At 43.5% G+C, this 57,671-nt stretch carries 32 protein-coding genes, 6 tRNA genes and 1 pseudogene; 25 read left to right on the top strand and 14 right to left on the bottom strand.

Translation table 11 applies throughout. The annotated features are described in order from the left end of the window. Together Xsto_RS07790 and rtxH (Xsto_RS07795) are read right to left on the bottom strand one after the other, a co-directional pair. Nucleotides 1-2,193: pseudogene (locus tag Xsto_RS07790) on the bottom strand (MARTX multifunctional-autoprocessing repeats-in-toxin holotoxin RtxA); the annotation flags it as partial. Between the two features lie 135 nt (nt 2,194-2,328). Continuing rightward, nucleotides 2,329-2,649 carry a protein RtxH gene (gene rtxH / locus Xsto_RS07795; RefSeq protein WP_099124693.1) on the bottom strand — a complete coding sequence of 107 codons (321 nt, stop codon included), beginning with the start codon at nt 2,647-2,649 and terminating at the stop codon, nt 2,329-2,331. Between the two features lie 1,121 nt (nt 2,650-3,770). Here rtxH (Xsto_RS07795) and Xsto_RS07800 point away from each other — a divergent pair. Together Xsto_RS07800 and Xsto_RS07805 are read left to right on the top strand one after the other, a co-directional pair. Then, a complete protein-coding gene (locus Xsto_RS07800; protein ID WP_099124694.1) occupies nt 3,771-5,195 on the top strand; it encodes a porin family protein in 1,425 nt (474 codons plus the stop codon). 275 nt (nt 5,196-5,470) lie between these two features. Next, nucleotides 5,471-6,331, top strand: a complete 861-nt coding sequence (locus Xsto_RS07805; protein WP_099124695.1) for a hypothetical protein — start codon at nt 5,471-5,473, stop codon at nt 6,329-6,331. A gap of 337 nt (nt 6,332-6,668) precedes the next feature. Here Xsto_RS07805 and rtxA read toward each other — a convergent pair whose 3' ends face one another. The 3 genes from rtxA to rtxH (Xsto_RS07820) are packed head-to-tail and all read right to left on the bottom strand — an operon-like array spanning nt 6,669 to nt 20,392. After that, entirely contained in the window at nt 6,669-19,514 is a 12,846-nt protein-coding gene (rtxA, locus tag Xsto_RS07810; RefSeq protein ID WP_099124696.1) for an MARTX multifunctional-autoprocessing repeats-in-toxin holotoxin RtxA, read from the bottom strand. A gap of 26 nt (nt 19,515-19,540) precedes the next feature. Continuing rightward, a complete protein-coding gene (gene rtxC / locus Xsto_RS07815) occupies nt 19,541-20,002 on the bottom strand; it encodes an RTX toxin-activating lysine-acyltransferase RtxC (RefSeq protein ID WP_099109068.1) in 462 nt (153 codons plus the stop codon). Nucleotides 20,003-20,026: 24 nt separating this feature from the next. Next, a complete protein-coding gene (gene rtxH / locus Xsto_RS07820) occupies nt 20,027-20,392 on the bottom strand; it encodes a protein RtxH (protein ID WP_099124697.1) in 366 nt (121 codons plus the stop codon). Nucleotides 20,393-20,901: 509 nt separating this feature from the next. Between rtxH (Xsto_RS07820) and Xsto_RS07825 the strand changes: the two genes are divergently transcribed. The 11 genes from Xsto_RS07825 to fur all read left to right on the top strand — a co-directional run bounded on the left by Xsto_RS07825 (nt 20,902) and on the right by fur (nt 35,810). Beyond that, complete coding sequence (locus Xsto_RS07825; RefSeq protein ID WP_099124698.1) at nt 20,902-23,058, top strand: peptidase domain-containing ABC transporter; 2,157 nt, start codon at nt 20,902-20,904, stop codon at nt 23,056-23,058. Next, nucleotides 23,051-24,406, top strand: a complete 1,356-nt coding sequence (locus Xsto_RS07830; RefSeq protein WP_099109065.1) for an HlyD family type I secretion periplasmic adaptor subunit — start codon at nt 23,051-23,053, stop codon at nt 24,404-24,406. The genes Xsto_RS07825 and Xsto_RS07830 overlap by 8 nt, the downstream gene beginning before the upstream one ends. 2 nt (nt 24,407-24,408) lie before the next feature. Then, a complete protein-coding gene (locus tag Xsto_RS07835) occupies nt 24,409-26,553 on the top strand; it encodes a type I secretion system permease/ATPase (protein ID WP_099124699.1) in 2,145 nt (714 codons plus the stop codon). 110 nt (nt 26,554-26,663) lie between these two features. Next, nucleotides 26,664-27,656, top strand: a complete 993-nt coding sequence (locus tag Xsto_RS07840) for a GlxA family transcriptional regulator (protein WP_099124700.1) — start codon at nt 26,664-26,666, stop codon at nt 27,654-27,656. A 145-nt stretch (nt 27,657-27,801) separates the two neighbouring features. Further along, nucleotides 27,802-28,755 (top strand): Rpn family recombination-promoting nuclease/putative transposase, encoded by a 954-nt coding sequence (locus Xsto_RS07845; protein WP_099124701.1) that lies wholly within the window; start codon nt 27,802-27,804, stop codon nt 28,753-28,755. A 209-nt stretch (nt 28,756-28,964) separates the two neighbouring features. Continuing rightward, entirely contained in the window at nt 28,965-30,071 is a 1,107-nt protein-coding gene (locus tag Xsto_RS07850) for an efflux RND transporter periplasmic adaptor subunit (protein ID WP_099124702.1), read from the top strand. Between the two features lies 1 nt (nt 30,072). Then, on the top strand, nt 30,073-33,186 hold the full coding sequence (locus Xsto_RS07855) for an efflux RND transporter permease subunit (protein ID WP_099111131.1): 3,114 nt from the start codon (nt 30,073-30,075) through the stop codon (nt 33,184-33,186). 45 nt (nt 33,187-33,231) lie between these two features. After that, nucleotides 33,232-33,822 carry a TetR/AcrR family transcriptional regulator gene (locus Xsto_RS07860; RefSeq protein ID WP_099111132.1) on the top strand — a complete coding sequence of 197 codons (591 nt, stop codon included), beginning with the start codon at nt 33,232-33,234 and terminating at the stop codon, nt 33,820-33,822. Between the two features lie 207 nt (nt 33,823-34,029). Further along, entirely contained in the window at nt 34,030-34,320 is a 291-nt protein-coding gene (gene ybfE, locus Xsto_RS07865) for a LexA regulated protein (RefSeq protein ID WP_099111133.1), read from the top strand. Between the two features lie 174 nt (nt 34,321-34,494). Further along, the gene (gene fldA / locus Xsto_RS07870) at nt 34,495-35,028 is read left to right on the top strand and encodes a flavodoxin FldA (RefSeq protein ID WP_086956021.1); all 534 of its coding nucleotides are present in this window, start codon (nt 34,495-34,497) and stop codon (nt 35,026-35,028) included. 329 nt (nt 35,029-35,357) lie between these two features. Further along, nucleotides 35,358-35,810, top strand: a complete 453-nt coding sequence (gene fur, locus Xsto_RS07875) for a ferric iron uptake transcriptional regulator (RefSeq protein ID WP_099111135.1) — start codon at nt 35,358-35,360, stop codon at nt 35,808-35,810. 117 nt (nt 35,811-35,927) lie between these two features. Here the strand turns inward: fur and Xsto_RS07880 are convergent, their stop codons facing one another. The 8 genes from Xsto_RS07880 to nagE form a co-directional block, all read right to left on the bottom strand. Next, nucleotides 35,928-38,621: a beta-N-acetylhexosaminidase gene (locus Xsto_RS07880; protein WP_099124703.1), complete on the bottom strand. Its 2,694-nt coding sequence runs from the start codon at nt 38,619-38,621 to the stop codon at nt 35,928-35,930. 296 nt (nt 38,622-38,917) lie between these two features. Then, entirely contained in the window at nt 38,918-40,585 is a 1,668-nt protein-coding gene (gene glnS / locus Xsto_RS07885; RefSeq protein ID WP_099124704.1) for a glutamine--tRNA ligase, read from the bottom strand. 183 nt (nt 40,586-40,768) lie between these two features. Continuing rightward, nucleotides 40,769-41,998: a DegT/DnrJ/EryC1/StrS family aminotransferase gene (locus Xsto_RS07890; protein ID WP_099121707.1), complete on the bottom strand. Its 1,230-nt coding sequence runs from the start codon at nt 41,996-41,998 to the stop codon at nt 40,769-40,771. 54 nt (nt 41,999-42,052) lie between these two features. Continuing rightward, a complete protein-coding gene (locus Xsto_RS07895; RefSeq protein ID WP_099124705.1) occupies nt 42,053-43,177 on the bottom strand; it encodes an MFS transporter in 1,125 nt (374 codons plus the stop codon). Nucleotides 43,178-43,417: 240 nt separating this feature from the next. After that, a complete protein-coding gene (locus tag Xsto_RS07900) occupies nt 43,418-44,065 on the bottom strand; it encodes an HAD-IA family hydrolase (protein WP_099111143.1) in 648 nt (215 codons plus the stop codon). A gap of 134 nt (nt 44,066-44,199) precedes the next feature. Further along, nucleotides 44,200-44,961: a glycosyltransferase gene (locus tag Xsto_RS07905; protein ID WP_099111144.1), complete on the bottom strand. Its 762-nt coding sequence runs from the start codon at nt 44,959-44,961 to the stop codon at nt 44,200-44,202. A 24-nt stretch (nt 44,962-44,985) separates the two neighbouring features. Next, complete coding sequence (locus Xsto_RS07910) at nt 44,986-45,837, bottom strand: phytanoyl-CoA dioxygenase family protein (protein WP_099111145.1); 852 nt, start codon at nt 45,835-45,837, stop codon at nt 44,986-44,988. Between the two features lie 588 nt (nt 45,838-46,425). Further along, nucleotides 46,426-48,444 (bottom strand): N-acetylglucosamine-specific PTS transporter subunit IIBC, encoded by a 2,019-nt coding sequence (nagE, locus tag Xsto_RS07915; RefSeq protein ID WP_099124706.1) that lies wholly within the window; start codon nt 48,442-48,444, stop codon nt 46,426-46,428. A 337-nt stretch (nt 48,445-48,781) separates the two neighbouring features. Here nagE and nagB point away from each other — a divergent pair, with 337 nt between their 5' ends. From nagB to Xsto_RS07960, 9 genes are all read left to right on the top strand, one after another. Then, nucleotides 48,782-49,588, top strand: a complete 807-nt coding sequence (gene nagB, locus Xsto_RS07920; RefSeq protein WP_099111147.1) for a glucosamine-6-phosphate deaminase — start codon at nt 48,782-48,784, stop codon at nt 49,586-49,588. Nucleotides 49,589-49,631: 43 nt separating this feature from the next. Continuing rightward, nucleotides 49,632-50,846, top strand: a complete 1,215-nt coding sequence (gene nagA, locus Xsto_RS07925) for an N-acetylglucosamine-6-phosphate deacetylase (protein WP_099124707.1) — start codon at nt 49,632-49,634, stop codon at nt 50,844-50,846. Continuing rightward, entirely contained in the window at nt 50,833-52,056 is a 1,224-nt protein-coding gene (gene nagC, locus Xsto_RS07930; RefSeq protein WP_099124708.1) for a DNA-binding transcriptional regulator NagC, read from the top strand. The genes nagA and nagC overlap by 14 nt, the downstream gene beginning before the upstream one ends. 153 nt (nt 52,057-52,209) lie before the next feature. Beyond that, nucleotides 52,210-52,286 (top strand) — tRNA-Met (locus tag Xsto_RS07935). A gap of 5 nt (nt 52,287-52,291) precedes the next feature. Then, nucleotides 52,292-52,376, top strand: a tRNA-Leu gene (locus Xsto_RS07940). Between the two features lie 70 nt (nt 52,377-52,446). Then, a tRNA-Gln gene (locus Xsto_RS07945) sits at nt 52,447-52,521 on the top strand. Between the two features lie 74 nt (nt 52,522-52,595). Next, nucleotides 52,596-52,670, top strand: a tRNA-Gln gene (locus Xsto_RS07950). A gap of 41 nt (nt 52,671-52,711) precedes the next feature. Beyond that, nucleotides 52,712-52,788, top strand: a tRNA-Met gene (locus Xsto_RS07955). A gap of 13 nt (nt 52,789-52,801) precedes the next feature. Further along, nucleotides 52,802-52,876 (top strand) — tRNA-Gln (locus Xsto_RS07960). A 232-nt stretch (nt 52,877-53,108) separates the two neighbouring features. Here Xsto_RS07960 and ubiF read toward each other — a convergent pair. Then, complete coding sequence (ubiF, locus tag Xsto_RS07965) at nt 53,109-54,296, bottom strand: 3-demethoxyubiquinol 3-hydroxylase (RefSeq protein ID WP_099124737.1); 1,188 nt, start codon at nt 54,294-54,296, stop codon at nt 53,109-53,111. A gap of 216 nt (nt 54,297-54,512) precedes the next feature. Between ubiF and miaB the strand changes: the two genes are divergently transcribed. The 3 genes from miaB to ybeY all read left to right on the top strand — a co-directional run bounded on the left by miaB (nt 54,513) and on the right by ybeY (nt 57,529). Then, nucleotides 54,513-55,943 (top strand): tRNA (N6-isopentenyl adenosine(37)-C2)-methylthiotransferase MiaB, encoded by a 1,431-nt coding sequence (miaB, locus tag Xsto_RS07970; protein WP_099124709.1) that lies wholly within the window; start codon nt 54,513-54,515, stop codon nt 55,941-55,943. A 144-nt stretch (nt 55,944-56,087) separates the two neighbouring features. Further along, complete coding sequence (locus Xsto_RS07975) at nt 56,088-57,065, top strand: PhoH family protein (RefSeq protein WP_369800400.1); 978 nt, start codon at nt 56,088-56,090, stop codon at nt 57,063-57,065. Continuing rightward, complete coding sequence (ybeY, locus tag Xsto_RS07980) at nt 57,062-57,529, top strand: rRNA maturation RNase YbeY (protein ID WP_099111152.1); 468 nt, start codon at nt 57,062-57,064, stop codon at nt 57,527-57,529. The genes Xsto_RS07975 and ybeY overlap by 4 nt, the downstream gene beginning before the upstream one ends. Nucleotides 57,530-57,671: the final 142 nt, after the last annotated feature.

A 57,671-nucleotide genomic window follows, 5' to 3' on the forward strand; every position in this document is an offset into this window, starting at 1 on the left:
AAGGCTTTCACCATTCCCTACTTTGGTGGCAAGGTTGCCTTTCGCCACCATCAGGGCAACACTCAGGCCATCTCCTACATGAGTGAACACATTACCCAGCGCCACCATCAGCGCCAGCGCATTGCCGTTACCCACTTTGGTAAAGACATTGCCACCACCAGCCATCATTGCGCAGACTTCACCGTCCCCGATATGGGTAAAAATATTACCGGCAGCGAGCATGGCGGCAATGGTTTCGCCGTCTCCCACTTTGGTAAAGACGTTACCGACAGCGCCCATCGTACCCAGCGTTCTGCCGTTACCCACATGGGTCAGAACATTGCCCAGCCCCAGCATGATACCGGTGGTTTCTCCGTTACCCACTTTGGTCAGAACATTGGCACCGCCCATCATGACACCGGTTGTTTCGCCATTCCCGAGATGAGTCAGTACATTTGCACCACCTCCCATCACAGAAAAGACCCGGCCATAACCTTTGCGGGTCAGGACATTAGCGCCACCCAAAGCGATAACCCGACTATGACTGTCATCGGTTTGCGGTAAATCAGACGGAGACGAATCGGATGTAAGATGAGATGTGCTGATATGGGTAATAACATTAGCGATACCGCCACCGTTGAAATTCAGATGGCCTTTTTTACCTTTCTTGAAAATAACATTTGCCGCACCAGCCCCCCTGAATTCGGTATCACCAATTTCCGAGTTGTGCAGAATAACATTCGCAAGACCCGCCCCTTTAAAGTAAACATTGCCACGGGCCACATTGGATTTAATAACATTTCCCCCTCCCGCGCCTTCGAACCGGACATCACCGCTGCTGTCACTTTTTTTTATATCAGACGTGAATAATGCCTGTTCACGGGCACTGCTCACATCAGCAAGGGTTCCGGATGTTACCCTGACGGTATTGACGCTGTAATGCACATCTCTCAGCGTATAACTGCCTTTACCCAAAGAGGAATAACCGTAATTAGGGCCGATAAATTGATCAGCCATCACTGCCGTTTGATCACCAGCTTTGTACCACGGTGTGGCGATGTATTTCAGCTTCCCGGTTTCAGGATCGTTTTTCAGTTGAACGACCACAACCTTGGTATATTCCCCCAACACACGGGCATACAAATAAGTATTTTCCATCCGATTGGATTTTACCGGTTTTACATCAACCGTTGAGCCATCGGTGGAAATGGCATATCCCCCCATTCGGGCATCTGACAGCGTAATATTTTCTGCCGCGATCTGAACACCGTCAGCATAAGTTACCCACTCATTTTCCGGCAGTTCTTTCTCTATCGCATGTATCGTAAATGCCTGATGATATTCAGCCTTCAGGCCAGACAGGGTATAGGCGTTATCAAGGTTGATAATCTGGAAACCGTTACGTTCGGAGATATCATGTGATGCCAGATTATTAAGGTGATTGCCTTCCTTGAACCACGATGTCGTGAAATATTTCAGTCTGCCGGTTTGCGGATCATTGCTCAGATGGATCTTATTGACTTTGGTTATGTTTCCATCAACAAGTGCAAAGAGGTGGGTATTGGTTTCCCGTGCTGATTTAACGGCGGTGACTTTCTGATGGTTCTGGATCCAGTTGCCTGCCAGCGTTGCCGACATCAGAACCATCTCTTCTGCTTTTGCATAGGCCATACCTTCTCCGCCGAAATTATCATCCGTTCCTTTCCGCGTGATCTGGTTATAGCCGCCCGCTCCCATAAAATGGATATTGCCGTGGGTAACATCTGAGTAGAAATGGTTATAACCGCCAGCGCCGGAAAATGTGATATTGCCATTTTCACCATGACGATTAAGGCTATTGTAAGCGCCCGCGCCTGAATAGTTCAGATGACCGGATCGGCCATTATGCTGGATAACCGCACCACCGGCTGCCCCGGAAAAAACAATATTACCTTCACCTTCTTTTTCGATTTCCGCATACCCGGATGCCCCTGTTACATTCAGGTTACCGCTGGTATCGTTGATTTTCAGGTAGGCTGAACCACCGACTACAGTATCATTGCCTGAACCGGTATAAACCGAGGCCGCAATTGAACCTAACGCGATATGATCATTACCACCATACGCATGAATTTGGCCGCCAAATCCGATAGCAACAATATTATTATCACCATCATCAGCGGTGTAGTTTCCTGTAAAAAAGTATTCAACACTTCGCCAGAACGGTTTTCCCATAGTTCAATCTCTAAATTAAATGCCAGAATTAAAGACAAAAACGCCCAATCACAAAAAGCAACTGGGCGTTGATGTTTATCTCAGTGTTAATAAAACAGGTTAAATTAAAATGATGAAAAAATACTCGACAGCCATTTATTTGCTTTCGGTATTGGAAGGCGTCGTCGTATCAGAAGGCCCTGCAACCTCAGCAGGAACAGCGAGAAAGCCCGCAGTCATTAATTTATTGATTTCAGCTTCCATGCGAGGATCTTCCAGCATATTCTTCACCATAGAAACCAAATACATAAAACCAGAAACAGGCATATGAATAACCTGCTTTAACTCCAGTTCCTGATCGTTTTCAGCTAATACACCATTTGCCATTTTATTAGGCTCTTGCCCGACAAAGTAGAGGGAGAATACGCCTTTGTTATAATTGACGCTGGAAATGGTTTGAACAAATTTTTCAGACATACAACTAAATACCGTTAAATAGGTTTTAAAATGTTTCAATATCAGTTAATAATTAACCACATTTAGTTGTATCAATATTACGCAGAGCCTAACCGGATAAGCTCTATACACAATGGATTTCAAGATGCGTCGCGGCGGCAAGGGAGTAAATCCCCAAGAACATAGATAACTATATGACTGAGGTGAACGAGCGCAGCCAACAAAGAGGCAACTTGAAAGACGAAGTGTATAATTCAATAATTGATAACAACCAGAATAAAGAATGGTGAACTTATCACTTCAAATGAAAATATCTTAAATTTAGATTTAAAATCAACATACGGTAGAGATAAAGTCCGTTTAACCACTATAGTGAGTCCGAATAGCCTCATCCAATAAGAATAACAAACACTCTATTATTTTTGACGATGCTTTCAAACAGCCAACACTGGATGAGTTAGTATCCATAATGGATTTCAGGATGCATCGGCGGTAAGGGAGTTCATTCCCGAAATAACCCGCAAATTTTGTATAAATGCCATGCTAGGCGCGATACCAATGATAGCCCCATAAACTGAACAAACAGTTTCCGTCTGGCGCATCCGTTGTAGTAACAAGTGCAACAACGTAGTTTGACCTGTGAAGACCCGCTTATTTAAAAGAGTAACTATCCCAATCAATTAATCCAACTGCACGGATTACATCCATCACCGAACTCTGATGGCAACTAAAATGTACGCTGTTCTTCCTTCCGGGAATACATCCGAACTATTATGTTCCTGCTCTTATTGAAAAAATCCATATACTTTTGTTCAGATTTACTCTTTGTTTGAAAAAAATTAATTTTAAATTAAGCTTAAAACTATCCCGTTAATTTTAATTAAGCAGGCTAGGATCATTATATGAAATCTAAAGTCATCGTATCCATTTCTTTGATTCTCTCTGTAGTAGCTTATTTTAAAAGAAGGGAGGATAAGGCCGCAATTCGGCAGTTATTTCTCTGATGGTCAATCCTTTTTTCTGGATTTGATTAACCGGAAAATGACAGTATTAGCGGCATTGTAGATGCTGTACATAACTACAATTAAGGCAAAGGTCATTTGGTTACCCTTTAACATGCTATCATTGCCAATGAAAACCCTATGAAAAAAATAAAAGCTATCCTTATAACTGCTGTTACCACCCTGTTTATGCCTATAAGCCATGTCGTAATAGCCGAAGAAACAAAACCTCAAGAAGTAATAAAAAACCCGAATGTATATACGGAAGATGAAATATTAAGGCAACCCAGATTACTTGAAAATGCAATTGTCTCTTTTATTTATGAACAAAATGATAACCTTGAAAAATTACTTAATCTTTACAAAAGATCGCACAGTCAAGACCCCTACCTGATCCTTTGGGCTGAGGCGAAAATTCTCATGAAAAAAAGAGAATATCAGGAGGCTATCAATAAGCTAGAACAATTTGTCAAAAAGTATGATAACCCAACTGCCAAATTTGATTTGGCCATACTTTACTTACTCAATAAACGATACAATGAATCCGAAAAAGTTTTCAACGACTTATTACTATTAACCCGTAATGAACAGGAAAAGAAAATTTTAAATGATTATATAAAATATATCGAAAAGAGAAAAGAAGTTAAATTTGATATGGGTTTCTCCTTCAAAAGAGATTCAAATATCACAAGAATCACTGACAAAGGAACATATGGGCTTCACTACGACAATAAAAGGAAAAAAGATGTGGGTTTTTCCTACAGCCCAAGTATGAGCAAAAAATATTTCTTTGATTCTGGCTTATTCTCTGAATTTGACATTGATGTTTATGGAATTAACTATCTGAAAGAAAAAAGATTTAATCAACTCCACACCAGAATAGGCAATAAATTCGGATTTGAAGATTATTCAAATTATTTATACTTCAAACCTTTTTATATGAAAGCATTTTATGGTGGTGGAGGTGCATCTAAAGATGCAAGTTTAAAACCTTATTATGACTCAATTGGATTTAACCTGTTTAAGTTATCGAGTTTAAATGATAACTTCAAATATACTATCTTTTATGAAAACAGAAATGATTATTATAACAAGAGAAAAGAACTTAACGGAGACGTTAATTTCGTTAGCAGCTCATTAATCTTTATACCTTTTAATGATTTATATATGTCATTATCCGGGAGCTATGGCATAACAGACAGAAAATCTAAAAGAGATAGTCATCATGACAAGGGGGCTGGTCTTCTAATCAGAAAACTGTTTTTAGATGATTATTTAGTAGAGTTAAGCTATCGAAGGATGAAAACAAACTACCAAGGTTATAATAGCTTTAATATAATAAATCCTAATCCTCCATACACTATAAACAACCCTAAGTTTTTTATACATAAATTCAAAAGAAAAGATGTTACTGATTCCATTTCTATTTCACTCTCAAATGAAAATATCAATTTATTTGGTATTTACCCAACCCTTACTTTTTCTTATATAAAAAACAAAAGCAATCATTCTCTTTATTCCTATAATGAAAAAGATATTTTTGTTGATTTCAGGAGTAATTTTTAATGGTTTAACTGAACAGAGGGGGTTAGATAGAGACACGTTGACTTAAAATGAACAACCATTGTCATCAATATATACTCCAGTCATGCGTTATCATTGTGTGAACGGGGTGAAACCCCCTACAGTCAATATGGAACAAAGTTTCCCATCTCTAATATCTACTTGTTTTAATTTGAAAAATTAATTACTTCTAAAATTTGAAAAAAAAAATATTTAACTTAAACTTAATCTCAACAGTATCTCCTTAGTTTTTCTAAAAAACAGATTGGAGTCATTATATGAACGCAAAGTCTAAAATATTTTTAGCTCTCGCTCTGGTTCTTTCTGTTACAGCCTGCTCTAAAGGAGGGGGATCCCATGCTATTACCCTTCCTGAACACAATAAACCACCTAAACCAATTATAGACGTGATACCGCCAAAAACGGATAGCAACACCTACTTAGCTTATAAACCGGAAAAAGATCCTCAAGGTGGAATAAATCAGACCGTTGGGAATAATGTGTGGACTGCCTTTTCTGGTCAATATGGTATGAATGAAGGCGATGGCACGATATGGACACACAACCTGAAGCCGTCCGCGGATTACGATTATATTCAATTTGGTGATGTGAGTACTGATTATACCAGTATAAGAATAGACCCCAAGAAGCCCAATGATAAGTTATTTATAAATGCAAGTAATAACGCAATGATAGGTATTCATGATGATAAGATATTCATAGCGACCCCCTGGAATCACCTCAGGAGCCCCCATTCGGTTCAACCTAATATTCCGTATCGTTATGAAGGCCCTATAGTATTCCATTCGGGTGGCAAAGTTCGCCAAGATTTAACCATGAATTTAAACATAACATACGGAAAATATGACGATGCCCTACCAGGTGAGTTACAAGCCATCATTCATGATAGTAATGGGAATGACGTAGCTCGCTTAGACGAACATTACGATAATATGGGAAACAATTATATATTTCCCTCAAAAAATTCTTTTTTGGCCCATGGTAACTACAGTTTTTTAAACGGTCAGAAAATGGTATGGGCGTATACTGATAAAGACGCTAGCGGTATAACTGGAATACTTGGTCAGGTAGATAACCCTGATCAGTTCGGTGTTTTCATTGCTGATAAGAAGCAGTAGCCTCAGTAAGGTCAATAAAAATGGCTCACTAATGTGAGCCATTTAATTAAATAACCATATATCTACCTAAATACTGGTTTATACACTTCGTCTTTCAAGTTGCCTCTTTGTTGGCTGCGTTCATTCATTCCACCAGTCACCGTTTTTATAAACATACGGTTATCTATGCTCCTGGGGATTTACTTCCTTGTCGCCGTGACGCATCTTGAAATTCATTGTGTATATATTTTCCCTATTTCGCATAGGGCTTTATTTTTCTGACCAGCAAAGCGTGATTAATTGCCGATGCTATCTGGCGGGTAAGCAAAACACCAGAACAATAAAATACTGCCAATCATCAGGTTAACTTAGATTTCCCGCTTGTTGTGTCTGCCCAGGCCGCGATAATGGTTGATTTTGTCTGGCTATCCAGCAAATCAATAAAACCACTGTCACCCATTTCAGGTGCAAACCCGCTCATAGCCTGTACTAATGTATCCACCGCTCTGGCTGAGAGGGCGGTATATTCGCACTCACCCTGAGTATCTTTATTCCCCATCCGGGTAATAATATCCGCACGGTTACCATTAAAGTAATCAGTGAAAGTCACAGACCCCAACGCTTCAAACTGCCCTTGTCCCGATGTATCGTGAATATTGCGATTAGTCAGCAATACCAGATCATAGCCGCTGCGCTGGAGCCACAGATTCTGCCAGTTGATATTGTTGAAAATAATCCTGTCACCCAGTTTGATATCTTCAACGATGTTATCAATCACATCACCACTGACGACAAAACTATTGACTCCAGAACCACCTTTGAAGTGATTCTGATAGCCTCCCAACACCAGCAGATTATTACCTTCACCGCCATTAAACCGGCTGAATTTAGAAACCACGCCTGCAATCAGGTGATCATTACCAGCCCCACCGTTAATCACTGCGTGATAACCCATCAGCTTAATAGCATTATTGCCTGCGTTGCCATCTATCCGGTTATAGTTGCCAAATACGGTTGCAAAATCATCACCTTCGCCCAGTTCGACCTGATTGTGATTACCGATGGTGACGACATAATCCTGATCTTCACCTGCATCAATATGGTTGAAATTACCGGAAGCTACGATGTAGTCACGTCCTTTACCACCTTCAATCACGCCACCTTCACCAAAGGCAAAGACCTGATCATCGCCATCTCCCATATAGGCGTAATTAATGTGCCCGGCCAGCACAGCAACATCATTGCCTGCCCCCCCAAACATCATATTTTCACGCCCCATCAGAACCCCGAGGTCATTACCTTCTCCGCCAGCGAAGATGTTGGAGGTTCCTACCGAGTAAAAGACATCATCACCACGGCCACCCCAGAAGTTATTGTTATCTCCCAGATACGCCCCCAGATCCTTGCCATCACCACCCCAGTTAAAATTGTAGTTACCGAGGGAAACGTGAATATCACCATCACCTTGCAGATGCCCACTGTTACGTAGAAAATCAAACGTTTTATCCTGCATGTTCAGCAGGTCTGCCGTCAGGTTTTCTTTCAGATTACTCACCAGTGATTGCATTTCTGTCTGTTTATCCTGACTGAACAGCGTCGCAAACAGGTTTGGCAGGTTCAGGGCATTAAATCCGAATGCGCGTTCCGGCTGCTCACTTTCAGTTTGCTCTGTAGGTTTATCTTCTTCATTCAGGGATATTTTATCTTCTGAAGTTTCATCAGGGGCTTTCGCTTTCAGCCCGTGACTTTCGGCAAAGGAGTTAATGCCATCAGTACCGGTGTTCAACCCCGCTTTCAGGCCATCAAGTAACTTTTGCGGATCAGTAAATGATTTCAGTTGCTCACCGCTGAATTCGCCAATGATTTCCAGCATTTCCTGCATGATGGCAACACCATCCACTGGCTGGCCGCTGCGGGAAACAATACGTCCGTCCGGTGTGTAATCAACGCCAAAAATATCCGCCAGCGTGGTATCTGCACTGACACCGGCCAGATTTCCCAACAGTTTATTTTTAATCTGACGCGGCAAATCAGTCGGGCTGAATGTAAACGTGGTTTTTGCCATGCCTGTGGCGGTGTATTCCTGCGTCATCAGGCCAAACACTGAACCCAGATTGGTATCCAATATCGACTGAATGTTGTCACCGAACATGAAATTCCAGTTACCGGTTGTCACCTGAATATCCGCACCCTGCCCGCCAACGGCAAAGTTAAAGGCCAGTTTCTCATTCGCCTGACGGAATTTATCCGCCCGACTAAGTTGGCTCAGTTCAGGTTTATTACCTTCTCCTCCCAGCCACTGGTTGTATTTCTTATTCAGCGTGTTTTCGAGATCATTTTTCAGCCCACGGCTGCTGCGCTCATTCTCTGTGTTAAGTTCCGTCAGAGTTTCATATTTGACACTACTGGTCAGATCAAGACCGGATAAATCACTGACGTATTTCTTCGCGCCCTCCAGTGTCCATTGTTGATCCTGCGCCGTCAGCCAGTCTGATGAACCAAACAGGCCACCCGGACTTTGTGCTGCACCGTTTTGTGATGAAATACTCTGCAATACCCCGGAAATACGGGCTGCGCCATCAAATGGATTGATTAATGGCGGAGTCGGAATGGATTTTTCCAGCATTACAATCAGATCATTGCTGCGCCCCAGATTGAAACTGATGTTACGGTTCCCCACAAACAGTTGTGCGCCTTCAATTGCCTGATAACCGGCGATATCAACACTGTGCTTACTGTCTCCGTCCCCGATGTGAACCATCACATTGTTATCACCGAAAGCCAGCGATTTGAAACCACCGTTACCCACCTTGATCCCAACATTCGTGGTTCCCCAGTTAATGGCGGTAAATTCACCTTCACCAACCTGTACCTGAATATTGCCGGAATAACTCAGATGACGGTCAGAAGCCGTCTCATTCGGAGCATTGCTATTCGGAGCACTATCATTCTCTTTTTCACGCTGTTCAGGCGCATGGAATGTCTCGGTATTTTCAGCGATTGCCCCTTTCGCTTCGGCTTCAGCACCGGAGTGACCCACAAGAGACAGAGCAATATCATTTTCAGAGATACCACGGCGGATATGTTCAGAATATGACTCCAGTTCACCTTTGTCATTCCAGCCCAACACAATCTTGTTGTCCACCAGCTTGTGAACCCACTGTTCCTGAGCATCCCGTGTATGTTTGCGACCGGTACTGTCCACCGCAACTTCGCTGCTACGGGCTGATACCGTAGTACGCAATCCCTGATCGTCAAGTGCTGAAATAAAGCGACGGGCAAAACCATCACGTTTGTCATCACCAATCAATGAGCAACCAACAAGGCTGATATGTTCAGGGATTCCTGCCTGTCTGAAGTCTGCGCTGAACTGTTTCAGTTTCAACGCCAGCTCATCCGCACTGTATCCTCCCATACGGGTCAGGTTATGGGCTGATTCATCACGCCCGTGCCCGACTATCTGCCAGCGTAATTTACCGGAAAGCTGAGCCGGATCGCCGTAAACCACACGATACTGACCGTTGGCATCAAGCTGTACAATAACACTGGTATCAGGGTGTTTCCCTGCCAGACTCGCAGCGGCTTGCAAAGCAACAGGATCGTTTTCTGTCTGAATAATAACCTGACTGTTAAAGCGGCTTTCTCCGCCTTCAGCATGAGGTTTAACCGCAACTTTCTCCCATGTTTCAACATCCTGATTATTAACCACACGTTCAACAGCTTCTGGCGTATTATCTTTAAGCGGTTTTTTCACCTCATTGATAGTTATATCGATATGATCTTTTGCCGGAAGCAGACCTGATACAATCTGTTCAGCATACTGGTTCATTAACCGGTTGCTGGCTGTATGATCATAGATAGTCTGTTCACCCGATACCTGATAACCCCCTGCGACCAGTTTAGTACGGAGTTTTTCACCCGCGTCACCCAGCCCTTCGTTATCAGTCAGCAACATGATTGGTGTCTGTTTCGAAATACCCTGTAGATTTTTCTCAACTGAGAATTGACCATTCACCGCTTTTGCCAGCACACCCGTGATGCCTGCCGGGTTTGGTACTTCATGGGCGGTTATCGCTTTGGTCATGCTTGGCATTGGGCGATCCAGCAGTAAACCGGATACCGGCTGACCATGATGTTCTGCATAACGGGCAAGATCGGCTGCAACCGCGCCCCCCATTGAATAACCATGTATGATGATATTTTCTGGTTTGATACCACGATCATTAACCAGATAATGGAACATCGTACGGGCATCCTGATATAACCCCTTTTCATTCGGGCTACCATCGCTGGAGCCGTAGCCACGCATGTTCACTGCCAGTAAATCAATACCTTGCTTCTGGTAATGATTCTGAATAGCACCAGACTGCTCTTCCGTTGATGAACCGGAACCATGAATGAAAAGAACCACTTTTCTGGATGGATTCTGGTTAGTGGCTGTATCATTTCCTTGCTCAGCCTGCCCTTGATCAGATACGTGATAATAACCTGTCAGACGTCCGGCATCTCCGCGTAGCGTGACTTTTTCCGCTGTGCCGCTTTCCACTGCATAATCCAGCAGGATTTGCGTATCTTCATTGATATTGCGACGGGCATCTTTGGCACCGAAAAGTTCATGATTCAGGAAACGTTTTACCGGGTTAAAAGGTTCCTGATCCTGTGGTGGTGTGCCATCATTCTCAATAGCCACCTTTTCCACTCTTTTCGCTTCCACGATTTCCGGTATCCGGCTCTTGTCGTTACCTTCGGCCTGATCTGCCAGCTCCTCGCCAATGCGACGGTTTTGCTTCCTGCCTGTACTTTCTGCCAGTGCTGCCTGTGATTCCTGTAGAGCCTGCGCATAATTGAACAGCTCGGTTGGCGTCCAGACGCCAAAATGAGGTTGCCATTTATGCCCGATAACCTGATCCGCACCGCCTGCTTTAAGCACTTTGGCAACAATACTTGAGCAGTTACCGGTCAACAGTTGGTAACGGGCGTCAGGGTTCTGGCTGATTTTATGCCATTCAGCCTGCATTGCGGCCACATCCAGCCCCGCCAGATTAATGCGGAAAACACGCCCCTGCTCCGGTTCGCTGGCCTTGAAATCCTGAATATTGCTCAGTTCACGTTCGGCAAACTGGTGGATCACATTAGCCACGCGTTCTTCAATCAGTTCTGGAGTCTGCTGTTTTGCGGCTGTCCGCAATGCCTCAGCAAAGTTTTTACCCACTTCCAGCATATCTATGCTGCCGTCTTCCCATTGCAGCATGAACGGGCGGGAGATATCTTCCGGTATACCGGCAGATTTCAGCAGGTTAGGATTAGCAAGGGCTGCCATCGCAAAACCTTCGCTGATCTCTTCAAATCTTGCATCAACGCCTTTTGCGGCCTGTAATTTTTCAATAAACCGCTCCAGCTTACGAGAGCCATCGTGCAGGCCGAAATTGTCTTTCTCCTCTGAAGCAACATCCAGCTCCAGCGCATCATTTTGTCCTGCCGGCTGGCTGAGATCGCGCCAGCGCAGTTTTACATCCGGATGCTCTGCGGTGGAAACATCAAAAATACGGCGGACACTGGTCGATTTACCGCCTTTCGGCCACCAGCTGACATAGTGTTTTTCGTTGAACTCGGCGGCATTTTCAGCCGTGATTTCCATACGCCCGTGCCCGATTTGCAGGGCTGCATGCCCCAATCGGCTGTGATCGCTGGGTTTCCAGATAAACAGTGTGGCACTGACCGGAGACAATTGCTGTTCAATGGCCTTGTGAATTTTTTTCAGGCCGGAAATATCAAGCCCTTTACCGTCTTTCGCCAAATCACGGGGATGCAGATTGGTGAAAACCGTTTCCGCGACTGACTGACCATACTCTTTAGCAACCGAGGTTTTAACCTGCTCAAGCGCTTTTTCCGCCCATTCCGTTTTCACCACCGTCTGAATATTGGATTTTCCACGGGTAACGAAATTCCCCTGTTCATCAATATAAAGATGTTTGGATTCTTTCAGGCTGGCATTGCTCAGTTTATTGTACAGATCACTGAAACTGCCTTTCGCGGTGCTTTCTACAGCGGATTCAGCAATCGTCAGTGTTTCGTTCAGGCGCACCTGAATTTGTGATAACAGATTTTTCAGTGCCGGAGCCCGTTCTGAATCAGGATGCCCCAGCAGGTAGCCTTCCACCTGTTGACGCAGACCAGAAAGCTTTTCAATCGCTTCCAGATCATAATCCCTGCTGTTTTTCAGCTCTTTTTCATAACCTGCGAGTGCATCCAGTACGCGCTGATAGCTGTCTCCCCGGATCTTACCTTTAACGTATGCCGCTGCCTGCAACTCATCAGCAGACATCAGCTCAGTTTTCGGCTTATAGTGCCAGCTACCGTCCGTTTTTTCAGCCAGAATACGGGTGCGACCGTTATCATGGGAAACAACACGGTCTTCTACCAGATACAGCGTATCAGGCAGTTGTTGGTAGTTGTCATAATTGGCGAGGATAAAACGTTCAATCGCTTTGACCTGCTCGGTATTATCCGTGTCTTCCACAATAATGCTTTTGAAACCGGTCACTTCAGAGCCATCGCTGTTCCTGCCCGGCCACGGGCGGATTTCAAAACCATCGTAATCATCCGATTCACGCACCAGCAGATTACGCTCAGTACGCAACCCGTAGAATGGCAGTGCCTGATTCAGCAGCGTGTCGATGGCACTGGTTTTGATGTCCAGATCAATCAGGGTATCCGGCTTATAACCCGTAGGATTCTGAGCCAGCAGCCTTTCCTGTTCTTCAAAGCTGAGTGAATCAAAACGTGCTTTGACAGAAACACCGGAATCCGTCAGCCTGCGCCCGATATTTTCCGGTAATACGCCCTGATATTCTTTGGCTGCTTTGTCCAGCAGACGAATTTCCCCGACCAGCCCTTCACGCTGCAACTGGCGCAATACCGGCAGTTCAACATTCCAGAAATAGTTACCCAGACGCAGGCCACCTTCTGCGATGACATAAACATCATCACGTGAACCGGTTGCGTACAGGGAACTCCAGAAACCGGTATTACTCCGTGCCGATGCGTTAATCACCGATTTCAGCGCATTCTGCTCAGCAACATCCGGGTCAAGGAATATTCCTCCCCAGCGCATCAGGGTTTTGTTGAGTTCAATGGCAAATGAATTGCCTTTTACATCAATATCGTAAACCACCTTTTTGCCATCCGTCTGGGCAGCATCGAGAATATTACGGTACTGTTTGAAATTTCTGCCTGACCAGAACGAGACAATGCTTTTATCGCCATGCACAGGCTCAAAACTATAACCATAATGTTCCAGCCTTGAGACGAATTCGACCCGCTTATCCCAGTTATAATCAATGGTGGCATCAACGAACAGTTTTGCCAGCGAGGTTCTCTGTTCTTTCGGGATGCTGTTTTCCGTGCCATTCAGGTAGCCTTCAACAAAAGTCACCATTTTTTGTCTGAGCGCATCGGGAATATCTGCATCCACACGTTCGAAACCCGGCACCGGAATATAATTTTCAGTTGCGAGGTTATTATCGCTATCCAGCCACTGATAAATATTAGCGACTTTCTGTGCCCTGAGTGCTGCACCGGAATTTTCTGGCGTATCAGTTTGTTCTGGCTGGCTTTTGCCTGCGCCCAGTGCATTCAGCCCACTGAGATCCAGACCGGAAACGGATAGCTCTCTTCTGACAGGCACGGTTGGTGTTTCATCCGTACTGACAGTAGATAATGGCTTATCGACAGACGGCTGCACGATTTCTGTATTATCGGCGTTCGGGGTTATATGCTGCTTTCTTGCTCGTATGCCCGCATTAATCTGCAAACGATCCAATGCTGCTTTTGCATTATCCAGCTCGCCCAGATCTTCTTCCAGATATTGCAGTTCCGGAGCAAATTCGTTTTCTGCCTGAACAACAGATTCAGCATCGATAAAGGAGTGCGTTTTTCCGGCCTGATTTTCAGCCTGCTTTTTAGTATCAGCATCGGCAGGGATCTGTCCTGACAACCCGCTTCCCATCGCTTTTTCACGGTTCGGTAGTTTGTTGCTATCAAGTTTTGCCGCTTTGGCATCTGACTGCACCTGCGCTGTTTTTATCTCTGCCGCAGATACGGCATGCTGACCACGTTGTTCCGCCTTCTCAGCAGCGGATTTCCCGTCACGGCCCGCCTTCTCAGCCTGCTGCTGATGAGCAATAGCCTCCTGCTCCCTGAATTCAATATCAGCACGAGCATCGTCAATCTTCTGCATGGCGTGCTGACGATCCTGCTCTCCTTTATCAGCACCTGATTCAGATTTAGCAACAGCGTCTTTAACCTCTCCCAGACGCTCCGCTGAGGCCTGCTGAGAATGTTCCAGCTGCTGTTGTGCCGTCTCTTTTGCACTGTCGAGCTGAGTCTGAATGTTACCTAATAAACCATCGGCATACTGTTCACGCCACTGCTGACCGGATTGCCCATGATGCGTAGAGTAATCATTCAGCGCTTCCAGCCCTTTGGTTTTTGCTATCAACTCTTGTGTAATCGACTTGGCTTCATTCTTGATGGCTTCACGCTGTGACTGACCATTGGCATTCAGCGCCGTCAGATCGGTATTTTCCAGTTGAGTCTGAGTACCGGAAATTGCCGCCAGTTGTTTCTCTTTTTCCAGTGCCAGCCGCTGGCGATCCGATTCTGCTTTCTCCTTGTCCTGCAAGGCATTTGTGGCTGCCTGATCCTGCTCCACGTAATCAGCAATATCTTTGTCTGACCACTCAGAACGGGCAACAACATTATCCAGCACAAAACCTAAGCCATCGCTGACACCAGTACCGGCAAATTCGAGACGGTTACTGCCTGCTTGTGCGGTGAGGTTTAATGTTTTATTTTTCCATTCCGCTTTACCGGTATCATCTGCCCAAATGGAAAAAACCAGTTCCCCGTTCCAGAGTACATCTATGCCATTATCGTCAGAAAGACCGGCACGCATGGCGTAATCAAAACTGACGCTGATAGGCTCTCCCTCAGCCAGTCCGTTGATATCCTGATAAATACGGGTGTTGATATCTACATCAAGTTCACTGACCCGCTCACCATGCCCCTCTTTGCTTAAACCATAAGATGCAGCGGAAGTGTGAGCTTCAATCCCGTTAGTGGAATGCCAACCCGCAGAACCTTGCTCAAAATCACCATTAACAATCAGATTACCAGCCTGACGTTTTTCATGGCTGAGACTACGCTGCATTGCCTCAGTATCCGGTGTATCCACCTCCGACACCGTACCTTGCAGGCTCTCACTCAGATCAGAAGTGACTTCATCCACTTCTGTCAGTCTGAAGCCCTCCAGTGAGGAAACTTCAGGTAGATCAATGGCTCCGCGCCCTTTGTGGGTTCCTGATGTGTTGGCCTCATCGCCATTTACCAGATAGCTGATGCCCTGACTGCCTGCTGAACCAAGCAATGTCTGTTTGACGTTATCAAACAGTGCGCCCAGTTTGTTACTCTGGGTATTGCTGGTTGCCACCGCCAGACTATAAAAATCACCATTACCAACCTGAACAGCGACGTTATTCCGTGCGTAAGAGGCGTTGATGTTCAGACCGTCACCCACACGGATATTGGCATTGCCTGTGCCTTTCATGACAGAGATATTCAGGCCATCACCCACGCGGGTATTAACGTTGTATTTACCCCATGCCACGTTGACAGAGACACCATCACCCACTTTGGTATTAACATTCAGATCACCATGAACAGCGGTGACACTCAAACCATCACCCACGGTTGTGGTGATATTGCCTTTACCTTTGGCGACGGTTGCCTGAATACCGTCACCCACTTTGGTGACAACGTTACCCTGACTCCATAATGCGTTGAAGCTGTCCCCTTCACCGACCTGAGTCACGATATTGGCATCACCTTTAGCCAGTACAACATTGCGTCCATCACCGACTTTAGTAATGACATTCGCTTTGCCCCACAAACCGGTGTAATCATCACCATTGCCGATATGGGTAATAATATTGGCCTGCCCCTGAACAACGGTAATTTCCTGACCATCACCCACTTTAGTGATGACGTTCGCTTCTCCTTTGGCGAAGTTGTAGCGATCTCCGTCACCATAATGCGTCAGGATATTGGCTTTACCCCAGACCGCATTCACGCCTGTACCGTCACCCACTTTAGTGATGATGTTGGCTTCGCCTTTGGCAAACCCGATCGTGTCACCATCACCAATGTGAGTCATGATGTTACCGATTTTGGAAACCAGCAGGCCAACAGCGGTTCCGTCACCCACTTTGGTCAGAATATTCCCTTTACCGTTCAGCAGGGCGGCTGTTGTGCCTTCCCCGATATGGGTTATTACATTGGCCTCTGAGGACGCGACAACGCCCATAAAGTCATTACCGACTTTGGTCACGATATTTGCTTTACCCAGCGCCAGTACACCCGTCATACCATCGCCGACGTGAGTCATGATATTGGCCTTGCCAAACATCGCTGCCAGAGTTGTGCCATCACCGACTTTGGTCATGATGTTAGCTGTACCGGCAAACAAACCGATGCTGGTGCCTTCTCCGACATGGGTATAAATATTCGCCTTGCCTATCATTAATGCCGCAGTCAAATCATTACCGACTTTGGTCAGAATGTTGGCTCCGCCAATCATGGCTGCAAAAGTGGAACCATGACCGATTTGTGTAAAGATATTCCCTTTGCCAATCATCGCAGCAAGTGCATCACCGTTACCGGCTTTAGTCGCAATGTTACCTTTGGCGATCATCAGAGCAATACTCATACCATCACCGATATGGGTGAATACGTTGCCGAATGACAGCATCAGTGCCAGCGCATCACCATTCCCCACTTTAGTGAAGATATTGCCGCCACCCGCCATCAGTGCATACGCATTACCCTCTCCGACATGGGTAAAAATATTGCCGAAAGCAAGCATTGCGGCAATGGTTTCGCCATCACCAACTTTAGTGAAGATATTTCCTGCTCCCGCCATCACGCCCAGAGTTTGCCCGTCACCGACATGAGTCAGAACATTGCCCAGCCCCAGCATGATACCGGTGGTATCTCCGTTACCCACTTTGGTCAGGATATTCGCGCCACCCAACAAAATGCCGGAAGTACTTCCATCCCCGACATGAGTCAGAACATTCGCACCGCCGCCCATCACAGACAGCAGATCACCCTTGCCTTTTTTGGTCAGAACGTTCGCACCGCCCAGAGCAATGACTTTCGTACTATCCGATTTTGTCGCCTCTGAGCGATGGCTGATATGGGTAATAATATTCGCGCCACCCAGCATGCCGGATTCAAGAGAGCCTCCGCCAATCTTGGTCAGAATATTGGCGCCTCCGGCCAGAATGGCAGACACTTTTCCCTGCCCCATCTGCGTCAGAACGTTAGCACCGCCAACACCCGACCAAACCGCATCACCATGACCAATCTGAGTATGAGTATTGAAACCACCGCCCATTGAGACGCGGCTGTTACCATTTCCTTTATGGATAGAAATGTTACCGACAGCCAGAAGATGGGCAAGATAACGCCCGTCACCGACACGAACCAGCACGTTAGCTGCACCACCGGCATTGACTTCCATATCCCCGCGCTTCCCTTGGTGAAGAAGCACGTTGGCAATTCCGGCACCATTAAATTTCAGGTTGCCTTCCTTGCCTTTTTTGATGATGACGTTTGCACCACCGGCACCGTTAAATTCCGTATCACCGAATGCAGATGTATGTTCAATAACATTGGCAATACCTGCGCCACTGAAATAGACATTACCCTTTGTAACATTGGATTTGATAACGTTACCGCCACCAGCACCTTCAAAACGGACATCACCTGAAGTTTCACGACGCTCAGTCACCGGAAACAGTGACTGATCACTGTATTCGTGTGTGCTGGCAACACGCTCTGTGGTTGTCTGTACTATTCTGGCGCTGTAATGGAGATCACTCAGTGAATAACCTCCGGTTCCCATCGGGCTATAACCGGAACTTTCTGAGATGATTTTATCTGCCAGATTGACCGTATGGTCGCCTTCCTTATACCAAGGGCGGGCAATATATTGCAGTATTCCGGTTTCAGGATGGTTTCTTAACTCAACCACAACGATTTTGGTGTAAACACCCAGTTTTTTGGCATACACATAGGTGTTTGGCATGCGATGGGATTTAACAGCTTTGACATCAACTTTAGTGCCATCCTGATACACCGCATAGCCGCCCATTTTGGCATCGGATAAAATGACATCCGCAGCCTTAATACGCACACCACTGCCATACGTCATCCATTCGTTTTCTGTCAGCTTTTGTTCTACTGCCTGAATCGTAGTGGATTGCTGATGTTCTACAACCAGATTTGACAGGGTATAGGCACCGTCAATCCCCACATCCACAAAACCGTTCTGCGCAGAGATATCCTGTTTTTCAAGCCCCTGAAGGTGATGACCCTCTTTATACCAGGCGGTAGAGTGGTAGGTCAGTTTTCCGGTTGCGGGATCATTGCGAAGCTGGATTTTATGAATTTTGGTGTAAGTGCTGTCAGCAAAGGCAAACAGATAAGTGTTCGGCTCCCGTGTTGACTTAATGCCTGACACCTGATTATCGCTGCCAATCCATGACCCATTCATGGTCGCACTTTTCAGGATAATCTCTTTGGCATCAGCGTACTCTATGCCTTCGCCGCTCAAATCACTGTCAGCGCCTTTACGGATAATCCGGTTATATGCGCCCGCTCCGGCAAAGTGGATATTCCCCTGTTCGACATCGGAGTACAGGCTGTTATAACCACCAGCTCCCTTAAAGCTGATATCACCTTTTACACCTTTACGGGTGATCCCGTTATAACCGGAAACCCCCGCGTAGTTGATAGCACCGTTATCACCGGTGTGATTGATATTCAGCCCACCAGCAGCACCGGCAAACTCTATCGTACCGTTATGTGTTTTATTAATGGCGGTATACCCTGATCCGCCTTTGACCGTCAGGGAGCCACTGGTATCATTGATGTTCAGATAACCGGCACCACCGACAACCGTATCATGCCCCCATGTTGTATTGACTGTGGCGCCGATTGACCCGACGACAATATAGTCATTACCACCATAAGCATTAATGACGCCACCAACGCCTATCGCGTGTATTGTGTTACCGTCATTATCATCCTCATATCTACCGGTAAAGAAGTATTCCGTACTTCGGTTAGATGATTTCCCCATAAATATTCCTGGTGTTGGGCAAAAAATTAAACAGTAAACCACTGTATCCGACGGATACAGCGGTCATTTTTAACATCCAGAATACCCCGGACAGTACAGGCTCTCTGGCCTTTCCAGGCCGCAAATACACGGCGGCGCAAATCCCGGGCGATATCATGTGCATGCCCGAATGGGGCAATCATTTCTGGAAAAAAGATATGCTGACCAGAGCGCCAGTCTTCATGCAATATTTCCCTTTCACCGGAAAGAATTGCAGCGCGGCTGCTGTCAGACAAAAAAGCCCAATTACAAAAAGCAACTGGGCGCTGGTGTTCATCTTCGTAATAGCAAAACTGATTGAGCTGAAATGACGGTAAGATTCGTTGTTGCCATTCGGCAACTAAATAACGGCGATGCAGGGGGGAATGTTGGCAAAGTAACATTACCCCGCCAATGATGGCCTGTATTTCAGTCTGATTCAGGGTTGCCGGTTGATGTGTGATCATCATAATAAAGCAACTATCCGGCTGATTTTATTTTGATTTTTTAGTATTCCGTGCAGCGCGTTTTTCCGGCTGTTCGGCTTCTGCAACTGTATTGTCAGCTTCAGCCGTCGCGGGGCTTTCATTTATTTCCGGCATCGGCAAAAAACCGGCTGCAATCAGCTTATTGATTTCGGCTTCCATACGCGGATCTTCGAGCATACCTTTCACCATAGAAACCATATACATAAAACCGGATGCCGGCATATGGATAACTTGTTTTAACTCCAGTTCCTGATCGTTTTCGGCCAGTACACCATTTGCCATTCGCTTAGGATCCTGACCAACAAAATAAAGAGAGAACACGCCTTTATTGTAATTAACGCTTGAAATTGTTTGAACAAATTTTTCAGACATATCACTATCCATTAAATAAATATTAACCCAATGTTAAAGGTATATTAAATTGAAATAATTAAATGATAAATGAACGCTATACTCCGCAGAATTTCATTTATTATTAAATTCCGTTTTTGCTGTAAATTGATTACAAAAAATCAGTTGGTTAAAGCGTATCAAAAACACCATTACAACATGAGTGAATAATCAGAATGAAGATTTAAAACATACATAAAATTCAACATAATTTGTAATGGCAGACAAAATAAGAGAGAAAAAACAAATAAATTACCGGCCACTCTGATCGAAAATATATCTATTTGCCCTTTAAAATCAACATATAAATATTAAAATGTCTGTTTAGGCACCACATTTTGTCCCAATAACCCACGCTAATATCCACAGTCATAGCAGATAATAATTGTTATTAGATTTATTAAAAATATTTCATCGAGAAATACCACACTCTTTTTCTGGTTGTTTCTTTAATTTGAGTTTTGACTTTCGTTACAAATAGACTTCCATGCATGAATGAAATAGAAAAAACAACATTATCATTAATTAAATTAATAATAATGATATCTAATGGCAAGCCCTCGGTTATATCTGATAAAAACATAAATAATAATGATGATTACCCTGCCGCTTTAAATAAATTAAAGAAAGAACACAATGTATCCATTAAAAATAAGCGTTCAATAAAGAAAAAAATTAACACATTATCTTTACCGGCAATTCTGTTTGACAATAATGGAAATCCTTTTATTTTAGCAAAATGCGATGAACATCGCGTGCTAATACAAAAGCCACATCAGGAAAAACCGGAAATATTGGATAAGAAAGATTTTATCAATTTATGGAACGGTCATTGGCTTAAAATAAAACAAAACAGTAGCCAATTTAATATCCACTGGTTCATTCCCGAATTTGTCAGACAGAAAAAAAATCTGGCTGAAATACTGTTATTTTCTTTCGTCTTGCAGATTTTAGCCCTGATCTCCCCCTTATTCATTCAGGTTGTGATGGATAAGGTATTAGTACATCAGGCTCTATCCACACTGGATGTACTGGTATTCGGACTGGTATTTGCCGGAATTACTGAAGTTGTCCTGAGAGGGCTGCGGGAGTATCAGTATTCCCATACTGCCAACCGGATTGATATCAAACTGGGGCTGAAACTGGTTCAACATCTGTTTGGCCTGCCTTTACTGTTTTTCAAAACCCGTCAGGTGGGCGCGATTGTCACTCGGGTACGGGAGCTGGAAACCATCCGGGAATTTTTAACAGGGTCGATGTTTACATTATGCATTGATGTCCTGTTTATGTTTGTTTTCATTTATGTTATGAGCCTGATTTCCGGCACGTTAACCCTGATTTTCCTGATTACCATCCCCTTCTATGCCCTGCTGGCATGGTGGGTTACACCGAAACTCGAAAAATCGGTAGAAAAACAGTTCACTCATGCGGCGCTCAATACGTCATTTCTGACGGAAACTGTCGCAGGGGCTGAAACGCTGAAAAGCCTCGCAGCAGAGCCACGTTTCATCCGCCGCTGGGACAGCCAGACTGAAAATATGGTCAGTACCAGTTATGAAGTTCAGCAATGGGATAACCGTTCCAGCCATCTGGTTATGCTGTTACAGAAAGTCACCAGTGCCGTTATTATCTGGCTTGGCGCATCCGAAGTCCTCTCCCTGCATATGACTATTGGTCAGTTGATTGCCTTTAATATGATGGTTAATCATACCCAACAGCCGTTAGCCAAACTGGTTCAGCTCTGGGGGCAATTTATCCGTACCCGGATTGCCGTCGATAAGCTGGCAGATATGCTGAATTTACCGACAGAGCAGCAGTCTGTTGCAAAACAATCTGTCGCAAAGCAATCCGTAGAAAAACAGGCAGAGAAGAAACAGGTGGCACTAACCGGTGCTATTTCCTTCTCTGATGTCGTTTTCCGTTATCAGCCTGATATTCCTCCGACCATTAACCATTTCACGCTGGATATCAGGGCAGGAGAAACCCTTGGCGTTGTTGGTACATCTGGTTCCGGTAAAAGTACCCTCGCCCGTCTGTTACTGCGCCTGTATACCCCGGAGCATGGAACAATCAGGCTGGATGGTATTCCGCTACAACAACTGGATACGGAATCATTAAGGCAACAGGCCGGGATCGTGTTACAGGAAAATTTCCTGTTCAATAAAACCGTCAAGGAAAATATTGCCCAATCACGGCCTGACGCACCGCTGTCTGATGTGATTGAGTCTGCAAGGCTGGCAGGCGCACACGATTTTATTCTTAAACTGCCGTTAGGGTATGACACGGTTATCGCAGAAGGTGGTCAGTCACTGTCAGGCGGGCAGCGACAACGTCTGGCGATTGCCAGAACCCTGCTCTCCGATCCGCGAATTTTGATCCTCGATGAAGCCACCAGCGCGCTGGATGATGAATCACAGGCAATTATTCAGACCAATATGGCCGGTATTGCTCAGGGAAGAACTGTCATCACTATCGCACACCGGCTCTCCACAGTACGTCAGTGCGACCGGATTATTGTGCTGCATCACGGCCAGATCATCGAACAGGGCAGCCATGAACAGCTTTTACAGCATGGCGGGCATTACCAAAAACTCTGGCAGTTGCAACAGGAACTAAAACAGGAACAGGAGGGTTCTTCCCATGTTTAAGGCCATTTTGCGTAAGGGGCTGAAACGCCTGCGTTCTCCTTCTCAACATTACGATTTTTTACCCACGCATCTGGCATTGTCGCAACGCCCGCCTTCGCCGTTTGCCCGCTATACCGCAATCGCACTCAGTATCGGTGTACTGGTACTTCTGCTGTGGGCTTATCTGGGAAAACTGGATGTTCAAGCCACGGCAACCGGGCGCCTGATCGTCTCCGGCCGTTCACAGGTGATTCAGGCCTATGAACAGAGCCGTCTGGCGATTATCCATGTCACCAACGGGCAGCACGTTGAAAAAGGGGCAGAACTGCTGACACTGAATACACTTGGTGTCAATCAGGACATTACACGTATGCTTGAACAGCGTGAATATCTCACCGAAGAAAAGATCCGTTATCAGGCATTGCTGGATAATCACGCCCCTGAATCCTCCGCACTTTTTCAGCAACAATCGGCCATCAGCCAGAAAAAAATCCTGACGCATTACCAGCATGAAAAGCAGGAATTCGATGCGGTTGTAACCAATATTTATGCTGAAATGAATGTCAATCTCTCTTCACAGAAAGCCAAAGAGAATGATATTCAGGCGCTGAGCAACCTGCGCCAGAATATCACCCAGCGCTTACAAGCCAGAAAGACATTAAGCCAGCAGCAGGTTATCAGCCGGGTGGAATATCTGGAGCAAGAAAAGGAGTTTCTGGAGACGGAACGGCTGCTGACGCAACAAAGGGCGGAACTCGGCGTCCTGATGACGCAGAACAAAAGTCTGGAAGAACGACTGAAGAGTCTGAAAACGCAAAAAGATCGCGAATGGTTTGAAAAAATCAAGCAGGCGGATATGCAGCTATCTGTACTGAAACAAGAGCTGTCAAAAATGAAAGAACGGGAAGAGCTTTCAGTCGTTCGCTCTCCGGTAACAGGCACCGTCCAGCAGTTGAGCGTCCATACTCTTGGGGCAGTGCTGCAACCGGCACAAAATCTGATGGTGATTGTTCCTGACGACCATATACAACTGGCAGAAATCCAGATCCTGAATAAAGACGTTGGTTTTATCCGTCCGGGGCAACAGGTTACCGTAAAAGTCGATGCTTTCCCTTATACCCGCTATGGCACTATTGAAGGCAGATTGTTAAGTGTTTCCCGCGATTCCACGGTAGATGAACGGCTGGGGCTGGTGTTTCCGGCGCAAATCAGTCTCAATCAGAACAATATTATGGTTGACGGCAAACCGGTTGAACTTACGGCAGGGATGTCAATTGTTGCGGATATCAAAACCGACCAACGACGAGTGATTGATTACCTGCTCAGCCCGATTCGCGAATATCAATCTGAAGCGCTGAGGGAAAAATAATCATGGTAAATATTTTTTCCGATAACCGTTTTTCAGGTACAGATGGCACTGATACAGAAAATCATGTCAATAATCATGCTATTGAGTGTGCCGTCTGGCTGGGAAAACAATTTCATAAAGTTGCCGATGCCGGGCAATTGCATCATGCCTTGGGGCTGGATTCGCTGGAACTGACGGACTGGCAGCTACGGGAAGCAGTGGATGCCATCGGGCTGCACAGTAAGTTTGATTCTCTGTCAGCAGAAACTGCATCTACTCTGCCACTGCCTGCATTGATTGAGCTGGAACATTGCTGGTGGGTATTGCTGAGTATTAATGCAGACCGTTTCACCGTACTCAATCCCATTACGGGAGAACAAAAAATACATGATTTGTGTGGTCAATATAAGATCCTGCTGGTCGCTGAAAAAAACCTGACTAAAAAACACGTCAAATTTGGCCTGAGCTGGTTTTACCCTTCCATTTTCAGGCAGAAAAAACAGTTAAAGGATATTTTTCTGCTGGCTATTGTCTTGCAGCTTTTTGCACTGGCCGCACCTTTACTGTTTGAAAATATCATTGATAAAGTATTAGTCGGGCGCAGCCTTTCCAGCCTGCATGTTCTCGGTCTGGCAATGCTGGCGCTCGCCATTGCGGAACCTCTGTACGGGTTTATGCGTAATACCGTATTCGGGCATATGGCAAGCCAAATCAATGCGGAACTTTCCGGTCGGCTTTACCGTCATCTGGTAGGGCTGCCCCTGCCCTATTTCAAACAGCGTCAGACAGGGCAAATCATCGCCCGCGTCAGAGAAATGGCTCAGATCCGCCAGTTTCTGACCGGTTCTACCCTGATGTTATTACTCGACCTGATCTTCATTGTGCTGTTCCTTGGCGTCATGTTCCATTACTCCAGCCTGCTGACGTGGATTGTCACCGGATCACTGGTTCTCTATTTCCTGCTCTGGGTAACCGTCGGCCCGATTATCCGGCATAAAGTGGAAGCAGAATATGAAGCCGATGCTCAGGCAACCAGTTTCCTGACTGAAGCCGTTACCGGTATTGAGACCATCAAAACCACAGCAACAGAAAAGCGCTTTCTGCATCAATGGCAGGCCGTACTCAGCCGGCAGTTAATCCAGCGTTTTTCCGCCCAGAAAAGCGGGCTTGCCGCTGGGCAAGGGATCGCACTTATCCAGAAAATTGTCGCCGCATTATTATTGTGGTGGGGTGTCAAAAGTGTGCTGGCAGGAGAACTCTCTCCCGGAGAACTCATTGCCTTTAATATGCTGGCCGGGCATGTCACTCAGCCAATTCTGCGTCTGGCACAGGTATGGCAGGATTTTCAACATACACTGATTGCCCTGAGACGTGTCGGCGATATTCTTGATGAGCCGATGGAAAACAGTAAACAAGGGTTAGTTTCTTCCCCTGAACTGGCCGGACAGATTGAATTTAAAAATATTCGTTTCCGCTATCATGAGGATACTCCTGAAGTACTGGCGAACCTGTCACTATCAATCAGTGCGGGGGAGTTTATCGGGATTACCGGGCCATCCGGCTCAGGAAAAAGCACTCTGACCCGTTTATTACAGCGCCTCTATATACCACAACATGGTCAGGTTCTGGTGGATGGCATGGATTTGGCTATTGCAGATCCGGTATCGCTGCGACGCAACATGAGCGTGGTTTTACAGGAAAGCATCCTGTTTTCCGGCAGCATTGCCGACAATATCCGACTGTGTAAACCCAATGCCACCGATGAAGAACTGTATCGCGCTGCGACTCTGGCCGGTGCCATCGATTTCATCAATCAGTTTCCCCATAAATTCGCTCATCCGGTCGGGGAAAAAGGCGGTAATCTGTCCGGCGGCCAGCGGCAACGTATCGCTCTGGCAAGGGCATTACTGAATGACCCCAAAATCCTGATCCTGGATGAAGCAACCTCTGCACTGGATTATGAATCCGAAGCCGCCATTATGAGTAATATGGATGAGATCCGCCAGAACAGGACTATTATCAGTATTGCCCACCGGCTGAATACGCTTCGTCATGCAGATAAAATATTCGTGTTAGATCAGGGAAAAATTATTGAATCCGGTTCACATGCCGACTTGTTACAACAAAATGGGCTTTATGCTCAACTCTGGCATCAGCAGACTGAGTGATTATTACGGCAGGAAATTCATTGAAGATGTGGATTGTTTCATCTTAAAATTAATTTCATAACGAAATTAACACAGCATTGTAAGATGTTCTTAAGGAAGAGAATACGACTATGAAACAAATCTCTATCACGGCCCTGGTTTTTTCACATTCATCAGTCACATCGGTTACCATGCCGATCGAAATACTGACTATTGCCGCCAATGCTATTGGCGGCCCCAATCCTCACGTTCATATTATTTCCCCCTCTCTTCAGAAAATGGATGAAATCCATGATAGGCTGATTGAATCTATCCCGGTATCTCACAGCAGCCTTTATCAGGTAGAGTATCCTGATCTCATCCTGATAGGCTCACTGGGTTTTCCAAAATGGCAGCCACAACACTGCTCACCGGAAATAATAGACTGGCTTAAAGCGATGGATGAAAAACATATTCCTATCGTTTCCGTATGTTCTGGCACGTTCATGCTGGCAAAAGCCGGTCTACTGACAACAAGTGCAACCATTCATCCCCATTTTTCTGCTGAATTTAAGACGTTATTTCCCCATATTCCCCTGTATATGGATAAAAAAATCACTTGTGACAATAACCGTTTTTGTATTTCCAGCGCTTATGGCACCGCCAGCGCTATGATGAATATTGTCGAGCTACTCTATGGTAAATGTGCCAGAGAGCATTGCGCGCATTTTCTGTTCGGGGAAAACGAAAACCAAAGTTCGTATGATTCGGTCAGCTTTGTTCCTTACCGTCAGCATTCTGATCTGCTCATTCACAAGTTACAGGACTGGATGCACGCTTTCCCTTCTGAGATTTTATCCGTCGCTGATTTAGCCAGTAAAATTCATCTTTGTGAACGGCAGATGAAACGCAGATTCAAAATTGCTACAGGACAAACCCCCATCCAGTATATTCAGAAAATACGGTTATCACAGGCCAAACACTGGCTGGAAAAGTCACAAAAAACCATTGAAGAGATCAGCCATGAGGTGGGTTATGAAGATACCCGTTATTTCAGAGAGTTGTTTAAACGCTGTAATGGCCTGACGCCCAAAGAGTATCGACAGAGATATCACCATCATACTGGTCGATTTTCGGTTGATTGATTTTTACCACTAAGATTATCGAAATACATAAGTAAATGGCTATAATTAACCATGTAAGCTGATTAATTACATTGTGTTATTACCTTGATATCTGAGTTTCTTGTGCTGTACACTGGGTGTGGGAATCATTTTTTGATAAAAAAACATGAAGAATAAAAAGACCATCCCCACACCTCATGATGCTGCGTTCAAAGGATTCATGGCTCAGATTGAAAATGCCCGTGATTTTTTTGACATTCATCTACCGGAAAAAATTAAGAAGCTATGCGATTTTAATACGTTAAAGCTGACTAACTCTTCATTTATTGATCGTCAGTTACGGTCAAAAATGTCTGATGTGCTTTATTCAGTGAAAACCCAACAGGGTGACGGTTATCTCTATGTATTGGTTGAACACCAGTCCACACCGGATAAAATGATGGCATGGCGCATGATGCACTACGCTTTTATGGCTATGAATCAGCACTTGCAGCAGGGAAATAAAGAATTACCACTGGTTGTGCCGGTTTTGTTTTATCATGGAGATACTAGTCCTTATCCGTTCCAGCAAACATGGACACAATGCTTTTCATTGCCAGAACTGGCTAACGAGATGTATTTCAATCCATTTCCGCTAGTGGATGTAACGGTGATTGATGATAACGAATTGGTTAGCCATCGCAAAATCGCTGTGATCGAACTGGCAATGAAACATAAGAATTTGCGGGAAAGAGTTAAAGCTGTGACTACGTTATTGGCACAGGCTCTTAAGCACAATTATAATAGTGACAATGATGTCGTTACTATTCTTAACTACCTGTTTGTCACGCTAGATTCACCACATTTTGAACAGGTGCTTCAACAACTGATTGAACAGGCAGACAACCATCAGGAGGCGATTGTGAATATAGCACAGCGATTACAGGAAAAAGGCCGGGAAGAAGGTATTCAACAGGGCATGGTACAAGGCATACAACAAGGTATGGAGCAAGGCATCCAGAAAGGTGAAAAACAAGCTTCAATTAACATTGCCCGAAACCTCTTAAAAAACGGTGCCAGTATTGAACTGGTTATGAAAAGCACTGGTCTCAGCCGCGAAGAACTTCTGTCCTTGCAATAACCCTTTTTCTCTTTTGTTCTCTTATCTGTTTTTTAGCCCCGGTAAGAGAACAAAAACACCAATTCCATACACAAATTATAGTTAATTTCGTGCGAAGCAATCCAGATTAGAATGTGGTTAAAATGTTTGCGCTCAATTTTTAGATAGACTAATCTATCTAAAAATATAGGCGCTAATTTAAGCATTCTGCTCATTAGTAAGGACGATAAATGGCAAGAAATTTGTTACCCCTTCTTGGCTTTTGTTTTTCTATTCTCATTTTCAATACAAACGCCCAGACATCCACGGAACAGATGTATGTTTCAACCACAACAATCCAGTCTGTTCCCTTTGTTCCCACCGTTAATATATTAGGGTCTATCGTCGCCAAAAATGAGGTTGTCATCAGCCCTGCGCTAACTCAACTTATCATTACGCATGTTTTGGTCGAAGAAGGTGATCATGTCAAACAAGGGGATGTTCTGGCTATGCTGGAAACGCCCATTCAGGATGAAAAAGTCAGGCAGGCCAGCGCGAAACTCGAACAATCACTGTCCCTGATAAAACAGAACGAAGCTGTAAACAATCAGGCACAATCTGAACTGAGGCGAGTAAAACCGCTGATCAGCACAGGCGTAATTTCAGCCAGTGAATTTGAAAGATATAAAATGGAAGCAAACTCCGCACTGGCCGCCCTAAATGCAGCAAAAGCTGAGTATCGCCAATTACAGGCTCTATTACAGGAAGAAAAAAGCCAGCGGGCCAAAACAACGATCCTTGCCCCTAATGATGGGGTTATCAGTGAACGCATCGCAACAGTGGGGATGACCACCGATAATAATTACCTGTTTAAACTTATCGCTGATAATCAGTACGAATTTTCTGCTGAAGCCTATATCACCGAATTAAAGCAGATTCGGGGCGGTTTCCCCACAACAATAACGCTCACTGAAGGTGAAAAAATAACGGGTAAAGTCAGGTATATTTCGCCCAAAATTAATCCAATCACTCAGATAGGAACTATCAGGATCGCTCTTGAAAATGTTCCCGCAGATATCAGACCAGGTGATTTCGGTTATGCTTTCTTTCAGTTTAAGACAGAAAATATTAATGCCATTCCTTATAGTGCAGTTAATATTACCAACGGAAATAAAGCCAGTGTCTTTATTGTTGGTAAAAAAAATGTGGTCGAGAAGAAACAACTTAATATAGGACGTATTTTTGGTAATTGGGTGGAAATAAAATCAGGGTTATCAGCAAACGATAAAGTTGTTATTTCTGCATCTCCATTCTTACAGGAGATGGATACCGTTTCTATTAAGCCACAGGGAAAATAAAATGAAGTTTCAATTATCAGAATGGGCCATCAGAAAGCCAATTCCCACCATTGTTATTTTCCTGGCTCTGACAATTGCCGGGTTATTCTCTTTCTCTGAGTTACCCATTAATGCCAATCCGGTGATTAATTTCCCGATAGTGACTGTCACTGCTGCACAAAATGGGGCTTCTCCTTCCGAAATGGAGAATGCCGTTACCAAGCCTATTGAACGGGCAGTTTCTGGTTTACCCGGTATCAGGCATATTAACTCAACCATTACTGATGGTGTCTCTATTACTATTGTTGAATTTAATTTGACCGTTGATCCCAATGTCGCCGTTAATGATATTCGGGAACAAATCACCCAAATACGGGCAGAATTACCACAAACTATAGATGAGCCTCTGATAAATCGTATTGATGTAGAGGGAGGCTCTATTCTGAATTACGCTGTTCAGTCAAAGGACAAAAGCCTGACTGAATTATCCTGGTTTGTAGATGACAAATTAAGTAAACATTTATTAACTATTCCCGGCGTACAAAAGGTCAGCCGCTCTGGAGGCACAAGCAGAGAAATATTAGTTGAACCTGATCCGGTGAAACTGGCTGCATTAAAAATCAGTGTTGCAGATATTAACCGGTTATTACTCCAGAGTAATGTTAATATCCCCGGCGGAAAAATGGTTATCGCCGGTCAGAATCATGCTATCCGTATTTTAGGTGCCAAAAATCAAATTGATTATTTACGTCAATTAAAATTCCCATTAGATAATAATAACTGGGTAACACTGGGTGATATTGCCACAATTAAAGATTCACATGCAGAAACAAATACTATTGCACGCCTGAATGGTGAACCTGTTATTGGTTTTGCAATCTTCCGCACCAAAGGCTCAAGTGATACTGTAGTTGAAAAAGGGGTCACACAGGCATTAAACAAAATTGAAAAAGAGTACCCTGATATTAATATCAAACTCGTTTCATCAAATGTGAAATACACCGTAGCCAGTTATAATGCCACTATGCAAACACTGATCGAAGGTGCAATATTAACGGTCATTGTTGTGTTCTTCTTTCTGAAAAGCTGGCGGGCAACATTAATTGCTGCAATTGCCCTGCCGTTATCTATCTTGCCTACTTTTATTATTCTGCATTTATTTGGCTACACATTAAACAGCATCACACTATTAGCATTAACGCTGGTGATCGGAATTTTAGTGGATGATGCGATAGTCGAAATAGAGAATATAGAAAAATATATCGAAAGAGGTGAAAGACCCTATATTGCCGCTATCAAAGCATCTAATGCTATCGGGTTTGCCATCATCGCGATTACGATTACGATTGTTGCCGTTTTTCTACCGGTCAGTTTTGTCGGTGGTTTTGTCGGCCAGTATTTTGTGCCTTTCGGCGTTACTGTTTCAGCCGCTGTTTTATCATCTCTGTTAGTTGCCAGACTGGTCACTCCACTGATGTCTGCTTACCTGTTATTACCGAAAAAGGCATCGGCTAAAAAAGCATTATCAGAAAAACATAGCGAAGCAGATAAAGTCAGGACACCTGAGTGGATCAACAAATATGTTACCATTCTCGATAAAACACTCAGATTTCGTAAAACAGCTTTGGCCCTAGCCCTTATTTTCCTTTTTGGTTCATTAAGCCTGCTTGAGCTATTGCCCTCCGGTTTTTTACCTAAATCAGATATCAGTATCGCTAAAGTAGATATTGAAGTCCCTCCCGGAACACAGGTAGCCAAAAGTGATGAACTGTTACAGAAAATTATTAAGCAGTTTAAAGACCGGCCAGAAATTGTAGATATTTTTTCTATCGCAGGGGTTGAAGGAACAGCCGGGGATATCAGTCAGAATAAAAGTACTATTATTATTAACTTAGTGCCGATTAATGAGCGGAAATTGTCACAAAAGGAGTTTGAAGAATCATTAGCACCTATTTTGAGTGCAACACCAGATATTCGGTATAATTTTGGCAGCGGTAGCGGCAATAGGGATGTTTCAATTGTTTTAGCCAGTGACTACCCGGAGATTCTTTCTCAGACAATACAGCAGCTACGTCAGGAAATGATGCAGTTAAACGGATTAAAGAATGTTCAGATCCTACAACCGTTACCCAGACGAGAAATTATCATCACCCCCAATATTGCGGAAGCAGCCAGAGCGGGTGTAACAACCGATGCGATTGGCGCTGTCATTAAAACCGCCACCATTGGTGAAACCAGCGCCAATACCGCAAAATTTAATTTACCTGACAGGCAGGTGCCACTCCGCGTTTTATTGGCTAAAGAGGACAGGGATAGTCTGGCCGTGCTGCGTAATATGTATGTCAGCAGTACATCAGGAGTGAATGTCCCGATTAAATCTGTTGCAGATATTACCTTCAGCTCAGGGCCTGATGCCATAGAACGCATCTCCAGACAACGTAAGGCCGTGATTGAAGCAGACCTTGACGGCATTGCTATCGGAACCGCATTAGAGCAGATTAATCAGTTATCCACGCTGGAAAAATTACCGCCGGAAGTCAAAAGGATTGAGTATGGTGATGTTGAATACATGAATGAGATGTTCGAACGTTTTTTCACCACCATAATGCTCAGTATCCTGATGGTTCTGGCTATCCTGATTATTCTGTTCAAAGATTTCTTACAGCCTCTCACCATTCTGGTTGCCCTGCCGTTCGCTATCGGTGGTGCTATTATCGCTTTGCTTCTTTACAATGCTACGATTGATATGCCCGTTATCATCGGTTTTTTAATGTTGATGGGCATTGTCAGCAAAAATTCAATCTTACTGGTTGAGTTTATTCTCGAAAAATCTCGCTCTGGCATGTCACGCAATGATGCCATCATTCAGGCAGGGAAAGAGCGCGTCAGGCCGATCATCATGACAACAATTGCCATGATTGCCGGCATGATCCCTCTGGTTCTGACCAGTGGTGCGGATACCAATTTCCGTGCTCCTATGGCTATCGCCGTCATTGGCGGGTTACTCAGCTCAACTTTACTCAGTTTGTTGTTTGTGCCCGTTATTTATAGCTATATGGATGATTTTAAAAAATATATCATTCCACGTCTCAGGAAATTGTCATCGGTAACAAAAGACGATCTTAATTATCACTGATATGAATCGATCTGATTCTGTACCCAGCCTTTGGAGGAATATAAGGTGAAAAAACAGACCGAAAAACAGCGGGAAAAACGTAAGCATATTCTTGATGCAGCCATCTCCTGTTTTATCGAAAAAGGATTTCATGCAACATCGACAGCAGAAATTTGTAAAACGGCTGGTATGAGTCCCGGAAACCTGTTTCATTATTACCCGACCAAAAATGCCATTATTGAAGCTATTGCAGAAGAAGATAGCCATGACTACGATGAGATTCTGGCTGCCTGTTATGATGAAAATTCAGTGACCGTGACTATCGAAAAGTTGTTAGCAAAGCTGGTAGAGCTCTATAACGAACCCGGCTATGCCCGGCTCAGTATCGAAATTATTGCTGAGGCCAGCCGGAATCCGGCTATTAATAAGATATTTACCGAAAATGAGAAAAAAGTCCGCGAACATTTAACCCGGCTAATCAGCAAAGGCATTGAAAATGGGGAAATTGATAAACAAATTAATGCTGAACAGGCCGCTTCCTGGCTGATGATTACCGTTGATGGTTCCATCGGCAGGCAAATCATGGAACCTGATTTTACATGGCAGCAAAATCTTGATTCTTTTACCTATATGATACGAAAGGTTTTTATGCCGTAATCCCCGTATCCATGTACTGATTAAGGAAATGACCTTAATCAGTACAAATGGTTCCTTTTCTGCTTTATCTGTTTCACGATACTTTATTAACCACTATTGTTATACCCAATCCTGATAATCTCTCCTATCAACCAGTAGCGACACGCGCCCAGCTAAGGTATCATTGCCGGCTATATTATTGGTACACGCCCTTTATCAATTGAATTTATGGCAAAAGAACAAACTGATCGCACCACACTGGATTTGTTCGCAGATGAACGCAGGCCTGGGCGACCTAAAACAAGTCCGCTGTCCAGAGATGAACAGCTTAGGATCAATAAACGTAATCAGCTGCGCCGGGATAAAGTCAAAGGACTTCGCCGGGTGGAGCTAAAACTTAATGAAGATGCTGTCGATGCACTGAATCATCTGGCAAAACAGCGCAATATCAGCCGCAGTGAATTGATTGAACAGATGTTGCTGGCTCAGTTAGCAACAGAAAATAACCTTACCAATTAACGGCTTTAATTCAACAGCGTGATACGGCGCTACCACACAAATCTGACAGACTTGTCACTGATGTTTGGTCAAAATAAAGTTTTTTCGTTTATTAAAACTGATATTTTTCTCCTGCTGATTTCAGCGTGACGTGTATAGCTTAACTACATATAAAACAAGAGGTTAATCCACTTTATGGCAATAATAGGTATATTCTTCGGCAGCGACACTGGCAACACAGAGAACATTGCCAAAATGATCCAAGAAAAACTGGGCGGTGCTGATGTTGCGGAAGTCCACGATATTGCCAAAAGCAGCAAAGAAGATCTTGAAGCTTTCGATATCCTGCTGCTAGGCATTCCAACCTGGTATTACGGCGAAACCCAATGTGACTGGGATGACTTTCTCCCGACACTGGAGGAAATCAATTTTGAAGGAAAATTGGTTGCCTTGTTCGGCTGCGGTGATCAGGAAGATTATGCAGAGTATTTCTGTGATGCTATGGGCACCATTCGCGATGTCATCGAACCTCGTGGTGCAATTATCGTTGGTCACTGGCCAATCGAAGGGTATCACCATGAAGAATCAAAAGGAATGGCAGACGATAAACACTTCATTGGTCTCACCATTGATGAAGATCGCCAGCCAGAACTGACTGATGAACGTGTTGAAACTTGGGTAAAACAGATCACGGCTGAAATGAGCCTGTCAGAAATCCTTGGCGCATAAAATTGTTCTGGCGTCTGATAGACATAAGAAACGTCTTTTGCACAGGATAATTCCTGAATAATGTGTCATGATAACGCGATAGGCATGGTTTTCATTTTCAATATCCATGCCTATAATCTACAACGTGAAACTAAATCATGATTCTCTCACAATAACACCCATAACTTATGGATTTTGAGTCGCATCACGATGGCAAGGGTACTCATCCTCCGGAACATAGAACACTATGTGACAGAAATAAATGAGTACAGCCAACAAAAAGGCGATTTGAAAAACGATGGGTATGTATTGTTAAGTTCACTAAACTCAAGCTACAGGACTGAATCCGCATGACCGACAACAATAAAGCATTGAAAAATGCTGGACTTAAAGTAACACTTCCTCGCCTGAAAATTCTGGAAGTGCTACAGGACCCAGAATGCCATCATGTCAGTGCGGAGGATCTCTACAAAAAACTGATTGATATCGGTGAAGAGATTGGCCTCGCCACTGTCTATCGCGTGTTGAACCAGTTCGATGATGCCGGCATTGTTACACGCCACAATTTTGAAGGCGGTAAATCGGTTTTCGAACTCACTCAACAACATCACCATGACCATCTAATTTGTCTCGACTGCGGTAAAGTGATTGAATTCAGCGATGAATCCATTGAAGAACGTCAGAAAGATATCGCAACACGTTATGGAATCAAGCTGTCAAATCATAGTCTATACCTGTATGGTCACTGCACTACAGGCGATTGTCGCAAAGACGGTTCGTTACATGATGAGAAAGCACGATAAGGAGTCAGCATTTACTGCTACTTCTAGTGTCTGACCCTGTCAGAGAAGCTACTGCCGATTAGCTAAGACTAATCGGCAGGTTGCTTTTGAATATCCTATTAAAAGGCAGCTTTAAGATTACTCAGAGAATACCTCTTCCACCCGGCTGAAACGCTTGCCGTCAGTGCTGACAGAACGAATTTTCACATGACCATTAACATGAGGCCGCTGTCTGTCATCATAAGCTTCCCATGTTTTTCCATCATCTAATGAATACTGAATAGTCAGACCCGGCAAGGCGATATTCGCTTCCAGTATCCCGGAGACAATTCTTGCACCGGGTATCGGCAGACGATACGGAATATGAGCTTTATCCAGTTTAGCCATTTCGCGCTGTCCCATCAGATTAGCAAAATGCAGCCAATCCTTATTAAGCTTATCGGTGTCTACATACCGTGTAATCCCACCTTTATACTCCCTTCCCTGCTGGTAATTCTGCTCCCATTCAGCCTGATGCCATGCCCGTTCCGCCAATGGTAATAAGCGCGGATAAATCATATACTCCATCTGCTCATCAGTACGCACAGTCTCACTCCATGACTGCCCTGACAGCCCATATGCTCCCGGCCAACGTTTACCGCTGTTTGCATTAAAATGGTCTCCGTTGATATCCACTGAAGTTTCAGCGTTTTGTGGCATATTATTGGGTGCAAAACTGAAGATTTTCGCTTCATCATTAAAACGGGAAGCCCAGTAGTAGCCCCGCTCTTTCGGATTGACCTCGTAGGGCATATCCAGATAAACATAATCAGGACTGGAAATAATGACCTGATAGCCTTTATTAGCCCAGTCATTAACAGAATCCGCACCGCCCCAATAAAGCGTATCCCAGAAGTTTACCGCAACATGTCGTGTAGCAAAGTCTTTTGCTGATTTCGCATGTTTCAGTCCGTCCTGCCATGATTGCATCGTATCAATGCCATGTTTATTAACGATTTTACTGACTTCAACCGCAAAATAACTGGACAGTTCATCAACATCTTTGATAATGCCCTCCGCAATCATTTTTTGACAAGCCTGAGATTTTGCCCACGGCTTATCTTCAATTTTCTTATTGATGATCCCTTTACCCGGCTCAATCGGGCCATCTTTATCCTGATATCCCGCGCCCAGACGAATATTTTTCGCTTCATCGCCCCCATAGTGCCATGTTGTCAGTAGTGAGCCGGCTTCTTTATGCATCTCGGCAATTTCACTGATAACTTTGTCAATAAAACGTTTGGAAGAGTCCATACATGGATTCAGATAACTATGGCGATCATAAAACTGTACAGATGTTGTATTTGAGGTATCTGTCGGATCGAGCAGACGATACTCATTAGCTGCCTGTTCTTTTCCTTCTGCCATCAGTTTCTTATAACGGGCTTCCATTGACACCACCGCTGCACGGGCATGAGCCGGAATATCAATCTCCGGGATCACCTCTATCTGACGGGCTTTAGCATATTCCAGAATATCAATGTAATCCTGACGACTGAAGTAACCACTTCCCATATTATTACTATCCGGCCCTGAGCCTAACTGTGGTAGCAGGCACTTTGTCTCACTTAAATCATGGCAGCGTTTACTGCCGATTTCTGTTAGCTCCGGTAAACCGGGAATTTCCAGACGCCAGCCTTCATCATCACTTAAATGGAAATGGAATTTATTCAGCTTATAAGCAGCCATTTGATCCAGCAGGCGCAATACAGCCTCTTTACTATGGAAATTACGCCCGACATCAAGGAACGTGCCACGATACTCAAATCGGGGTGCATCTTGTGCGGTTAATGTGGCAATTTTCGGTACACCATCAGCCGGGATCAGGGAAAACAGCGATTGCAGGCCGTAAAACACGCCGGACTGATCAAAAGCAACTATATGTGCTCCCTTGGGGGTGATATCCAGCGAATAAGCACCTTTCACCCGCCAATCACCTGCAAATTTGTCAGCATTAATTTGCGTTGTAATCAGGTAACCGTTATCGGTTAATTTAATCTTGTGAGCCGCAAAACGATCCCGAATCACCCTGACTGATTGGCCGCTCAATCCTCCCAGTTCCAGTTTTACTCCACGGGACAAATTGACATCCTGTGAGTGGATCGTCACCTTTTTAGGTGTCGGAATAATCTTCCCACGCAATTTATCTTCACTAATTAACACCATCTGACGATTTTTCTCAAAACGGTTTTCAGGTGTCATCAGGACATTATGATCCGTTGTGGTGCGTTTCCACTGCTCTCCCTGAAAAGGAGATAAAAATGCACTCAGATCTTCAGTATCCGTATTTACCAATACCTTAGGAATGGCATCACCGGATGTGGCATACCAGCGCGGCATAAAATCAGTGCTATAAATCTGCCAGTATTCTCCAATAATTGGCAGTATGATTTTTTCATTCGCTCTGATGCCCCTGAATTTTTCAGTCGGTTCCAGCCTATGCAAATCCCCTGTGATGTGAGTGATTTTATATTGCTCATGATCAATTCTGAGGATTTGGCGGATACTGTGAAAATAGAGTGACCAATCCGCAGAATCAATATTCTGATCACCATTAGTCAATATGATATTAACCCGATTACAAGCTGCCCAGTCTGCACCTAAAATGGCGCAATTAGTCCCGTGTGCTCCGGCCTGATTGTCTACGATACTGAAATTCACATTTAATTTGCTGAGTGAATCCACTACCTGCTGTGATGTCATTTCCGTACGAATGTTTTCTGCACAAGCACCCGCAGTGAACCCTGCCGCCATGAGAAATGCTGCCAAAGTATGTAATTTAATGCTTTTCATTAATAATGACCTCGTCCGAGTTTATTTTTTCGCCCAGAACAAAAGGCTGTTTCTGACATATTAAAATGCGTTTAAACAACATGTTATGAACAACATCATTTAAGTAATATGGCTTCAATAACACGATTTAAATGACATAGCATCAACACAAAATAACCCTACACAACATGTGACTATAAGGCAATTTTTAATCTTGGTAGAAGGGCTTAATTTTCATTACGATTCTTTTGTATATAAAAAAAGCGTGATAAAAAATCACGCTTTTCTATTGGAGATATGTCTGTTCTTAGCTGATATCACTCTTTAGAGATTTTCGCCCAGGTATCACGCAGACCTACAGTGCGGTTAAACACTAAGTGTTCAGCCGTTGAACGTTTGCTATCAGCACAGAAGTACCCTTCACGTTCAAACTGGTAAGTTTTTTCCGGCATGGCATTGACCAGACCTGGCTCAACAAAACCTTTACGTACCACTAATGACTCGGTATTAAACGTGGACAGGAAATCCTCTGCCGCACCCGGATTTGGCACGCTGAACAGACGATCATACAGGTAGAATTCAGCTGGCGCGGCATGTACTGCACTTACCCAATGAATAACACCCTTCACTTTGCGGCCATCAGCCGGATCTTTATTTAGAGTCTGCTCGTCGTAATGACAGTAAATCGTGGTGATGTTGCCTTCTGCGTCTTTCTCAACACGCTCAGCTTTAACAACATAAGCGTTACGCAAACGCACTTCTTTGCCCATGACCAGACGCTTATACTGACGGTTAGCTTCTTCACGGAAGTCTGCCCGATCAATATAGAGTTCACGGCTGAATGGTACTTCACGGCTGCCCATTTCCGGCTTATTCGGATGGTTAGGCATGGTCAGAATAACTTCGCCTTCCGGCATATTTTCAATAACCAGTTTCACCGGGTCAAGAACTGCCATAGCTCGTGGCGCATGTTCATTAAGATCATCGCGGATACAGGATTCCAGTGCAGCCATTTCAACATTGTTATCCTGCTTAGTTACACCGATACGGCGGCAGAATTCACGGATTGACGCAGCAGAATAGCCACGACGACGCAGGCCTGAAATGGTTGGCATACGAGGATCATCCCAGCCATCAACAATATTTTCAGTCACCAGCTGATTCAGTTTACGCTTGGACATTATTGCGTATTCCAGATTCAGGCGGGAAAACTCATACTGACGAGGGTGGCAGTCAATTGTGATGTTATCCAATACCCAGTCATACAGGCGGCGGTTATCCTGAAACTCTAGTGTACAAATAGAGTGCGTAATTCCTTCCAGTGCATCGGAAATGCAGTGGGTAAAATCGTACATCGGATAGATGCACCATTTATTACCAGACTGATGGTGTTCTGCAAACTTGATACGATACAGAACCGGATCGCGCATGACCATAAAAGGAGAAGCCATATCAATTTTGGCACGCAGACACGCTTTACCTTCTGCAAACTCGCCCGCCCGCATTTTCTCGAACAAAGCAAGGTTTTCTTCCACACTACGATCACGGTACGGGCTGTTTTTACCCGGCTCTTTCAACGTACCACGATATTCGCGGATCTCATCAGGGCTTAGCTCATCCACATACGCCAGGCCTTTATTGATTAACTCAATGGCATATTGATGCAACTGGTCGAAGTAATCAGAAGAATAACGGATATCACCACTCCACTGGAAACCCAGCCACTGTACGTCTTGCTTGATTGACTCAACGTATTCAATATCTTCTTTAACCGGGTTCGTATCGTCAAAACGCAGGTTGCATTGCCCCTGATAGTCTTGCGCAATGCCGAAATTCAGGCAGATCGACTTTGCATGACCAATATGCAGATAGCCGTTAGGTTCAGGCGGGAAACGGGTATGTACGGAAGTATGTTTACCAGTTGCCAAATCTTCGTCAATAATCTGACGAATAAAGTTTGTCGGGCGAGTATCTGCCTCACTCATCGTTTTATTCCTCAATGCAAAAAGCGCTTCAATATAACGCTCTATAATCTATTAAGCTGAACCGAGAAACAACACTTAGTTAGTGGGAAATAGAGGAAAAAAAGAAAGTCTTGCTGAAAAAAGGATAACGACAGGCCATTCTGAGTAAAGGCCTGTCATTTTCTATAAGAGAGGTAAGTAAGATCAGCGGATACGATGACTTTCCAGCACTGCGATTAACTGATCTGCACAATAAACGATATGCTCTTCATTCCAGCTAGGATGCAAATACAAGCTGATTGTTCGGGGCAATAAAGAACGGGCTGTTTCACACACAACATCGCAATAATTGACCGATTCAGGCGATGTGTACTCACTGGAATGGAAAGGAAAATTGGCAGAGCCAAAACCACGTAGCTCTTTGAAGACCCGTTCACCATAGGCTTCCGGCCACTGGATTTTAAACGCAGGCACACCGATTTTTTTCAAATCACGCAAAATGATTTCAGCTGTGCAATCCAGTTTGGCAAGATCAAACACGATAGGATATAGCCAATATCCGTTTTGCCTGTCTTCATTATTCAGTGGCAGGCTATGAATTAAATCGATTTCGGCAAATTTTGCGTCATAGATTTTCGCGTATTGTTTACGGTTATGCATATTCCAGTCATCAAACCGCTCCAGCTCATTAATCCCGATGATCGACTGAATTTCAGTCATACGGTAATTATAGCCAATGCGATTATGCACATGCCATGACACCTCTTCCAAAGCAAGTAAGTCAAACTTCCTTTTCACATCAAACCCGTGATCACGATAGGCACGGCATTCCCAGCCGATTTCAGGATTATTGGTCACAACCATGCCACCTTCACCACCGGTGGTAAAATGTTTGGACTGACAGAAACTGAATGTGCCAACATCACCAATCGTTCCAACAGATTTCCCCTTATACTTTCCACCGAGACATTGCGCGCTGTCTTCTATTACTTTGAGATTATGTCTGCGGGCAACAGCAAGAATTGCATCCATATCGCAGACAACACCATAAAGATGTACAACGATAATGGCTTTTGTGCGCTCGGTAATCAGAGCTTCTATTTTATCAGGGTCGATAGTGTGTTCTTCCGTCGTATCGCAAAATACAGGAATAGCACCGCACTGTAATACAGCAAAGGAAGTAGCAATAAAGGTATATGAAGGAACAATAACTTCATCACCGGGGCCGATATTTAATGCCCCCACAGCAATATTCACAGCAGAGGTACCCGAATTACAGGAGATTGCCATTTCTGCACCAATCCAGTCGGCAAATTTATTTTCAAATTCCATGCCTTTTTTTCCGGTCCAGTAATTAACTTCACCGGATAACAGTGGCTGCTGAATATCTTTTAATGTTTTTTCGGCAAAATCAGGCCATTGTGGGAATTTCATAAAATCACACCTTAATATTATTACAAGAGATAAGTTTATTTATATAAAAACAAATTAATTATTTTTTATAAACCTTGAGTTAACTAACATAATTAATGCACCAACAGATAATAAATAAAATGCTGTTTCAAGACTAAAACTCTGAGCAATAAAACCGATTAACGCAGGCCCAATCATTATTCCAAAGTAGCCAAATGTAACAATTGAAGCTATTGCATGACCGGGGAGCATAACTGTTTGAGTTCCCGATATAGAGCATAATATCGGAACAATATTTGATGCACCTAATCCTATGAAGAAAAAACCTATCATATATAGAGAGAATGAACTTACACTAACAACAATAAAGAAACCGATAAAAATACTAAATGTTCCTGCAAAAAAGACTTTCCCACGTCCTATATTAGAGATAACTCGATCCCCTAAAAATCGTCCTGTCGTCATCGCTGCTGCAAATGCAGCATAGCCAAATCCATTAAATGCAATATCAACATTACGTTCATTAACTAAAAACACACCACTCCAGTCAATAACTGAACCTTCAATGATCCCCATTAGAAAACAAAGAAAGCTCGCCAAAATAACAATACCTTTCGGAAAAAAGAAACCTTTATCCTTTCTTTCTTTATTATGATCGTGATTATTTATAAGCCCGGAAAAAGAAAAAATGAATAACAACGATAATATAAAAGATATAATTAGACACGCGACAAGAGCAGAAAAATTCATATAAAGTAATATCGATACGCCAGCCGCGCCCAAAATCCCCCCCAAACTGAAAAAACCATGGAAGCCTGACATCAAATTTCTCTTTGTGTTTTTTTCCACTTCTACAGCCTGGATATTCATTGCAACATCCACCGTACCAATGGATGCCCCAAAGATAAAAAGCATAACTCCAAGCTGGGTAACACTCGAAGACAATATTAAAAGTGGTAAAGAAACAATAGCAAAAATTCCTGAAATTATAATAACCTTACGACAACCAAATAAAGTAGTCAGAAATCCTGTAACAGGCATGGATACAATTGATCCAAGCCCCAGAAAAAACAATAAAACCCCTAGCTCTCCTGAATCAATATTTAAAAAATTTTTCACCAAGGGTATCAAAGGAGCCCATGCCGCAATTCCCATACCAGCAGCTAAGAAAACCGCTCTAGTTGCAATCACATTATTCATAATCCATCTCAGCCATAATGTTTATATAAAAAACCACTCTATACTTAATCAAACAAGGTTATACACTTCATCTTGAAATCCATTGTGTATATACCCGTCATCTTTCAAGCTGCCTCTTTGTTGGTTGCACTCGCTCACCCCAGTCGCATAGTTATCTATGCTCAGGGGACTTGCTCCTTTGCCGCCGCGATGTAACTCAAAATCCATAGGGTATAGAGTCATAAAAACATTAATTCATAATTATGAATTAATTTTAATTTCAAAAGCATTCATTCCTATTTTATCAATTTTAATTTCATCCCAGTGATTAATGACTTCGAGAACTGAAGGGTGTATTTTCTCTTGGCCCCCAATTTGTATGACCTCACAACCCGCTGCTAATGCACTTTGTATTCCTGCATACGAATCTTCAAAAACTAAACAGTCTTTGGTTTTCATTCCCAAACGCTCAGCTGCCATGAGGTAGGGAGAAGGATGTGGTTTCCCGTCCTGTACATCATCAGAACCCACGATGAGGTCCGGTATCTTAAGACCACAAACACTCATTCTATGATATGCAACTCTCTGGCTGGCTGAAGTGACTACAGCCCAAGGGCAATCATTTAAAGAAAGTAAAAATTCTTTTGCGCCAAATAAAGCTTGTGCTGAACCTGAGTGCTGAACTTCTAAATCATCCAATAACTGAACCTGTTCTTCCACATTCAAATGTGGGGCAATAGTCAAAATAACATCTCTGGAACGAACACCATGACATATCTCCAATACATGTTGGATAGGTACATTCTGCATTTCGCACCATTTAGACCAAATCATTTCAACTTCCGATAAGGATTGAACCAACGTCCCATCCATATCAAATAAAATAGCCTTTATATTATAAATCCCCATTACCCCTCCGATAATAAAAAACAAACACTGTAAACCATCCCAATAATTTATAATAAAACATAGGAATCACAATAAATAATCAAACCTATTTCATTAGGATAAATCAATATCACAGCATCTGCTAATCAATCACTTCAAATTATCTCTGGATCGTTTATAACCCAATAAATCTTAATGGAAAAAACGCCAAGTATCATTATGCTATAGTTAATTAACGTCCTCGCCAAACTCCAGTTCTCTCTTGTGTCCTCCCAGGCCACTGGGAACTGATCTAATTTCTTAGATAACCTATTTGTTAGATAAATAATTTCAGCATCAAATGCGTATCCATTAATCTTCTGCTTAGAAAACACTTCTTTTGCCACATCAGATTTCAACATTTTAAATGGACACTGAGAATCAGAAACTTTACAATTCAATAGTAAGTTGACTATTTTTAAAAATATTTTACTGGTTATCTTGCGATATGAGTTCGCTTTTGATTTATTCTTTGAAAAGCGCTCTCCAATAACCAAATCAACATTTGAAACTTCAATCCTCCTGTATGCAATAAAAAAATCATTTTCTTTTATAGGAAAATCAATATCTGTATAAAAAACATATTTCCCTTTTGCTAAATCGACGCCTCTTCTAATGCTATATCCTTTTCCATAGTTTCCACAGTTAGAGATCACCAGAACATCAGGATAATTTTTCTTTATTTTTACAACATCTTGGTCATGAAAATTATTTTTATCTGAATCGTTGACTATAATTATTTGTACCTTCAGCTTCTCCTGAATGTTTCGGATACGCTGGATAGTTTTTTCAATAACAGAATAATTTTCATTATAGCGAGGAAGAATAATTGAAACATCAATAGCATCACCCTCTATGCGATGATTTTTTGTCTCCATAATGATACCTTAAGGTATAATGTACTAAAATCCCAATAATAATTTACCCAAATCTGTTAAGTGTATCTGAGAGGTATCTTGTTGATGTGCTTTTTTAACCGGAAAGGCTTTCCCTGTTATAGATGTCGTCGGCAAACCTTTTTTATAAGCTACAATTCTCTCGGCAACTTGTTGTTCTGTAATATCTGTTCGTGGGAATAAGCAAAAATATTGAGCTAACCTTGGCTCATTTGAAGTATTAGGTATATTCCCGTGAGGCAGTGCACTGTCAAAAATGACATAATCCCCTGCTTTCAATGGAATTGATTTAATATTCATCCCTGCTGTATCAGGAAATCTACTGTTATATCCCGCTGGCTGTTTTGATAACCATTCATAGATAACTTTATGAAAACCGGGAACACACTGGAACCCGCCAGAATTACCATTATCATCAGTTAAGCTCAAAAGACCCTGTATTTTTCTTTCCAGTGGGCGTTTAGAAACATCAATATCCCAATGAATAAAACCTTCATATTTCCAGTTTTCGTTAACTGGAGGATTCATATTTACCCTGTCAACACTAACCAGTAAATCTGAGGTACCAAAAATCTTTTCATATACAGAGTAAATGATTTGATTCTGACGATTATCCCACAAAGACTGATGATGATAAAAAGGAATCCGCCCCATTTCATCAATTCCTGAACGAGAACGAATCTCCATGTTATAAAAATCACTGTGGTTACTCTTATCCATTTCCAAAAAATAAAATATAGCATCGACAGTTTTTTGAACTTGTTCTTTGCTTACTGCCGATTCTATGATGATATAACCATTGTCATCCCAACTCTTTAAATACTTTTCCATTTTTCCTTCTGAAATAGATAAATTCATAATTTCCACCTACTTATATTTATTTCATTTAGTTATCTTATCAACGAACACAATTTAATCTCTCTATCAGAGATAATTTAAGTGCATTAGACTTTGATCTAAAATGTTTATAAAATGGACAGGAAATAAAATCATTAAAATCAACTCGACCTAAGCCAAATAAAATTAAAGGATATTTTTTATAAAAAAATTGAGGTAAATCACAAATAAAATAAAAAACAAAAAACATTATAAAATACCTACATTAAATTATTCCTTATCGAAAAAATGACAATAACAAATACCTCTCATGAATATAAAATAACAATCATATATTTAATTTTATGTTTCTACGCTCCAGACGCGTCGTAATAATAAATATATCACCCAATATTTGATGATATATTTTCCGTCTTTTAGAAACTTGAAGAGGGGAAATCTAATTCTATATTTAAAATCAGATGATTTTAACTCGTTCACCTAGAAATAATTTACCTCTTTCTAGGTGTTAAGAGTAAAAAAACATTCTGATATTACCTGCATGCATTTCTGCATACAGGTAATACTAAAAAATATTTATGAAATGAAAATCATGAGGTAGGTTATTAATTATTTATATATCTGGAATAAATCTGCTCCTGTGGCAATAACTCCCTCTTCTGCAATCATTCTGATTCCTGAATAGTTATCAATATTGCTGATAATAACTGGGCTTATCATTGACTTGGCATGATAGTTCAAATAATCAAGGTCTAATTTCAGTAACGCCGTTCCTGTTTTAACTTTCATTCCTTCTTTCACCAAACATTCAAACCCACGGCCACCCAAGGAAACAGTATCAATGCCCATATGGACAATAACTTCAGCACCATTATCCGCCTCAATACATAACGCATGGTTAGTATCAAATACCTTTACCACCGTACCTGTAACGGGTGAGAAGACTGTTTCCGAAATCGGCTTGATTGCAATACCATCACCCACTAATTTACTGGAGAAAGCTTCATCCGGTACATCTTCCAGCTTGACTAACTCACCCGTAACAGGTGCTAGTAAAGTCAGAATTTCTTTATTTTCCTGCGTACTCTTTTTTTCTACCGGAGTATCAGACTCTGGAATATCATTTTCCGTCGCAGCAGCAATCGGGCCTTTAGCAATAACATCTTTCATGGCGCTAGCAATCAGTTCAGCACGCATACCAACAATAATCTGAACACTTCCTTTATTCAGGCGAATAACACCAGAAGCCCCAAGACGTTTAGTGACTCGTTCATTAACTAAACTGGAATCTTTCACGGATAAACGCAAACGGGTGATACAAGAGTCAATATTGATTAAATTAGCCGATCCACCTATCGCAGCAACATAGTTATATGCTTCTTCCTGAATATCGTTTTTGCCACCAGCATTCAATTTAATATCTGCATCAGTTCCCGCGCTAGAAGGTAATTCACGGCCTAATGTCATCAGGTTGAATTTTTTGATAGTGAAACGGAATACAACATAATAGATACAGAAGAATACTAACCCTTGTGGGATCAGCATATACCAGTGCACAGCTAGCGGGTTGCGTGAGGAGAGGAAAAGATCAATAAAGCCGGCGCTGAAACCAAAACCGGCAATCCAGTGCATCGCCGCTGCAATATAAACTGAAATGCCCGTCATAATGGCATGCAGAAAATAAAGCACAGGTGCCACAAACATGAAAGAGAATTCAAGTGGCTCAGTTATACCAGTAAAGAACGCAGCAAATGCTCCCGCCAACATGATACCGCCAACCATTGCTTTATTCTCAGGACGGGCGCAGTGGTATATAGCTAATGCCGCTCCCGGTAACCCAAACATCATGATGGGGAAGAAACCAGCCTGATAACGCCCGGTAATGCCCGGAATAGCCGTTCCTTCAGCAATAGATTTTCCTCCTCCCAGGAAATTAGGAATGTCATTAATACCTGCAACATCAAACCAGAAAACTGAGTTCAACGCATGGTGCAAACCTAAGGGTATTAGCAGACGATTAAAGAATGCATAAAGCCCGGCCCCTACAGACCCGAGGCTGGTAATACTTTCACCAAATACCACCAGCCAATCATAAATGACAGGCCAGACAAATATCAGGATAAAAGAAAGTAGAATCATTAAAAAAGAATTCAGGATCGGTACCAAACGGCGTCCACTGAAAAAAGACAGTGCCAAAGGTAATTCAACATTACTGTAGCGGTTATAAAGCTCAGCTGAAATAACTCCTATTAAAATACCAATAAACTGGTTATTAATTTTATTGAATGCCACTGGCACATCAGCAACCGGAATACCTTCAATCATCGCGATGACTTCGGGCGAACACAGTTTCATAACAACCATAAACCCGACTAATCCGGTCAGTGCAGCAGCCCCGTCTTTATCTTTTGACATACCATAAGCAATACCAATTGCAAATAATATTGCCATATTGTCAAGAATAGCCTTACCGGATGAGATAAACAAAGCTGCCATTTTATTGTCAGCTCCCCAACCGGTCGGATCAATCCAATATCCAATCCCGAGTAATATCGCCGCAGCAGGCAATGTTGCAACAGGCACCATTAATGCCCGACCAATCTGTTGTAAGTAAGTTAAAATGTTCACTCACGCCCCCTTAAAGCCCCATGAATGGAGTCTTTTATTGAATAAACGATGTAATAACACCACTCATCTATTTGTTGTTAAACAATTTCAAGTCTAAGAAATTTATTTTTCATCGCAAATTAAATCCTTCGCATATGTGATAAAAATCACTTAAATTGATATATTTTTGAGCGAAATATGGCCTTAATCAAAAACTTATTTTATTATAAAAAATAACATTATCGTGTGCGTGTCAGGTAGAACCGCTGTAAAGAACAGGTATGATAGGCAGCTTTTGCCCCGCCACTGTTCGTATAATTTTAATTTTATAAATGAATAATTTTTTGAAGAGGTCATCATGAGGCTGATCCCCCTAACAAATGCAAGTGATGTAGGTCGATGGTCTGCTCACTATATTGTTAGAAAAATAAATGAATTCAAACCAACAGCAGAACGCCCTTTTGTTCTCGGCCTGCCAACAGGCAGTACGCCATTAGCAACTTATAAAGAACTCATCGCGCTATATCAGGCAGGAAAAGTGAGTTTCAGAAATGTTGTAACCTTTAATATGGATGAATATGTTGGCATTCCTGAGGATCATCCCCAGAGTTACCACACTTTCATGTATCAGAATCTCTTCAATCATATTGATATTGAAAAAGAAAATATCAACTTACTCGATGGAAATGCGACAGATATCGATGCTGAATGCTTACGCTATGAGAATAAAATTAAAGCGTATGGCAAAATTCATCTGTTTATGGGCGGTGTAGGTAACGACGGCCATATTGCATTTAACGAACCCGCGTCTTCTCTCTCTTCCCGTACACGGATTAAGACGCTGACCCTGGAAACACGAACTGCTAATTCCCGTTTTTTCAATAATAACGTGGAATCAGTTCCCCAATATGCGTTAACTATTGGTGTGGGTACGTTAATGGATGCTGAAGAGATCATTATTCTCGTAACCGGAACTCAAAAAGCACTGGCTCTACAAGCTGCTATTGAAGGTAATGTTAACCATATGTGGACAGTAAGCTGTCTACAGATACATCCAAAAACAATTATTGCGTGTGATGAAGCTGCAACAATGGAGTTAAGAGTAAAAACCGTAAAATATTTTCGCCAGATAGAGGCTGATATTCTGAGTGAATTCGCCAGTTAATACTTAATTCAGGCATTTAGGTTCAGGCATTTAGGAGTCCAGAATGTACGCTTTAACTAACTGTATTATCTACACCGGACACGACAGGCTCAGTGAATATGCTGTTATTATTGAAGGTGGGATAATCAAGCATATTTGTCCGGAAAATGAGTTACCGGCAGGCATTGAACAGCATGACTTACAGGGTGCAAACCTCTCTCCCGGATTTATTGACCTGCAAGTCAACGGCTGTGGCGGAGTCCAGTATAATGACCGCATGGAAGATATTACGGAAGGGACACTGCATATCATGCAGAAAACCAATCAGCGATACGGCTGTACCAGTTTTCTGCCAACGCTTATCACTAGCCCTGATGAGCTGATGATCAAAGCCATTGAAGTAATGCGTATCTATCTGGCTAACAACCCCAATCAGGCGATTGGTTTACATCTGGAAGGGCCTTACATCAATCCGGTAAAAAAAGGCACACATAATGCTGCCTATATACGCAAACCAACACCGGAAATGGTCAATTATTTGTGTATTAATGCCGATGTAATCAAGAAAATTACTCTTGCTCCTGAGATGGTAGAAAATCATTACATTCATCAATTAACTGAAGCGGGTATTGTTGTTTCTGCGGGTCATTCCAACGCAACCTATGAAGAGGCACGACGGGGATTCCAAAATGGTATTACCTTCTCCACTCATTTATATAATGCCATGCCAGCCATTTCTGGCCGACAGCCGGGTTTAATCAGCGCAATTTATGATACTACTGAAGTCTATGCCGGTATTATTTGTGATGGTATGCATGTTGCATGGCCCAACATTCGTAGCGCCAAGCGTCTGAAAAATGAAAAATTAGTTCTCGTGACAGATGCCATTGTCCCTGCCGGGCTGGATGAAGGCAGTAATATAGAACAATTCACCTTCGCTAATAAAACAATATATTATCGTAACGGGTTATGTGTCGATGAGAATGGCACATTAAGCGGCTCTTCAGCCACAATGATTGAGTGTGTCAGGAATAGTGTCGAAAAAGTTGGCATCGCTTTAGATGAAACACTGCGCATGGCAACCCTTTACCCAGCTAAAGCTATCGGTGTCGATAAACATCTTGGAACGATTGAGCCGGGTAAAGTAGCAAACCTGACAGCATTCACTCATGATTTCAAAATCTGTAAAACCATAGTTAACGGAAATATCGTTAATAACAATAACAACAAAGGGAATGAAGCTGAACTATCGAGCATAGTGCCTGATGAACAACCATAACACACAAAAACAAATCGCGAATATTGAGCTGGTCAAACAGCTCAATAGCGCCGTGGTCTATCGGTTGATAGACCAACTCGGGCCAATATCCCGTATACAAATCGCGGAAGAGAGCCAACTTGCTCCGGCCAGTGTGACAAAAATTACTCGTCAGTTAATTGAGCGCGGTCTGATTAAAGAAGTTGATCAGCAGGCATCTACTGGCGGACGTCGCGCTATTTCCATTGTCACAGAAACCAGCCATTTTCATACCATTGGTGTTCGGCTGGGCCGTCGGGATGCGACGATTGCGTTATTTGATATGAGCGCCAGACAACTGGCAGAAGAGCAACATCCTGTTCTGGAAAATAGCCAGCAAGAAGTCGAACAACGGATTATCTCCGTTATTGAAGACTTTATCAGCAGAAATCAGCGGCGTAACCGTGAACTGATTGCGATCTCCATCATTGTCCCCGGATTAGTTGATCCCCATAATGGCATTATCCGCTATATGCCACATATTAAAGTCGATAACTGGCCATTGGTGCAAAATCTGCGTAAACACTTCAATATTTCATGTTTTATCGGACACGACATCCGCAGCTTGGCACTGGCAGAAAACTATTTCGGAGCCACTCGCGATTGTGAAGACTCTCTTCTTGTACGTATTCATCGTGGTGTAGGTGCAGGCGTTATTATCAAGAATAATGTATTGCTCAATAAACGTGGCAATCTGGGAGAGATAGGTCATATCCAAATTGAACCACTGGGTGAGCGTTGTCATTGTGGTAATTTTGGCTGTCTGGAAACGATTGCATCCAATCCGGCCATAGAAGCCAAAATACAGCACCAATTACAGCAGGGGTTTCCAAGTAAGCTGACATTGGATAAATGCAGCATCCATGACATATGTCGCGCTGCTAATCAGGGAGACTCTCTGGCAGTCGAAGTGATCAGACAGGCAGGGCATAATCTAGGTAAAGCTATCGCCATTGCCATCAACTTCTTTAACCCACAGAAAGTCGTTATTGCCGGTGATATAACTGAAGCAGAGCAGGCTCTGCTTGCCGCTATTCAAAATTGTATCAACACTCAGACTTTAAAAAACTTCCGTGAAGACCTGCCTATCGTGGTTTCCGAATTAAATCACTGTTCTGCAATAGGCGCATTCGCCTTAACGAAGCGAGCTATGCTCAACGGTGTACTGTTACAACACCTTCTTGGAGGATAATTCGCCATTTCAGCTTCTTTTATCATCAAGATGATTACAGGGCAAACAAACAAGCGATTTTATGCATATTTTTTTAAAAAAGCAGTTGACGCATCTGTCTGATATACGCATAATGCGCCCCGCACCGCCGATGAAGGCAAAGCGAAAAAAGATGGCTACGTAGCTCAGCTGGTTAGAGCACAGCACTCATAATGCTGGGGTCACAGGTTCGATTCCCGTCGTAGCCACCATCTTTGCGGGAGTGGCGAAATTGGTAGACGCACCAGATTTAGGTTCTGGCGCCGCAAGGTGTGCGAGTTCAAGTCTCGCCTCCCGCACCATTTCTTCTTCGGTTGCACTTAAATCGAGTTTTGTTAAGGTTGTTTTAAGTTTTAGTGTGTTGTTTTCAGGTGGGGTATCGCCAAGCGGTAAGGCACCAGGTTTTGATCCTGGCATACCCTGGTTCGAATCCAGGTACCCCAGCCATATTTCTGAAAACGATAATTTCTAATAAATAGATAACCATTAATAAAACAAGGTTTAAAATGAAAATTTTCAGGTGGGGTATCGCCAAGCGGTAAGGCACCAGGTTTTGATCCTGGCATACCCTGGTTCGAATCCAGGTACCCCAGCCATTTTCCTGAAGGTTTTCATAAAATTTACGGTTAACGTAAATGGCTACGTAGCTCAGCTGGTTAGAGCACAGCACTCATAATGCTGGGGTCACAGGTTCGAATCCCGTCGTAGCCACCATTTTAAATTCAGTTGGGGTATCGCCAAGCGGTAAGGCACCGGATTCTGATTCCGGCATTCCCAGGTTCGAATCCTGGTACCCCAGCCAAATTTTTCAAAACGCTGACTGAACTGACAACCGCCTTTTGGTGGTTTTTTTGTTTTTCTGCCAAAAAATATCCCCAGCTTATCGCCTGATAGTCTCCATCTTTGTTTGATAACCTGCCTGAAATCGACACATCTACCCCTGTTTATAAAGCGCTCAATAAAAAACATATCTAAGGGTAGAAATATTAAAAGAATGGCTCCTACCCTCAAAAATATTTGCTAAAAAACAGTAATCACACCCCCAGCGCATATTTCAGCGCCAGTTTTTTCAGTGCGCCTGAGCGCTGCGCTGCCATCAAGGCCAGATTACGCATAGTTTTCAATCCTGGCAGGTCATGGCTGAATGCCGTATGAAAGAGATCCATTCCCGCCTGCATAACCAAATTATCCGGCATCCTGCGACGTTGATAACGCATCAGTACAGTCAGGGAATCCCACTCTTCCAAAGATTCTTTGGCATCAATCAATACTTTGAGTAAAGCATCTACATCCCGATAGCCCAGATTGACACCCTGCCCTGCCAGTGGGTTAATTGTATGAGCTGCATCCCCCAGCAAAACCAGCCCTTCACGAACATAATCGCTGGCATGATGGCGGGTCAGAGGAAATGAACCCGCAGCAATCGGAGTCACTTTACCCAAACGGGCCGGAAATGCCTGAAATATTTCCCGTTCAAGCTGTGTCATTGACATCGCCTGTAACTGACGAATGCGGGCGGGAGAGTCATACCATACCAACGATGCCCACTGGTCGAATAACGGCAGAAAGGCTCTGGGACCAGAAGGAAAAAATTGCTGCCATGTTACGTCTTTCTGAGGTTGTTCCGTTTTAACAGTTATCAACATACACGACTGACGATATTGCCACCCCCTGCTGCCAATCCCCGCTAATTGCCGAACCTGAGAACGGGCGCCATCAGCACCGATAATCAAACGAGTGTTTAATTCCGTACCATCAGTCAATTCAAGCTGCCATGTTTTATGATCTCCATGACGCTGCATCGATTTCAGCTCAGCGGGGCAAAACAGTGTCAGATTAGGATATCGTTCAAATTCCTGCCACAAAGCCAGTTGCAGAATGCGGTTTTCTACCATGTATCCAAGTTCAGGCAGGCCGAGGCTTGCTGCATCAAAAATCACATTGGAATCATTCTGCTCCCATGTCTCCAGCTTCCGATAAGGTGCGCTACGCATCTGCACAACATGTTCCCAAGCACCCAATTGCTTTAGTAAATCCACGGATGCCCGACTAATGGCAGAAATACGAATATCCGGTTCACTTTCTGCACTGTAGAGTTGTGGTCGCTGATGTTCCAACAGAGCGACACGCCAACCTTCCTGCGCCAATCCCAATGCCGTTGCCGCACCAATCATCCCGGCACCCACGATAACCATATCGAATTTTTGTTGTGGATTATTCATATTCATCACGCTATTAACTTCTTGATTAAAATAGTGTACCGGAATTTTCCCTTTCCGGCTGTGAATATCCGGTGTTACAGTCTGGTCACTGGTGCCTCAAATGAATACAATAGTCTGTAACATTATGCTAAACACACTGTATTCAATATGCTGGTTCAATAGACTATGCTTTTCAGTGTTGACGCATCATTCCACTGGAAACACCGGATACACAAAATGTCGACGATAAAAAAACTGTATATCAAAACCTGGGGCTGTCAGATGAATGAATACGATTCATCCAAGATGGCCGACCTGCTGGAAACCACTCACGGTTATCAGTTAACCGATATCGCCGAAGACGCAGATATCTTACTCTTGAATACTTGTTCAATCCGTGAAAAGGCCCAAGAAAAAGTCTTTCACCAACTCGGGCGCTGGAAAGGGCTGAAAGACAAAAACCCTGAAGTTATCATTGGCGTTGGGGGCTGTGTGGCTTCTCAGGAAGGGGATTACATTCGCCAGCGTGCTCCGAGTGTTGATATTATATTCGGGCCACAAACCCTGCACCGCCTGCCGGAAATGATTAATCATGTGAAAGGCACCCGCAGCCCTGTTGTTGATATCAGTTTCCCTGAGATCGAGAAATTCGACCGCCTGCCAGAACCCCGTGCGGATGGCCCGACGGCATTTGTTTCTATCATGGAAGGCTGTAATAAATACTGCACATTCTGTGTTGTTCCTTACACCCGTGGGGAAGAGGTCAGCCGTCCTTGTGATGATATTCTGTTTGAAATTGCTCAGCTTGCTGCGCAGGGTGTGCGTGAAGTAAACCTGCTCGGTCAAAACGTGAATGCTTATCGCGGTGCAACATTTGACGGAGATATCTGCACATTTGCTGAATTATTGCGTCTGGTTGCGGCTATTGACGGAATCGACCGCATACGCTTTACAACCAGCCATCCGATTGAATTTACTGACGATATCATCGCCGTGTATAAAGACACACCTGAACTGGTCAGCTTCCTGCACTTACCTGTCCAGAGTGGCTCTGACCGCATTCTGACTCTGATGAAACGTGCTCATACTGCGCTGGAATATAAAGGAATTATTCGCCGTCTGCGTAAAGCTCGCCCGGATATCCTGATCAGTTCAGATTTCATCATTGGTTTCCCGGGTGAAACACAGGATGACTTTGAAAAAACAATGAAATTAATTGCCGATGTTAATTTCGACATGAGTTTCAGTTTTATTTATTCAGCACGTCCGGGTACTCCTGCGGCTGATTTGCCGGATGATGTGAGTGAAGATGAGAAAAAACAGCGTCTGTACCTGCTCCAGCAGCGTATTAACCAACAAGCCATGAGCTTCAGCCGGGCAATGCTTGGCAGTACTCAGCGTATTCTTGTTGAAGGTCCATCCCGTAAGAATATTATGGAGCTTTCCGGACGCACGGAAAATAACCGTGTAGTTAATTTTGAAGGCGCTCCTGATATGATTGGCAAATTTGTTGATGTTGAAATTGTCGATGTCTATGCCAATTCCCTGCGCGGTAAGGTCATCCGTACTGAAGATGAAATGGATTTACGTGTCTATGAGTCACCCGAATCAGTCATTGCCCGAACCCGTAAGGAAGACGAAATCGGTGTTGGCACTTATCAGCCTTGATGACTGGCCAACCTTAAGAACAGGATAACTTTAACAAATAGGCCGGATTCACAGGCCTTAACATAGAGATAATCAGTGACACAAATCAACCCACAAGTAGCAACACAAGAGATCTTTCTGGAACCCGCAGATAATCAGCGATTAATGAGCCTGTGTGGCCCACTTGATGACAATCTGAAACAACTTGAGCGTCGTTTGGGAATAGAGATAAACCGCCGCGACAATCGTTTCAAATTGGTGGGCAAGCCACTGTGTGTCAGCGCAGTAGCCAGTATACTGCGCCGCCTGTATGTTGAAACCGCCCCTGTACGCGGAGTGATACCGGATCTCGAACCTGAGCAGATTCATCTGGCTATCACGGAAACCCGCGTACTGGAGCAAGCAGCAGAAAGCGTCCCTGACTACGGTAAGGCCGTGAATATCAAAACCAAACGGGGAGTAGTCAAACCCCGTACTCCTAATCAGGCGCAGTATATTGCCAATATTCTTAGCCATGATATTACGTTTGGTATCGGGCCTGCGGGAACGGGTAAAACCTATCTGGCCGTTGCAGCAGCGGTTGATGCACTGGAGCGTCAGGAAATCCGCCGGATATTGCTCACCCGTCCTGCTGTTGAAGCCGGAGAAAAACTGGGCTTTCTGCCGGGGGATCTGAGCCAGAAAGTCGATCCTTATCTACGTCCGCTTTACGACGCATTATTTGAGATGCTGGGATTTGAAAAAGTTGAGAAGCTGATCGAAAGAAATGTCATTGAAGTCGCACCACTGGCCTATATGCGTGGACGAACGCTCAATGATGCCTTTATTATTCTCGACGAAAGCCAGAATACAACCATCGAGCAGATGAAAATGTTTCTGACCCGTATTGGTTTCAACTCCAAAGCCGTTATCACTGGTGATGTCACCCAGATAGACCTGCCCAGAGGCCAGAAATCAGGCCTGAGTCACGCGATGGAAGTTTTATCTGACGTTGATGAACTGAGCTTTAACTTCCTCTACAGCGAAGATGTGGTGCGCCATCCGGTGGTTGCCAAAGTCGTTATCGCTTATGAAGTATGGGAAGCCGCTGAGCAGAAACGTAAACAGGCGCTTAATGAAAAGCGCAGGCAGGAAGCACAATGAGTTCAGTTATATTAGATTTACAAATTGCTTGTGAAAAACCAGAAGGGCTTCCTGAGGAGGTCCTTTTCCAAAACTGGCTGGAAGGCGTTTTGCCACAATTTCAGGCAGAAAGTGAAGTCACAATCCGTTTAGTTGATGAGGCAGAAAGCCACGAATTAAACCTCACTTATCGAGGGAAAGACAAACCAACCAATGTGTTATCTTTCCCGTTTGAAGCTCCGCCTGAAATTGAACTACCCTTGCTCGGTGATTTAATCATATGCCGTCAGGTTGTTGAAAAAGAAGCACAGGAGCAGCAAAAAACAGTCGAAGAACACTGGGCACATATGGTGGTTCACGGCTGTCTTCATCTGCTTGGGTATGACCATATTGAAGATGAAGAAGCAGAAGAAATGGAATCTCTGGAAACAGAAATTCTGGGAAAAATGGGTTATCCTGATCCCTATCTTGCGGAAAAAGAATAACCCCCAATAATATTTTTATGTTAAATATTATCTATGCCCAATGAATTTCGAGTTGCATCGCGGCGGCAAGGGAGAGAGTCCCCAGGAGCATAGATAACCGTATGTTTATAAAAACGGTGACTGGGGTGAACGAGCGCAGCCA

It is taken from the genome of Xenorhabdus stockiae, from assembly GCF_002632825.1.
Taxonomy (GTDB): Bacteria; Pseudomonadota; Gammaproteobacteria; order Enterobacterales; family Enterobacteriaceae; genus Xenorhabdus; species Xenorhabdus stockiae.

What these genes read in the sequence shown, in the direction of transcription:
- rtxH (WP_099124693.1), bottom strand. Translation starts at nt 2,649, where the DNA reads ATGTCTGAAAAATTTGTTCAAACCATTTCCAGCGTCAATTATAACAAA.
- Xsto_RS07800 (WP_099124694.1), top strand. Translation starts at nt 3,771, where the DNA reads ATGAAAAAAATAAAAGCTATCCTTATAACTGCTGTTACCACCCTGTTT.
- Xsto_RS07805 (WP_099124695.1), top strand. Translation starts at nt 5,471, where the DNA reads ATGAACGCAAAGTCTAAAATATTTTTAGCTCTCGCTCTGGTTCTTTCT.
- rtxA (WP_099124696.1), bottom strand. Translation starts at nt 19,514, where the DNA reads ATGGGGAAATCATCTAACCGAAGTACGGAATACTTCTTTACCGGTAGA.
- rtxC (WP_099109068.1), bottom strand. Translation starts at nt 20,002, where the DNA reads ATGATGATCACACATCAACCGGCAACCCTGAATCAGACTGAAATACAG.
- rtxH (WP_099124697.1), bottom strand. Translation starts at nt 20,392, where the DNA reads ATGTCTGAAAAATTTGTTCAAACAATTTCAAGCGTTAATTACAATAAA.
- Xsto_RS07825 (WP_099124698.1), top strand. Translation starts at nt 20,902, where the DNA reads ATGAATGAAATAGAAAAAACAACATTATCATTAATTAAATTAATAATA.
- Xsto_RS07830 (WP_099109065.1), top strand. Translation starts at nt 23,051, where the DNA reads ATGTTTAAGGCCATTTTGCGTAAGGGGCTGAAACGCCTGCGTTCTCCT.
- Xsto_RS07835 (WP_099124699.1), top strand. Translation starts at nt 24,409, where the DNA reads ATGGTAAATATTTTTTCCGATAACCGTTTTTCAGGTACAGATGGCACT.
- Xsto_RS07840 (WP_099124700.1), top strand. Translation starts at nt 26,664, where the DNA reads ATGAAACAAATCTCTATCACGGCCCTGGTTTTTTCACATTCATCAGTC.
- Xsto_RS07845 (WP_099124701.1), top strand. Translation starts at nt 27,802, where the DNA reads ATGAAGAATAAAAAGACCATCCCCACACCTCATGATGCTGCGTTCAAA.
- Xsto_RS07850 (WP_099124702.1), top strand. Translation starts at nt 28,965, where the DNA reads ATGGCAAGAAATTTGTTACCCCTTCTTGGCTTTTGTTTTTCTATTCTC.
- Xsto_RS07855 (WP_099111131.1), top strand. Translation starts at nt 30,073, where the DNA reads ATGAAGTTTCAATTATCAGAATGGGCCATCAGAAAGCCAATTCCCACC.
- ybfE (WP_099111133.1), top strand. Translation starts at nt 34,030, where the DNA reads ATGGCAAAAGAACAAACTGATCGCACCACACTGGATTTGTTCGCAGAT.
- fldA (WP_086956021.1), top strand. Translation starts at nt 34,495, where the DNA reads ATGGCAATAATAGGTATATTCTTCGGCAGCGACACTGGCAACACAGAG.
- fur (WP_099111135.1), top strand. Translation starts at nt 35,358, where the DNA reads ATGACCGACAACAATAAAGCATTGAAAAATGCTGGACTTAAAGTAACA.
- Xsto_RS07880 (WP_099124703.1), bottom strand. Translation starts at nt 38,621, where the DNA reads ATGAAAAGCATTAAATTACATACTTTGGCAGCATTTCTCATGGCGGCA.
- glnS (WP_099124704.1), bottom strand. Translation starts at nt 40,585, where the DNA reads ATGAGTGAGGCAGATACTCGCCCGACAAACTTTATTCGTCAGATTATT.
- Xsto_RS07890 (WP_099121707.1), bottom strand. Translation starts at nt 41,998, where the DNA reads ATGAAATTCCCACAATGGCCTGATTTTGCCGAAAAAACATTAAAAGAT.
- Xsto_RS07895 (WP_099124705.1), bottom strand. Translation starts at nt 43,177, where the DNA reads ATGAATAATGTGATTGCAACTAGAGCGGTTTTCTTAGCTGCTGGTATG.
- Xsto_RS07900 (WP_099111143.1), bottom strand. Translation starts at nt 44,065, where the DNA reads ATGGGGATTTATAATATAAAGGCTATTTTATTTGATATGGATGGGACG.
- Xsto_RS07905 (WP_099111144.1), bottom strand. Translation starts at nt 44,961, where the DNA reads ATGGAGACAAAAAATCATCGCATAGAGGGTGATGCTATTGATGTTTCA.
- Xsto_RS07910 (WP_099111145.1), bottom strand. Translation starts at nt 45,837, where the DNA reads ATGAATTTATCTATTTCAGAAGGAAAAATGGAAAAGTATTTAAAGAGT.
- nagB (WP_099111147.1), top strand. Translation starts at nt 48,782, where the DNA reads ATGAGGCTGATCCCCCTAACAAATGCAAGTGATGTAGGTCGATGGTCT.
- nagA (WP_099124707.1), top strand. Translation starts at nt 49,632, where the DNA reads ATGTACGCTTTAACTAACTGTATTATCTACACCGGACACGACAGGCTC.
- nagC (WP_099124708.1), top strand. Translation starts at nt 50,833, where the DNA reads ATGAACAACCATAACACACAAAAACAAATCGCGAATATTGAGCTGGTC.
- ubiF (WP_099124737.1), bottom strand. Translation starts at nt 54,296, where the DNA reads ATGAATAATCCACAACAAAAATTCGATATGGTTATCGTGGGTGCCGGG.
- miaB (WP_099124709.1), top strand. Translation starts at nt 54,513, where the DNA reads ATGTCGACGATAAAAAAACTGTATATCAAAACCTGGGGCTGTCAGATG.
- Xsto_RS07975 (WP_369800400.1), top strand. Translation starts at nt 56,088, where the DNA reads ATGAGCCTGTGTGGCCCACTTGATGACAATCTGAAACAACTTGAGCGT.
- ybeY (WP_099111152.1), top strand. Translation starts at nt 57,062, where the DNA reads ATGAGTTCAGTTATATTAGATTTACAAATTGCTTGTGAAAAACCAGAA.